Here is a 57,671-nt window from a genome sequence, read left to right as displayed (position 1 = left end):
AAACGAGTTTGAATCATATTAAAGTTTTCTTCTCCGTTTATTGCATATTTATCCAAATCCACATTGGTATAATTTAATTTCGCCATCATATTCTGAGTAATATACCAATTGCAACCTACCGTATAGTCACGTTGCCTTCCTCCCATACCTGTAAAATAGTAGTTACTTGTATCGTATAAATCTGTTTCATTATAGCGAACTGTTAATTCTATAGCCCCTTTATTAGGTTGAAACAATCTGGCTGTTTGTTTATTATACTTGTAGTTACCACCCTTAATCATCCATCCAAATTGCGCATACCAACCTTCAGCGATGTAATCATGATATTCCGACTCTCTATTAACCCTAGTTTTAATAAATTCCGATTGAAACGAGAAACTTTGATTAGCATATATCAATTCCAATCCATACATCAATTGTGATTTTGCCTTATCAATCTCCACACCAATAAATTTTTCATTTTCGATATGTGTAGCTGCTCTGGAATAATATTTAACAGTTTTATCTTCATTATCAACAATCCAATAATTTCCAGATACCCCAAGGTGCAATATATTCCAATTGGTTTGAACAGGTACAATTGAAAGTCTTGAGGAGACACCATAACCAATAAACGATAAAGATTTTTCATTTTGACCATGATATGGATTATATCCATAATAGTAGTAGGAAGAACCTTTCTCTTCTTTCTTTTCAAAATCACCAAATATTCCTAATCCTAAATTATAAGATTTATTCCACCAATTGTACTCAACACCAATATTCCGTCCTGGCCTAAAGGCTTCAACAGTACTGGCAACGTGCATAAACATCGTTAAATTGGTACTTTCTGTTTGCTCAATACCAAATGGCTCCAGAAAATAACCAGCTCTAAGAAAACTATTCGAATCAATGCTATATTTTACGTAAGTATCCTTCATATTAACTTCCATTTCTGAAAAATCAACATTAATACTTGCACTCCATTTTTTTGCATAGGCCAAATCAAATCGTAATCTCAAATCTCTTATTTCTCCTCCACTCTCTAATTCTGTTTTATCCTCAAAATAATATGCAGCATCTGCAAATATTCTTCCTCCAAATCGCAATTTGAATTTTTGATTCTTGGTTTGAAAATGACTGGTATCATTTTGAAATATCCAATTCAGGGTAGAATTTTTCTGAGCCATTGAATTTCCTACTATCAATAGGAATAGTAAAGAGAGTGTAAAATTCTTCATATTAAATTATACATTTATTATATAAGGCATCAAATATAACAATACATAAAATAAGATTCAGAATAAATTATAACATAAAAAGGTGCTATTAAATAAATAGCACCTCATAAAATACAACTCGATATTCGCTTTTTCTTTGAAGTTAATTAGAATGAAAACTGTAAACGAGTTTGAATCATGTTAAAGTTTTCTTCTCCGTTTAAGGCATTCTCATCCAAATCAACATTTGTAAAGTGGAATTTTACCAATACATTGTGATTCACATACCAGGTACCACCAACAGTAATGTCCTTTTGCTTTCCTCCCATAATCAAAGCATCGCTATCGTTTAAATCGGTTTGGTTGTAACGCGCCAAAAGTTCAACCGAACCCGGGCCTGGTTTAGCCAAACGAGCAGATTTCATTTTGTATTTATAGTTTCCTCCTTTTACAAGCCATCCAACTTTTGTATAGAAACCTTTCGCAGAATAATCTTCGAAGGTCGACTTGCGATTCACCTTAGCAGAAATATATTCTCCTTGAATGGAAATAGGACCTGAAGCTGCAATCATTTCAACTCCTAGTTTACACTGACTTTCTGCATTAGAAACTTTTGCATCAATAAATCGGCGCTTCTCAATATGTGTAGCAGCTCTTGAACGATAACGAATCGATTTGGGATTTTCTTCACCTAACTCATTGAATCCAGTTGCATCGGCAGTTCTGTAAATTCCAGACATACCAATATGAAACAGTCCACCATCTGTTTGAATAGGGGCAAATACAAATCGAGAGGTTAAACCATATCCTTCATCACCTTCAGTTTTGTTATTAGTATCACTTCCAAACAATCCGGTTTCCCAGAATATCTTTTTACTCCAGGTTGCATAAGAGAATCCTAAATTTCTTCCTGGACGGAAAGCTTCAATTGTACTTGCTGCATGCATAAACTTGGTTGTTTTCGAACTTTCGGTTTGCTCAATACCAAATGGTTCCAAAAAATGTCCTGCTCGCACAAAACTGTTTTTGTTGATTTTATACATCAACCAAACATCTTTAAGCGAAACCTCTCCGTCGGCAAAGCAATATTAATTTTTGCATTCCATTTTTTCCAAAGATCAGCCTTCAACAATAAACGAATATCTCTTACTTCCGATCCAGATCCTAAATCAGTTTTATCATCAAAATAAGCTGCGGCATCCATGTAGACACGTCCACCTACACCAAATGAAAACTGCCCATCATCTGTTGCCATTTTTATTGACCCATTGTTTACACTTAACTTTAAGTCATTAGAATTTTGTGCGAATAAACTTCCTGCCAGAAATAAACAGAAAGTAATTAGGTAGTACTTTTTCATTGTTGGTTGTTTAGGGTTATTTATTTGTAGTTCACAATGTAACAAATTGTAATGTTAGATTAAGAATAAATTATACCTATTACTATTTAAATGGTAGTATATTTCCAGCCTGCAAAAATACAAATAAAAAAAATGGACAGGCCTTAGCCTGTCCATCAATTATGATCGTATCAAAATTCTTAAAACTTAAACTCAAGATTTACATATAATAATGAGTTGTTATCGATACCCTCTTGCTTAAAGTTATAACCTTGGTAATTGAAAGCCATCTTTACATTTTTTACTGGAGCATACTGAACACCTGCAGTAATAGCACTACCATTCTTAGCATTCCATTTTTCAGTTTCGCCTTCCAAAGTATTTGATGTTAAGTAATCGTATCTTCCAAATACTTCCCATTTTTTGTCGAATGCATAAGTAGAGTAAACTGATAAACCTTCCATATCATGATCTTCAGCAACTTTCGAGTACTTTGTACCATTGGTCAACATATTGTATTCAGCTGCCAATTTGAATTTATCTGAGAATTTATATCCTGCAAAGAACGCTAAAGCTGATACAGTTACATCATCTTCATTTCCTCCTTCATCAACAACTTTTGCTGAATTGGCATCAGCGTATACTTTAGCAATAAATCCTTTTTTCTCGTAGATTAAACTTGCTCCAACCTTTTGCTTGCCATCTTCGTCTTGTACTTTTTTATAACCTTCACCATTGATCACAAAAGCATTTGCAGAAAAACCATCGCTTAATTTAAAGTTAGCATTGATACCTAAATCAGCACTTGAACCGAAACCATACTGGTCGTTAAACGATTTCATGATATAACGGTATCCCCAAAATTTTTCTTGTTCTTTGAATTGTACAGTTCCAATCATACCCAAAGAAACCTTAACAGCCGATGAAGCTTTCCACTCCAATTGTGCTTTTTTCAAATAAGCAGTATAATAGCTACCTCCTTCGTTCTTGCCTACATCTAATGTAATACTAGCTTTTAAACCTTTAGCAATGTTATAATCGTATCCAAAGTAAGCTCTATTAATTTCAAAACTACTTTCCTGATCTGTACCATCTGACATATCGTAATGATAGTTAAAAAATACCTTTCCATTTACTTTACCCGATGGAGTAAACTCTGATTTGTCTTGTGCTACAGCAGCAAATCCTAAAAATAGTGCCAAAGCACTAACAAATAATTTCTTTCCTTTCATTTGGTTTGTTTTAGTAGTATGTAATCTTAATGCAATTAAGTCGACATATTTTCTTAATAACTGCGGACAAAACTAATTCCTTTCAGAAAAATAGCAGGAAAAAATATTTTAAGGAATCGTTAATTCGAATTAACGATGAATTAACATTAGCTATAACTCATTGTTTTCAGGAAAGAAAATAATACAGATTATTAATTAATATGCGACATTTGTTCATATTACTCCAATTACCTAATTAATTATATATCGGCATTTCAATTTAATATTTCACAGTTTCGCTTACACTCACTTTGAGATTTAAATGGTATAAAAAAAGAGGTTCCCAATAAGGAAACCTCTTCACATTAAGTCTTAAACTTTATTATTTTTTGAAAATACCTAGATCTTTCAATTCTGAAGATTTGATGTATTCAAGGTAAGAAGCAACTTTTGCTTTTCCCATTTTAACGAATACTTCACAAGATGCATGGTATTTGTCATTTCTTGTAGTATCAGTCAACAACAAGTATCCCATGATAATGTAACCAGCCATTTCAACCAAACGACGAGCATGGAAATCAAGGAAATCGTTGTGATCTGCAGTAGCGTTAATTTCATTTACTTTTGTCACAGCTTCTTCATATCTAGCAGTCATACCTTTCAAAGTAGTTCTTAGGTATTCGTACTGAGGATTCAATTCAGATGCTTCGTACTCCTTAATCTGTCCAAGATATGCACCTGTGGTTACCCCACGAATTGCAGCAACTACCTGTAATTGAGTAGTTCCTTCGTAAATATTTGTAATACGTGCATCACGAACCAAACGCTCGATTGGGTAATCTTTCATATAACCCGAACCAGCGTGAATCTGCAATGAATCGTAAGCAATTTCGTTACAGAATTCAGAAGCGAACAACTTTAATAATGGAGTGAATACATCAGCTAATTTCTGATATTTCTTCATATCCATTTTCTCATCTTTATCTAAAGATCTTTCTTGAGAAATGTGGAAGTATGCTTTGTAAACATCAACAAAACGAGATGTTTCGTATAGAACAGAACGAGAAGCATTTAATTTGGCTTCCATGTTAGTAAGCATTTCGTAAACCGCAGGGAATTCAATAATTGCTTTACCAAACTGACGGCGTTCTTTAGCGTAAGCCAAACCTTCACGGTAAGCAGCTTCAGCAATACCTACTGACTGAGCACCTACACCTAAACGAGCACCGTTCATTAGTGACATTACATATTTGATCAATCCCATTTTACGAGAACCAACCAATTCCGCAGGAGCATTGGTAAATACCAACTCACAAGTAGGAGAACCGATGATACCCATCTTGTGCTCGATACGACGCACTTTAACAGCCATGTGTTTCTTGTCGTAAATAAACATAGAAAGACCACGACCATCTGAAGTTCCTTCTTCAGAACGAGCCAATACTAATGAAACATCACCATCACCGTTGGTAATAAAACGCTTCACTCCGTTTAAATACCACTGATCTTCTGATGCATTATAAGTAGCCTTCAACTGTACAGCCTGAAGGTCAGAACCAGCATCCGGCTCAGTCAAATCCATTGCAGCAGTAGCTCCTTTAGCAAAACGTGGAAGGTATTCAGCTTTTTGCTCTTTTGAAGCAAATTCGTGAATGGTTTCAGCACAATCCTGAAGCCCCCAGATGTTAGCAAAACCACCATCAGCACGAGATACCAATTCAGCAGCCATTACGTAAGGTACAATTGGGAAGTTCAATCCATCGTACTCACGTGGAAGAGACATACCAATTAAACCAGCTTTTGTTAAAGCTTCGTGGTTTTCAGCAGTACCTTTTGCATAGATTACACGGTCGTTTACAACCTGTGGACCTTCCTGGTCAACACCTTCAGCATTTGGTGCGATGATATCACCACAAATTTCACCTACAATCTCCAATGTGCGATCGTAAGAATCCATTGCATCCTCAAAATCAAGAGGAGCATAATCATACTTGTCTTTATCTTCGAAGTTGCGCTCTTTAAGTGCAACAATTTTTTTCATTAGAGGATGCTCCAGGTGGAACTTCATATCCTCATTATCTCTATAGAAATTAGCCATTTCTCTTTTCTTCTTTTGATGTTAATAATTTAAGCGAGTAACAATTACTTGGTATTTTCCTTGTACTGCTTAATCATTTTTGGAATTACAGTTGCAACATCACCTGTAATTACGTAATCCGCAAAAGCGTTAATTGGTGCATTTTTATCGGTATTGATCGCAATCACCATTGCTGATTCTTCCATACCTGCAGTGTGCTGAATCTGACCTGAGATACCGCAAGCGATATACAACTTAGGACGTACAGTAACACCAGTTTGACCAATTTGACGTTCGTGAGAAGCAAAACCAGCATCAACAGCAGCACGTGAAGCACCTACTTCACCACCAATTACTTCTGCCAATTCAGTTAACAAGTTGAAGTTCTCTTTAGAACCAACACCATAACCACCAGCTACAATAATACCAGCGTTTTTGATGTTAACTTTTGACTTCTCCATGTGACGCTCGATTACCTTAACCACAAAGTCTTCCGGCTTCACATATTTTTCTACATCGATATTCTTAACTTTTCCTTTGTATGCATCAGAAAGAATTTCTTTCTTCATTACACCCTCACGAACAGTTGCCATCTGTGGACGACAATCAGGGTTGATAATGGTAGCAACAATATTACCACCAAATGCAGGGCGAATTTGATACAACAAATCTTTGTATTCTTTCTTGTTTTTCTTGTCTTCGTGGTCGCCAATTACAAGACTAGTACAGTCAGCTGTAAGACCAGAGTGAAGAGCTGAAGAAACACGAGGTCCCAAATCACGACCGATGCTTGTAGCACCCATCAAAGCAATTTGTGGTTTTTCTTCATCAAATAATTTCACCAAGATTGAAGAGTGAGGAAGAGTGGTATATGGATACAAGCGTTTGTCATCAGCAACCCAAACCTTATCAACACCATAAGGCATAATTTGCTTCTCCACACCTTTTAATTCATGTCCGATTACGATAGCTTCTAACTCACACTTTAAATCGTCAGCTAGCTTTCTACCTTTTGTAAGAAGTTCAAGACTCACATCTGCAACCTGACCTTCTTCTATTTCGCAATATACAAATACGTTATTCACGGTTTCAATTTTTTAAATTTCACTTTATTTGTACAGGCATTACATCCCCCTGTACAGATGTAGCATGCTACGCCTCTACCCAATAGTGTGGTTAGCAATTAATTCTTTCATTAACTCACCCATATCAGCATCGGTTGGTTCAAGAACCTTAGCTTCTTTAGCTTGGAAAACTACGTTTTCGATAGATTTCACCTTTGTAGGAGACCCTGATAATCCAAGTTCTTCTGCATTGGTATCGATATCGTTTACACTCCATTCGCCAATATTTAGATATGGACGATTGTTGTGTAATGCGATATAATCTTCATCAGCATTTTGCATTTCAGAAACCGCTCTTGCATGCTTGTATTTCATAACGAATTTAGCGTTGCGTGGACGACATTCAGGAGCTGAAGCATTAACAGTAACAACCATTGGCATTTGACCTTCAACAGTTTCAACACCTCTCTCTAAACGACGCTTCACAACAATATTACCTTTTTCTGCAGATACAATATCTTCGGCATAAGTGATTTGAGGTAATCCTAGTTTTTCAGCAACCTGTGGTCCTACTTGTGCAGTATCACCATCAATTGCCTGACGACCAGCAATGATAATATCAATTTTACCCATTTTCTTAAGGGTACATGACAAAGCGTATGAAGTAGCCAATGTGTCAGAACCTGCAAATGCGCGGTCAGACAAAAGGATACCATTGTCGGCTCCGCGGTACAGACCTTCACGGATAATTTCCGCAGCTCTACCTGGTCCCATGGTTAAAAGAGTAACTTCTGTGCCTTCGTACTTATCTTTCAAACGTAACGCTTGTTCCAATGCATTCAAATCTTCAGGGTTGAAGATTGCCGGCAAAGCCGCTCTGTTCACAGTTCCATCCGCTTTCATAGCATCTTTCCCAACATTTCTAGTGTCAGGAACCTGCTTCGCAAGAACAACAATTTTTAAACCTTTCATTCTATATGTGTTTTACATCAGTTTTGACGTTAATTTATTGAGATACCTCGAAATAAAATAATGACTCTTTATTCTGTATCTAAGTAAATCAACTAATCACTAATTATTATTTCTATATTCAGGTTTGCTCATTTTACCATTGAATTCGTAAAATTCAGAGCTTAGCAAATATAAAGATTCGAATACTTAAAACAAATCTTAATTGCGTACACAAAACCTTTCATAAAAGACTCATTGGTCCTTTATTATTTTACAAGATCACAGTCTCTTAGAATACTACTATCTATCAGTGATTCTCGATATAATTTACGCAAAGGATAAATGATAATTTCAAAACTATCAAGCTCTTAATAAAGAAATAAATCGCTTATTAATCATGGATGAAACCCATCCTCTATGCTATCTTCTCTATTTAATGTTGATGTTCAATGATTCAATCTATTAAAAATCGCTAATTTTGATGCAAACTGATTATTACTATGATTACATTCTTATCTGCAATATTAGCTCTCGTTATTGGCTATTTTGTTTACGGCAAATTTATAGAACACTTCTTTGGAGCCAATGATAAAATTAAAACCCCTGCTGTTCGACTTGAAGATGGTGTAGATTTCATTCCTATGCCTACCTGGAAAATGTTTACCATTCAGTTCTTAAATATCGCAGGATTAGGTCCTATCTTTGGAGCAATACTAGGCGCTATGTACGGTCCTGTTGCCTACATCTGGATCGTTTTTGGCTGTATTTTTATGGGTGCTGTACATGATTATTTTTCGGGGATGCTTTCCATTAGAAACGATGGTGCGAGCTTACCTGAAATTGTAGGTAAATATTTAGGAATAATTGCCAAAGTTATTCTAGCAATCATCACATTTGCATTATTAATAATGGTTGGTGTAGCTTTTGTAACCGGACCGGCAGGATTATTAAAGGATTTAACGGGTGGAGGTTTGCATTATTGGCTTTATGGAATCTTTGGATATTACTTACTTGCAACCTTACTTCCAATCAATAAAATTATTGGTAAGATTTATCCAATTTTTGGAGCTGCATTATTAATCATGGCCTTTAGTATAGCGGGTATCATGCTATATAATGGTTTTAATGGAAGTTTTCACCTGAATGAGCTATCTGTTGACCAGTTAAAAAATATGCATGTCAATCCCACTCAAAACATCTTGTATCCAATGATGTTTATTGTAATATCCTGTGGGGCCATTTCTGGATTTCATTCTACACAGTCACCTATGATGGCACGCTGCATGCGTAAAGAAAGCTATGGTCGTCCTGTGTTTTTTGGTGCCATGATTGCTGAAGGAATTGTAGCCATCATCTGGGCTACCGCTGCAATGAACTATTTTGGATCAGCAAGCGATTTAAATAGTACAATTGCCTCTGGTCGTAATCCAGCTTGGGTAGTTAATGAAATTTGTAATACATGGCTAGGACAAGTTGGAGCTATTTTCGCCATTGTTGGTGTAATTGCATGTCCTATTACAACTGGAGATACCGCTTTCAGAAGTGCCCGATTAATGATTGCAGATTTTTTTAAACTGGAACAAAAATCTTTGAAAAGTAGATTAATAGTATCCATTCCGCTTTTTGTATTGGGATTTATCCTTTCTCAACTTAGCTTTGGAACGATCTGGAAATTCCTAGGTCTTTTTAATCAATTTCTATCCATGGTAATGCTTTGGACAGCGGCAATGTATTTGGTAGAAAAGAAGAAAAATCACTTCATTATTAGCATACCTGCAACATTTATGACGGCGATATGTGCAACATTTATTCTAGTTGCCCCAAATAAAAATGGAGGATTGGCAATTGATACAAACATAGCTACACAATTGGAATTGTGATCGCCTTGCTAGTATTTTCATGGTTTCTGGTTGCAGCTCATAAAAGAAGCGTAAAACAATCGATATTAAAACTATCTGAAATATAAAAAAAGGAAGCGAAATGCTTCCTTTTTTATGCCTGTCCTGTTGGCCCAAAATTCATTGGAATCACTGGCCCTTGTGGCCCATTATTTTCTTCCACATTTTTAATTGGTCCATTCATACTTTCAAACTTATGAATATTATCTTGCAGGGCTAATAATAGACGTTTTGCATGTTCAGGAGTCAAGATAATTCTTGATTTTACATCTGCTTTAGGCACTCCTGGCATCACTCTAACAAAGTCTACAACAAATTCAGAGCTAGAATGTGTAATTACAGCTAAATTAGAATAAGTTCCTTGTGCTACTTCTTCCGTTAATTGAATATCTATTTGTCCTGAAGGCTTTTTATCACTCATAATGTATCTATTTTTATTGATTTCTTATCTACTCTGGTAAAATTAGGAAATTAATTTTGAATGTCCTGCCAATTCTAAACAATAAAAAAGGGTGTTTCCAATGGAAACACCCCTTAATATTTAGAGTCCTATATTTAGAATTCTGATTTATTGTCAAGAAGCTTTTCGTACTCTTCTTTCGCTCCTACTACAACATCTTTGTATTCTCTTAAACCTGTACCTGCAGGAATCAAGTGACCACAAATAACGTTCTCTTTCAGACCTTCTAATTTGTCCATTTTACCGCTAATCGCAGCTTCATTCAACACTTTAGTTGTCTCCTGGAACGATGCAGCAGAAATGAAACTCTTAGTTTGAAGAGCAGCTCTTGTAATACCTTGCAAGATCTGAGTAGAAGTTGCAGCGATAGCTTCACGAGCTTCAACAAGTTTCATATCACGACGCTTCAAGATAGAATTTACATCTCTTAGTTTTCTTGCAGTTACAATCTGCCCTGCTTTCAACTCGTCAGAATCACCTGCGTCAACAACAACCTTCATTCCGAAAATTTCATCGTTCTCACGCATAAATTCCATCTTGTCGATAACTTGTTTCTCCAAGAACTTAGTATCTCCCGGATCATCAATAACTACCTTACGCATCATCTGACGAACGATAATCTCAAAGTGCTTATCGTTAATCTTCACACCCTGCATACGGTATACATCCTGTACTTCGTTCACGATATATTCCTGAACTTTTGTAGGCCCTTTAATCGATAAAATATCGGCTGGTGTTGTAGCACCTTCTGATAATGGAGTACCCGCTCTTACATAGTCGTTCTCCTGAACAAGAATTTGTTTTGAAAGAGGTACCAAGTACTTCTTCACATCACCTGTTTTGGTTGTAACAACAATCTCACGGTTACCACGCTTGATTTTACCAAATGTAACCTCACCATCAATCTCAGAAACAACAGCAGGATTAGATGGGTTACGAGCCTCAAACAACTCAGTAACACGTGGCAGACCCCCGGTGATATCACCTGCCTTACCAAGAGCTCTAGGAATCTTAACAAGAGATTGACCTGCAATAACCATCTCACCTTCGTTCACAGAAATGTGAGCACCTACTGGTAAGTTGTAAGATTTTAATACCTCACCACTTGAGTTCAAAATCTTAACACTTGGGTTTTTAGTCTTATCCTTAGATTCTACAACTACTTTCTCAGCAAAACCAGTTGCTTCATCAGATTCCTCTTTAAATGTAACACCTTCAATTAAGTTATCGAAAGTAACCTTACCTGAGAATTCAGTAACGATCATAGCATTGTATGGATCCCACTCACAAATTAAGTCACCTTTCTTAACATCCTGACCATCCTTGATATACAATTTAGATCCGTAAGGAATTGTATGTGTAGTCAAGGTAATGTTTGTGTTTTTATCGATGATACGTAATTCAGCCAAACGACCAATTACAACATCATACTTATCTCCTTCTTTAGGAGTATGTTCTACAGTTCTTAATTCTTCGAATTCCGCGTAACCATCGTATTTCGATTCAACAGAGTTTTCAGCAGAAACGTTACCTGCGGTACCCCCTACGTGAAGGTACGAAGTGTAAGCTGTGTACCCGGCTCACCAATCGACTGAGCTGCAATAACACCAACTGCCTCACCTTTCTGAACCGCCTTACCTGTTGCAAGGTTACGTCCATAACATTTCGCACAAACACCTTGTTTAGACTCACAAGTAAGTACCGAACGAATCTCTATGCGTTCAATCGGAGAATTTTCAATTTTTTGAGCAATCTCTTCAGTAATCTCAACTCCTGATTTCACTATTAACTCACCTGAAATTGGGTGATATACATCATGTACTGTAGTTCTACCAAGAATTCTTTCACTTAGAGATGCAACAACTTCTTCCTGATTCTTAATCGCTGTAGCGGTAAGCCCCCTCAATGTACCACAGTCTTGCTCATTAATGATAACATCCTGTGCAACATCAACCAAACGACGAGTTAGGTAACCCGCATCGGCTGTTTTCAATGCCGTATCCGCAAGACCTTTACGAGCACCGTGAGTAGAAATAAAGTACTCCAATACAGAAAGACCTTCCTTAAAGTTCGAAAGAATCGGGTTTTCAATAATTTGACCTCCGGTAGCACCTGATTTCTGAGGTTTTGCCATCAGACCACGCATACCACCCAACTGACGAATCTGCTCTCTAGAACCACGAGCTCCAGAATCAAGCATCATGTAAACCGAGTTAAAACCTTGATTATCGGCAATCAACTGGTTCATCAATGTTTGAGTCAAATTAGCGTTAACATGTGTCCAAATATCAATAATCTGATTGTATCGTTCATTATTGGTAATGAAACCCATGTTATAGTTAGCCAACACTTCTTCAACTTGTGCGTAACCTTCAGCAACAAGATCTTCCTTCTCAGCTGGAACAATAACGTCAGACAAGTTAAACGAAAGACCACCTTCAAATGCTTTGCGGTAACCTAAATCTTTGATATCATCCAAGAATTTCGCACAGGCATCAACCCCACATTTCTTGAATACATATCCAATAATATCACGAAGTGCTTTTTTAGTAATCAACTGATTAATAAAACCAGCTCCCTCAGGAGTAAATTGATTCAAAATGATACGACCAATAGTAGTTTCAATAATAGTATCTACCAATTCATCATTTTCATTTAAATCCTTAACTTTCACTTTAATCACAGAGTGAAGATCTACAGCCTTCTCATTGAAAGCAATCATAGCCTCTTCTGCTGAATAGAAAGTTAATCCTTCCCCTTTGCTTCCTTTTCTGGGCTTGGTAATGTAGTAAAGACCCAATACCATATCCTGAGAAGGAACAGTAACTGGTGCACCATTAGCAGGGTTCAAGATATTGTGCGAACACAACATTAACATTTGAGCCTCTAATACTGCTTCGTTACCAAGTGGCAAGTGAACCGCCATCTGGTCACCATCAAAGTCGGCGTTAAACCCAGTACATGCAAGTGGGTGTAGACGAATTGCTTTACCCTCGATCAATTTAGGTTGGAATGCCTGAATACCCAAACGGTGAAGAGTAGGAGCACGGTTAAGAAGAACCGGATGTCCTTTCAGTACATTTTCCAAGATATCCCAAACTACAGGATCTTTTCTATCTACAATTTTCTTAGCTGATTTTACAGTTTTTACAATACCTCTCTCAATCAACTTACGGATTACGAAAGGCTTGTACAATTCCGCTGCCATGTCTTTTGGAAGACCACATTCATGCATTTGCAAGTCTGGTCCTACAACAATTACCGAACGAGCAGAATAGTCAACACGCTTACCCAACAAGTTTTGACGGAAACGACCTTGCTTACCTTTCAATGAGTCTGAAAGAGATTTTAAAGGACGGTTATTTTCTGTCTTAACCGCATTAGATTTACGTGAGTTATCGAATAATGAATCAACTGCTTCCTGAAGCATACGTTTCTCATTACGCAAGATTACTTCCGGAGCTTTAATTTCAATTAATCTTTTTAGACGATTGTTACGAATAATTACTCTTCGATACAAATCGTTCAAGTCTGAAGTTGCAAAACGTCCACCATCCAATGGTACCAATGGACGAAGTTCTGGTGGAATCACAGGAACAACTTTCACAATCATCCATTCAGGATTGTTTACTCCTTGTGACTCACGGAAAGCTTCAACTACTTGCAAACGCTTTAATGCTTCATTTTTACGTTGCTGAGAAGTTTCTGTATTTGCTTTGTGACGCAAGTCGTATGATAATGAATCAAGATCTAAACGACCTAACAAGCTATACAAAGCTTCCGCTCCCATTTGAGCAATAAACTTATTTGGATCATCATCATCCAAAAATTGATTTTCCATTGGAAGTTCGTCAAGAATATCCAAGTATTCTTCTTCCGTTAGAAAATCTAAATATTTAATACCATCAGCTGATTTAACTCCGGGATTAATTACTACGTATCTTTCGTAATAAATAATTGAGTCAAGCTTTTTGGTAGGTAATCCTAAAAGATAACCAATTTTGTTTGGTAATGATTTGAAGTACCAGATATGCGCAACAGGAACAACCAACTGAATGTGTCCCATTCTTTCGCGTCTAACCTTTTTTTCTGTTACTTCAACACCACAACGGTCACAAACAATACCACGATAACGGATACGCTTGTACTTACCACAATGACACTCATAATCTTTAACGGGACCGAAAATTCTTTCACAGAATAATCCATCACGTTCCGGCTTATAAGTACGATAATTGATGGTTTCAGGCTTTAAAACCTCTCCACTTGATCTTTCAAGAATTTCTTCTGGAGAGGCAAGACTGATAGAGATTTTTGTAAAATTGCTCTTTACTTGTTTATCTCTTCTGAATGCCATATGTTGAAAATTAGGAAATTAACAAAATTATTCTATAAAAGTGAATGAACGGAAACCCGAACATTCACTTTATAATATAAGGCTTAAATTAATTTTACGCTCAAGCCAAGACCTCTTAACTCGTGTAGCAACACGTTTAGAGATTCCGGAATACCCGGACTTGGCATTGGATCACCTTTAACGATAGATTCGTAAGCTTTAGCACGACCTATAACGTCATCCGACTTAACGGTAAGGATTTCCTGAAGAATATGTGCAGCACCAAATGCCTCAAGTGCCCAAACCTCCATCTCTCCAAAACGCTGACCTCCAAACTGAGCTTTACCACCAAGTGGTTGCTGAGTAATAAGTGAGTATGGTCCAATAGAACGCGCGTGCATCTTATCATCAACCATGTGACCAAGTTTCAGCATATAGATCACACCTACAGTTGCAGGCTGGTCGAAACGTTCTCCAGTTCCACCATCGTGAAGATATGCCTTACCGAATGCAGGAACACCTGCTTTATCAGTATAACTTGTAATTTCATCCAACGACGCACCATCAAAAATAGGAGTCGCAAACTTCAACCCAAGTTCTTTACCTGCCCAACCTAGTACAGTTTCAAATACCTGTCCAAGATTCATACGTGAAGGTACACCCAATGGGTTCAAACAGATGTCAACAGTGGTTCCATCTTCAAGGAATGGCATGTCCTCTTCTCTTACAACACGAGAAACAATACCTTTGTTACCGTGACGACCTGCCATCTTATCACCAATCTGAAGCTTACGTTTCTTAGCAACATATACTTTCGCCATTTGAATAATACCTGCTGGCATTTCATCACCAATGGTTACATTATATTTCTTACGCTTGTTAATACTTTCAAGCTCTTTGAACTTGATAATATAGTTGTGTAAAAGCTTTTTGATTGTGTCGTTCTTATCCTTATCAGTTGTCCACTTGTTAGGATTAATTTCCAAGAAATTGATATCTGCTAACAATTTCTGAGTGAACTTAACCCCTTTAGGAATAACATCTACGCTTAAGTAATCTTTAACTCCTTGCGAAGTCTTGCCATTTACAAGGTTGAAAAGCTTTTCAACCAATCTCGCTTGCAATGCCGTTACTTGTGATGCCAATTCCTCATCCAATTTTTGGATTAATGGCTTATCTGATTGTTTCGATTTACGATCGCGAATAGAACGTGAGAATAATTTCTTATCGATAATTACACCACGTAATGATGGTGAAGCTTTCAATGAAGCATCTTTAACATCTCCAGCTTTATCACCAAAGATAGCTCTTAATAACTTCTCTTCTGGCGATGGATCTGATTCTCCTTTTGGAGTAATCTTACCAATTAAGATATCACCTGGTTCAACATTCGCACCAATACGAATCAAACCATTCTCATCAAGATTACGAGTTGCTTCTTCACTAACGTTAGGAATATCAGAAGTTAATTCTTCCATACCACGCTTCGTGTCGCGAACTTCAAGAGTGTACTCATCAACATGAACTGATGTAAATACATCATCTTTAACAATACGCTCTGAAATTACAATCGCATCCTCATAGTTGTAACCTTTCCAAGGCATAAATGCCACTTTCAAGTTACGACCAAGTGCTAATTCTCCATCCTGAGTTGCATAACCATGAGTAAGAATTTGTCCCTCAACAACCTTTTGTCCTTTCGTAACAATAGGTTTCAAGTCAATTGTAGTACCCTGGTTAGTTTTTCCATATTTTGGAATATTGTATGTCTTGGTATCTCCATCAAAACTAACAAATGCTTCTTCTTCAGTTTGCTCGTATTTGATTACAATTTTATTTGCATCTACAAACTCAACAACCCCTGTACCTTCGGCACTAATTTGAGTTCTTGAATCACGAACAAGAGCACCTTCCAAACCAGTACCAACAATAGGAGATTCTGGCTTAATAACTGGAACTGCCTGACGCATCATGTTAGATCCCATCAAAGCACGGTTCGCATCATCATGCTCCAAGAAAGGAATCAAAGAAGCCGCGATAGAAGCGATTTGGTTTGGAGCAACGTCCATCAAATCGATATTCTCTATTTCCTCAAATGGGAAGTCACCGTCTTTACGAGATTTTGCTTTAGGGTTTACAAAACTACCATCATCATTTAAAGGAGCATTTGCTTGAGCAATTGTCAACCCTTCTTCCTCTTCAGCTGATAGATATTCAATACCCTCAGAAGATAAATCAACACCTCCATTAGCTACCTTACGGTAAGGAGTTTCGATGAAACCTAAATTATTAATCTTAGCAAAAACACAAAGAGAAGAAATCAAACCAATGTTTGGTCCCTCAGGAGTCTCAATCGGACATAAACGTCCATAGTGAGTATAGTGTACATCTCGAACCTCAAAACCTGCTCTTTCACGGGAAAGACCACCAGGACCTAAGGCCGACATTCTACGTTTGTGTGTAATCTCAGCCAATGGGTTGGTTTGATCCATGAACTGTGACAATGCATTCGTTCCAAAGAATGAGTTGATCACAGAAGAAAGAGTCTTCGAGTTGATCAAATCTATTGGAGTAAATACCTCATTATCTCTAACGTTCATTCTCTCACGAATGGTTCTAGCCATACGTGCCAAACCTACTCCGAACTGAGTATAAAGTTGTTCACCAACTGTACGAACACGACGATTACTCAAGTGGTCAATATCATCCACATCAGTACGTGCATTCAACAGCTTAATTAGGTACTTGATAATTTCAATAATGTCTTCTTTGGTCAACACCTTAGTATCACCATCAGTGTTTAAACCTAATTTTTTATTTAGGCGGTAACGACCAACATCACCTAAATCATATCTCTTATCAGAGAAGAATAATTTATCGATTACGTCACGAGCTGTAGCCTCATCTGGTGGCTCAGAATTACGCAACTGACGATAAATGTGAAGAACAGCTTCTTTTTCGGAGTTACAAGGGTCTTTCTGAAGCGTATTATAAATAATCGCATAATCAGCAAGATTTTGTTCCTCTTTGTGCAATAAGATAGTTTTTGCACCTGATTCAAGAATTTCTTCAATATGTTCTGGTTCGATTATTGTCTCACGATCAATAACCACCTCATTACGCTCAATAGATACTACCTCGCCAGTATCCTCGTCTACGAAGTCTTCAATCCAAGACTTAAGAACACGAGCAGCAAGTTTTCTTCCAACGATTTTCTTCAAACCGGTTTTAGAAACCTTGATTTCATCAGCAAGGTTAAAAATCTCAAGGATTTCTTTATCGCTCTCGTAACCAATTGCACGAAGCAAAGTTGTTACAGGAAGCTTTTTCTTACGATCAATATATGCATACATCACATTGTTGATGTCCGTAGCAAATTCGATCCAGGAACCTTTGAAAGGAATAATTCTGGCAGAATACAACTTGGTTCCATTTGCGTGTACACTTTGACCAAAGAATACACCAGGTGAACGGTGAAGCTGAGATACAACCACACGTTCAGCACCGTTAACTACGAATGTACCTTTTTCGGTCATGTAAGGAACAGTTCCAAGGTATACATCCTGAATTACTGTATCGAAATCCTCATGTTCAGGATCGGTACAGTAAAGTTTTAACTTAGCTTTTAGCGGTACGCTATAAGTTAAGCCTCTTTCGATACATTCATCGATTGTGTAACGGGGCGGATCAACAAAATAGTCGAGAAATTCCAATACGAAATTATTTCTGGTATCGGTAATTGGGAAATTCTCGCTAAATACCTTAAATAATCCTTCGTTCGTTCTTTTCTCTGGAGTCGTTTCCAGCTGAAAAAAGTCTTGAAAAGATTTTAATTGTACTTCTAAAAAATCAGGATATGAAAGCTGATTCTTGTTAGAAGCAAAACTAATTCTTTGACTAATAGTATTTGAAGACATTTACTTAAAATTAATTGAACCTAAACGATAATAAACAACAAAAAGGCTTAGAGTCCCGGTTAGGAACTCTAAACCAAATAACCTTATTTATAGGTTTTAGTGCTTCTATTTAAGCTCAACTTCAGCTCCAGCTTCTTCTAATTGTGCTTTAAGTGCTTCAGCTTCTTCTTTAGAAACTTTTTCTTTCAATGGAGCTGGTGCAGCATCAACTGCAGCCTTAGCTTCTTTAAGACCTAAACCAGTTAATTCTTTAACCAATTTCACTACCGCTAGTTTTGAACCACCAGCTGAAGTAAGAATTACGTCAAACTCAGTTTGCTCAGCAGCACCACCTTCAGCGCCAGCAGCAGGTCCAGCAACAACTGCAGCAGCAGCAGCTGGCTCAATTCCGTATTCTTCTTTTAAGATTTCAGCTAATTCATTTACTTCCTTAACAGTCAAATTAACTAATTCTTCTGCAAACTTTTTTAAATCTGCCATTTTTCCTTCAGTTTTTAAAATTTAATTACTCTAAATATATTACTCTTTTTCTGAAAGTGTTTTCACAACACCAGCTAGGATATTCTTTCCTGATTCCAAAGAAGAAATAACATTCTTGATTGGTGATTGAAGCAATGCAACGATATCTCCAACAAGTTCTTCTTTAGATTTAATGGTAGCAAGAGCGTCAAGCTCATTATCACCAATATAAAGCGATTCTTCAACGTAAGCCGCCTTCAGGATAGGTTTATCATGTCCCTTACGGAATTCTTTGATAAGCTTCGCAGGAAGGTTACCAGTCTCTGCAAGCATAAGAGAAGTAGATCCCTTAAGTACATTGTCTAGTTCTTCAAACTCGCCTTCTGCCTTTTCTAAAGCGATTTTAAGAAGGGTGTTTTTTACAACAACCAACTTAATATCCTTTTCAAAACATGCTCTACGAAGTGCTGAAGTGCCTTCAGCATTCATTCCTGAGATGTCAGTAAGATAGAAGTGGTTTGACGCATTAATTTCTTCCGTCAAGCTATCAATAATCTGAATTTTTTGTTCCTTTTTCATGATTACTAAGATCTTGATTAAATTTTTAAATTAGTCAAGTGATCTTGGATCAATTTGAATCCCAAGACTCATTGTGCTTGACAGGTAAACACTCTTGATATAAGTTCCTTTTGCTGCAGATGGTTTCAATTTATTGATAATGCCAACAAATTCTTTAGCGTTATCTTTGATTTTATCTACCTCGAAAGATACTTTACCAATTGATGAGTGAACGATACCGTACTTATCGACCTTAAAATCAATCTTACCAGCTTTCACTTCAGCAACTGCTTTAGCGATATCCATAGTTACTGTACCAGACTTAGGGTTTGGCATTAAACCACGTGGCCCTAAAACACGTCCAAGTGCACCAACTTTCGCCATTACAGTAGGCATCGTGATGATTACGTCAATGTCAGTCCAACCTCCTTTGATTTTGGCAACATAGTCGTCAAGGCCAACATAGTCAGCACCTGCAGCTTTTGCTTCTTCTTCCTTATCAGGAGTACAAAGAACCAAAACACGAACTTCTTTACCAGTACCGTGAGGAAGTGTAACAACACCACGTACCATTTGATTAGCTTTTCTCGGGTCAACTCCTAAGCGAACATCCATATCCACTGAGGCATCAAATTTGGTTGTTGTAATCTCCTTAACCAATTTCGCTGCTTCGTCGATAGAATATAGCTTATCAGTATCCACTTTTTCTGAAGCTAACTTTCTATTTTTCGTTAGTTTACCCATTTTAATTGCAGTGTTTAAAATTATTGATTAAGAGGATTATCACCAGAAATTGTGATACCCATACTTCTTGCTGTACCAGCAACCATACTCATGGCACTTTCAACTTTAAAAGCATTCAAATCTTTCATTTTCCCCTCTGCGATCTCGCGAACTTGATCCCAAGAAATTGAACCTACCTTTTTACGGTTTGGTTCAGAAGAACCTGATTTTAATTTTGCAGCCTCTAAAATTTGTACAGCAACAGGAGGAGTTTTTGTAATAAATTCAAAAGAACTATCAGAATAAACAGTAATCACTACAGGGATTACTTTTCCAGCCTGATCTTGAGTTCTTGCATTGAATTGCTTACAAAAATCCATGATATTAACCCCTTTAGCACCCAACGCAGGTCCTACTGGGGGTGAAGGATTTGCAGCACCACCTTTGATCTGCAATTTGATTAATCCTGCAACTTCTTTAGCCATAGCTTTACTTTTCTAAAGGATTTAATTATTCTTTTTCTACCTGCATGAAACTTAACTCAAGAGGAGTCTTACGTCCGAAGATCTTAACCATAACTTTTAGCTTTTTCTTCTCTGCATTTACCTCTTCAATCACACCGGTAAAACCATTAAATGGTCCATCAGTCACTTTAACCATTTCGCCAACAAAATAAGGAATATTAATTTCTTCATCTTTGCCAGCCAATTCATCAACCTTACCCAGTATGCGGTTCACTTCTGACATACGCATAGGAGTAGGATCGCCGCCTTTTGTATCCCCCAGGAAGCCAATCACATTCGTAATATTACGAAGGATGTGAGGAATCTCTCCAACGAGTGCTGCTTCGATTAGAACATAGCCTGGTAAGAAAATTCTTTCCTTGCTAATCTTCTTTCCGTTTCGCACCTGAAAAACTTTTTCGGTAGGAATGAGAACCTGTGACACAAATTCCGTTAGACCCAGATTGGAAATTTCGCTATCAATATATTCTTTGACTTTCTTTTCTTTTCCTCCAACAGTCCTAAGAACATACCATTTTTTTTGAATTTCAGCCATCTTTTTCTAAAAAAGGAATTATTAGTGTAACATATTGTATATAAAATCCATCAAATTCTTAAACCCCATATCCATTAAGAATATCACAAGAGCAATAATAGTGGAAGCAATCATAACTACTATCGCACTGCTTTGGAGCTCAGACCATGATGGCCAAGATACTTTTTGAACCAGTTCTTTATAAACTTCTTCAATATAAATTTTTAGTTTCATAAGGCAATTTTGTCTTTGCACGGGAGGAGAGACTCGAACTCCCGACACCTGGTTTTGGAGACCAGTGCTCTACCAACTGAGCTACACCCGTCTATAATAAGATTGATCCGAGTTCACGGATCAATCTTTATATTATGCAATTAGTCAACAATTTCAGTAATCTGACCTGCACCTACAGTTCTACCACCTTCACGGATAGCGAAACGTAGACCTAAATCACAAGCTACTGGCGTAATCAACTCAACGTTGATAGTTACGTTATCACCTGGCATTACCATTTCAACTCCTTCTGGAAGAGTAATCTCACCAGTTACATCAAGAGTTCTGATGTAGAATTGAGGACGGTATTTGTTATGAAATGGAGTATGACGTCCACCTTCTTCTTTCTTCAATACGTAAACCTCAGCTTTAATCTTAGTGTGAGGCTTGATTGTATTAGGGTGACAGATAACCATACCACGCTTGATAGCAGTTTTGTCAATACCTCTCAACAATAGACCTACATTATCACCAGCTTGACCTTCGTCCAAAATCTTACGGAACATCTCAACACCAGTAATTACAGACTTCATACCTTCAGCACCAAGACCAATGATCTGTACTTCTTCACCAGTTTTTACAATACCAGTTTCAATACGACCAGTAGCAACAGTACCACGACCAGTAATAGAGAATACATCCTCAACTGGCATCAAGAAAGCCTTATCTACATCACGTGGAGGAAGTGGAATCCAAGAATCAACTGCATCCATCAAATCCATGATTTTTTCTTCCCACTCAGCTTCACCGTTCAATCCACCTAAAGCAGAACCAGCAATGATAGGAGTGTTATCACCGTCGAACTCATAGAAATCCAATAACTCACGAATTTCCATTTCTACTAACTCAAGCATCTCTGCATCGTCAACCATGTCAACTTTGTTCAAGAAAACAACGATTTTAGGTACGTTTACCTGACGAGCTAATAGGATATGCTCACGAGTTTGAGGCATAGGACCATCAGTTGCAGCACAAACCAAAATAGCACCATCCATCTGAGCAGCACCAGTTACCATGTTCTTTACGTAATCCGCGTGACCTGGACAGTCAACGTGAGCGTAGTGACGGTTAGCTGTTTGGTATTCTACGTGAGCAGTATTAATAGTAATACCTCTCTCCTTCTCTTCAGGAGCGTTATCGATAGAATCGAATGATTTCACTTCAGACAAACCTTTTTTTGCTAATACAGTTGTAATAGCGGCAGTCAAAGTAGTTTTACCGTGGTCAACGTGACCAATGGTACCAATATTTACGTGTGGTTTTGACCTGTCAAAATGTTCTTTAGCCATAACTCCAAATATTAATTAATATTAGACAACAATTAAAAACAATATCTTAAATTTCTTGAGCCATTGACGAGATTTGAACTCGTGACCTCTTCCTTACCAAGGAAGCGCTCTACCCCTGAGCTACAACGGCAAACGTATTTGAGCGGGAAACGGGACTCAAACCCGCGACCCTCAGCTTGGAAGGCTGATGCTCTATCAACTGAGCTATTCCCGCAAAAAAAGAAACAGAAATGTTTCTTTTCGTTTACCAGTGGGGAGAGCAGGATTCGAACCTACGAAGACGAAAGTCAGCGGAGTTACAGTCCGCCCCAGTTGGCCACTTTGGTATCTCCCCAATATTTTAAAAATCAGAGCCGATGGAGGGACTCGAACCCACGACCTGCTGATTACAAATCAGCTGCTCTAGCCAGCTGAGCTACATCGGCAAAAAATGCAAACCATCTTATTTAACAGGCATACTTTTCCCTGAAAATGGTTTGCAAATGTAAAAATATTTTAAATTTATCACAAAATAATTAGGTGTTTTTTCTAATTATTTTGCTCTTAGTTTTTCTTTGTGTTTCACGACTTGCTTTCTCAATGCATCAACAGCAAGATCCGTTGCCTCTTCAAATGTTTTACTTTGCTTTTTAGCAAACACATCTGCGCCTTTAATATCAAGATTGATCTCAACTACCTTATTTTCGGTAATATCAGATTTTTCAACCCTAAGAAAAACTTCAGCTCCAGCAACATCGCTATTGAGCTTCATTATTTTTCCAAGCTTATTTTCTATGAAATTTTCCAATTTCACATCAGCAACAAAACCGATCGATTGAATGTTAATCATATTCTAATCCTCCAAAATTTATGCTCTCGGATGAGCTTGTTTATATATATTATTTAAACGCTCAAAAGTAGTATGAGTATAAATTTGTGTTGCCGATAAATTCGAATGCCCCAAAAGTTCCTTAACTGCATTTAATTCCGCACCATTATTTAATAGATGCGTTGCAAATGTATGTCTCAGAACGTGCGGGCTTCGCTTGGTCATTGTTGTAATTTTCGACAAATGCTTTGTAACGATTCTATACAACAACTTTTCGTAAACAGGCACCCCCTTTTTAGTTACAAAAAGAAAATCATCCAAGTTTCCGAAAGTTTTATATCTAAGATCCAAATATTGATCAAGAAGTTTTACCAAACTCTCACTTACTGGAATGATTCTTTCTCTATTTCTTTTTCCTAATACTTTAACTAAAGATGCTGATCGATCAAAATCTGACTCTTTAAGATTCATCAACTCCGACAATCGCATGCCAGTTTGATAAAACATCTCTATTACCAATTGATCTCGAACACCTTCAAATCCTTCTCCAAAATCAACTTCTCTTAACACCTGCATTGCATGCTCTGCAACAAAACCAGGCAACTTCTTTCCTTGCTTAGGTCCAACAACTTTATCCATTGGGTTCGAATCAATCACTGATTCTCTAAGCAAATACTTAAAAAATGACTTTAAAGAGGATAACTTCCTATTTACAGTTCGCGAAGTTTTACCTTCGTTCATTAAAAAAACGATCCATCTACGAACATCTTTAAATGTTATATCTTCAACTTGTACATCATCAGCACCTGAATAAAATTCAAAAAACTGAGTCAAATCACAGTCATAAGATAAAACTGTATGTGCAGAATATCGTTTTTCGTATTGCAAATAAGACAGAAAAGATTCCTTAAAACTCATACATCCAGGATATTTATCCAATAGGATAATCCAAGATACGAAAAATTAAGATATCAAGGAATTAATCCAACAGAAAATCAATCCTCAGCTTGTTGCATTTGCTGAACGTAGATCGCGTGTAATTTCTCTTCTCTTCTTTTTATAGATGGTTTTTTATAAACCTGTCTTCCTCTAAGCTCTTTAATTACACCAGTCTTTTCAAATTTTCTTTTGAATTTTTTCAAGGCTCTCTCAATGTTTTCGCCTTCTTTCATAGGAATAACAATCATAATTTTCTCCTTTAATATTTATGTTTTTCTAAGTGAGCCGCAAATTTATTAATTCAATCATTATAATTCAAATTTATTTTGAAAAAAGTAATGAAATTATCTCCATTCTAATATTTTAGGCCCTTTTTCAGAAATATAAAGTTAAGAAAATAAGGAATTATTCTCAAGCTAATTCAATGACTACTATTCTATACTTAAATAAGGTTGTACTTTCTGAAAGACACTATCGCTCAACAAATGCTTGTTTTTCAAATCCTCTACTGAGGTAAAATTCCCCACTCGTTCTCTATATTTTACGATGTCAGAAGACATCCTTCTACTTATATACGGATGCTGTCCCAATATTTTCGCATTACATTGGTTTATCGAAATCTTTTGCAACAAAACTGGCGATACACAAACTCGATTCTCTAATGCCCGGAATGTTTCTTCTGAAATACCATACACTTCCAACAACTGAGATTTGGAAATGTAACCACCAAGTAATTCTTTATATTTTACAATTCTATTTGAAAGTGTTTTCCAATACCAGGCAGCGTTTTTAAAATGGAAGTATCTGCCAAATTCAAATCAACCAATTCTATTTTTACACTCTTCTCTTTTAAAGGTTTTATATGCACATATGGCTTTAGCCGTTTCAGAAGCAAAGAATCAAATCCATAAATTTTACCGAGATCATCAGCATTTTTAAACCTAGCTCCAGTCGACAAATACTTTATAATGCGATTCGACATCCTATCATTTACTCCTAACTTTTCCCATTCGACTTTATCAATTGTATTGGGATCAAAATTGAACAACTCTAATTCAACTCTTCGTTTTGCAATATTTTTAACTTTTTCGTTCTTTATTGCAGGAGGAATATTGATGTAATCTTTCAATCGATTGTAATCGTCATCTTTAATGCCATAAATTTTTCGAAAATCAGCTTTGGATCTAAACACTCCACCCTTTTCTCTATATTTTAAGATATTTCTGGTTTGATAATCTCTTAATCCAAGTTTTTTAAAATCCTCAGCGGAAGCCTTATTAGGGTCGAATAAAAACAAAGCAGGATTTTTCAATTTACCTTTACTGCTCAATATAGCTATTAAACTATCAAGATTTTCATTTTTCTTAGGTATAGAATCTGGTGTAGAATCTGTATTTATAAATTCTGGCAATACAAAGACTGTTATTAGTATTAAGGCCAACACCAATAATCCTCTTTTCTCCGATGTGGAATAAGAAAAGTATTCTCTTATGATCTTTTTCAATGACATATTAAAAAAGCGTTATTTGAAAACAAACAACGCTTAACAATATTATAAAAAAGATTAATCTTATCCAAGTTTTAACAATCCTACCCCATTTAAAAACACAGCTGTTATTGCTATAGGAGCCAACCATTTCACGATAAAGAAGAATACTTTAAAATATTTCACTCTTAAAGAATTCTCATTCGACAACTCTTCTCGTACTATTGCATGCTTTAACTTCCAACCTACAAAAATTACAATTAATAATGCTCCTAATGGCAGCAATACATTTGCAGCGGTATATTCCATTAAGCCAAAAATACTTTGCCCTAAAATATTAATACCTGATAAATCACTAAAAGATAGAGTTGCAAATACACCCAATACAGAAATAGACGCTGCACCAATTACCGTAGCTTTTTTCCTGGAAATATTCAATTCTTCAGAAAAGTATGCTACAACAACTTCAAGTACCGATATGGTGGAAGTTAATGCAGCTACAGCAAGCAAGAAGAAAAATAAAATCGAGAAAAAGTATCCTCCAGGCATTTCCAAAAATAGCTTTGGTAGTACTTCAAAAACCAAACCTGCTCCAGAATCAGGCTGAAAACCTAATGCAAAAACAGCTGGAAATATCATTACACCAGATAAAATTGCAATTGCTGTATCAGCAACTGTAACTTGAAAAGCCGTTTTTCCCAAATTATTTTGCCTTTGGATATAAGAACCGTAGGTAATTAAAGCCCCCATACCAATACTTAACGAAAAGGCAGCCTGCCCCAACGCTTCCAGAATTACTCCCATTGATATTTTTGAGAAATCAGGTTTAAATAAGAAATCTAAACCAGCAGAAGAACCGGGCAAGGACAATGAGCGCACACACATCACAAGTATTAGAATAAACAACAGAGGCATTAATATTTTTGCATATTTTTCAATGCCATTTTTAACTCCTGAAAAAACAATCCATGCCGTTAATAGCATAAAAACCATTTGCCACATTAATGGACGAAAAGTTCCTTGTTTAAAATCATCAAACATCACCTTGGTATCACCATGGGCAAATCCATTACTTATTGCTTGATACAAATATTCCAAAGTCCAACCAGAGATAGTAGAATAAAATGCAAGAATTAAAAAAGCTGCAATAACTCCCATTAAACCTACAAGGGGCCACATAGATTCAGGAGCAAGCTTACGAAAAGAACCAAATGCATTTTGCTGCGCTTTTCGACCTATTAACAACTCGGAAAGCATTACCGGCAATCCGATAGCAATTATAAAAGCTAAATATATTAAAAGGAATGCACCGCCTCCATTTTCTCCAGCTACATATGGAAATCTCCAAATATTACCAAGACCAACTGCCGATCCAGCTGCAGCTGCAATTACACCAAATTTACTTGAAAAAACATCGCGTCCCGAGGGATTACTAATAGACATGTGTTAAATTTTAAGGTTATTGATATACAAATTAGGGTAAGCTCAAATTTGCAAAATATTAGGTCTAATTCCTAAATGCTTTTGCTTTTTATATCAAATACAAACAAAAAAGCCCGGATAAAATCATCCGAGCTTTACAATTAAATATTTTAAAGACTAGTTGCGTCCTACAGCATTTAGGTCTTCGAAAGCCTGAACTAAACGGTCTCTCATTCCCACTTCACCTTCACGCATCCATTTTCTTGGATCGTAGTATTTCTTGTTTGGTTTGTCGTCACCTTCTGGGTTACCGATTTGACCTTGCAAGTAATCGTGATTTGCAGCTTCGAATTCACGTACTCCGTTCCAGAATGCCCATTGTGTATCTGTATCAATGTTCATTTTGATAACTCCATAAGAAATTGCTTCACGAATTTCTTCTAAAGTTGAACCTGAACCACCGTGGAATACGAAATCAACAGTATTATCAGCTACCGCATATTTTTCTGAGATAAACTTTTGTGAGTTATCCAAAATCTTAGGAGTCAATACAACATTACCTGGCTTGTAAACACCATGCACATTACCAAATGATGCAGCAATTGTAAAACTAGAAGACACTTTAGATAATGCTTCGTAAGCTAAAGCAACATCTTCAGGTTGAGTATACAATAATGAGTTATCCATATCTGTATTGTCAACACCATCTTCTTCACCACCAGTACAACCTAATTCAATTTCGATAGTCATACCCATTTTGTTCATGCGCTCGAAATACTTCACACAAGTTTCAATGTTTTCTTCTAGAGTTTCTTCTGATAAATCTAGCATGTGTGAGCTAAACAATGGTTTTCCTGTTTGAGCAAAAAACTCTTCACCAGCATCCAATAAACCGTCGATCCATGGTAACAATTTTTTTGCAGCGTGATCCGTATGTAGAATTACTGGAATGCCATAATGCTCAGCAATTGCATGAACGTATTTAGCTCCAGCAACAGCTCCAATAATTGCAGCACTTTGTCCTTCTGCATTGATTCCCTTACCTGAGAAGAAAGATGCACCACCATTCGAGAACTGAATGATAATTGGTGAATTTACTTGTTTGGCAGCTTCTAATGCAGCATTAATTGAGTTAGTACCAACTACGTTTACAGCTGGGATTGCAAAACCTTCTTCTTTAGCAACCTGAAATAATTTTTGCACATCATCACCGGTTACTACACCCGGTTTAACAACATCTAATACTCGTTTCATAATAATATAATTTATCGGATAGTTCTTATAAAATCGTCGGAAAGTCTAAATTTCACCACGAAGTTAAAAAGAAATAATAAATTTTGCACCGTTTTGTCTATAAGAAAATTATGCAAACGAATGCAATTAAACTATTTTTAATAAAGCATAAACAAGACCTTAATTTCTTCCGAAAATCCAGATTAAAATGGATACCCTATCCCTATATTGAACGTTAACTGATTGAGTTTAAACGGACGCTTAGCAATAATCCAACGTTCACTACCTACTTTTGACGGATCTCTCAATTTTAAACCTAAATCCAAACGGAATAGGATAAATTTTAAATCTACTCTCGTTCCGAACCCGGTTCCAATTGCAATTTCTTCGTAAAAACGATCGAATTGAAAATCTGCTCCTTTTCTATCATCTTTTTTCGAAATTGCCCATATGTTTCCTGCATCAAGAAATAACGCTCCTTCCAATGCCCAAAAGAGTTTAAATCGATACTCAAGGTTTGCTTCTATTTTAAGATCAGCTGCATTATTTGGATAAGTAGATCCCTCATCAACATATGAACCAGGCCCTAAAGATCTTACTTGCCAGGCTCTAATCCCATTTGCTCCTCCTGAGAAATAGCTTTTCTCGAATGGCAACACCTCTAAATTTCCATAAGGATAACCAATCCCAAAGAACACACGGTATACCATATTATTTGCGCGGTTGATGTAGTGATTAAAGCGATATTCAACATCACCTTTCACATATTGCGCATATCTAATTCCTAAAAAGTCGTGGTAAGTTCCCTCAATATTTCCCTCTGAGTCGTAATCATTTCTTTTTGACCTTCCCAAAATATTATCGATGGTTTTTAAAGTATTACCTGCCACCTCTGCACTTACCCTTAGGTAATTGTAATTTTTGGGAATATTAATATTCTGATTATTATAAGTTACCGAATATCTTGTAGTAGCGATAACGTGATCGGTAAAGGAGTTTTGAATGTAAAGATTATTAATATCATTCAGAAAATCTTCACTTAAATCTTTCACATCAACAAAGTTCAACTCAACCAAGTTAAAGGTGTGTCTCAAATACTTCGACGATTTCCAAAAATACCCAAAACTTGCATCAGCAATTGTTCTGGTATAGTCGGGACGTTTCTGAAAATTATAGGAAAGTGAAAATATGGTCCTTGGATTGTATGATTCTCTGAATTTTTCAGCATCGAAAAAAGGAAGTAAAAATTTAGGTATACTCAATTTGGAAACAATACCATATTCTGAAGAACTAAAATTTGTTTGCTCACTCGACTTCACATTTTCTCTGGCCGTAGAAAGCTGAACATCCAATACCTCGGCACCACCGAACAAATTTTTATGCTGATAATTCAAATTGCCTGCAAACCCAATATTTCCAGAAGAATTGGTTCCTTCCAACTCGAATGAATAGAATTGCAAGTTATGTGGACTTAATTGAATCACACAATTCAAACTACCGTATTCATCATCAGTTGCTTTTGCATCCTCATCAAAGTTTATATTCACAAACTTAAATTGATTCAATTGCTGTAACCTACTGTATGATTGAGAAACAGAATTCAAATTGTACAAATCCCCTTTTTTTATTCGAATTGAGGATAAAATCACATCAGGCTTTATTTTAAGCTTATTTCTATAAATAAACTCCACATCCTTATGCACCAAAGTATCCAATTCCGACAAATAAATTGAATCATTCATCAGCATCAACTTGGGGTCATATTCGGTAAGGATTTTAATTTTATTAATCCGATACTTTTTGCTTGCCTTTTCATTCAAAGGCTTTTTCAAGCCAACAAAAACATCCATTTGATGATCTTTCTTCGTGCTATCCATCATAAAATGAATATACTCTCTTGAGAAATTAAAATACCCCTTATTCTTAAGCATTTTAAAAATTCTCATTCTCTCTTCTCCAAGCACATCAGAGTCTACCTTACTTCCCTCCTTCACTTTCGCATCTTGTTTATCTTCATTTACATAAACTCGAATCTGAGTAGAGTCCGACATTTCTCCCACCTTCTGCGATTGAGATAAAAAGTTATAAGGCAAATCATCAAGTTGGTGATAAATCTTACGATATCGATAAGGCTGGTTGGCTGTTATCGTGTAATACACCTTTGCTTTTTTCTTTTTAAAAGCAACAGAATCTTTTATTACAGCATCGTAGTAGCCTTTTTTCTTCATGTAAAGCTGCAACTGAGCTACCGATCTCTTCGTCTGAAAATCCTCATAAATAACAGGTTCTTCACCTATTCGTCTAAGCCACTTGTTAAAGCCTTTAGTTTTATCCTTACCAGACAGATTATAAAGCCCCAGATGAAAACGCCAAGCACCTAAAATTTTCAAGTTGGACTTTTGTTTGATATTTTTTTTAAGATCACCTGAAGGCACAGATTTATCATCCACCTTAACAATAACTTTGTTCAAAAGGTATTCATCTTCCCCAACATACTTGGTAGTTGAACAAGAACTCATACCAAGTAAGAAACTCAGAAAGAAAAGTAAAATCGGGAAATAATAACTACTTTTGTATTTTAGAATAGCTTTCAAGAATGAATTGATTATTTATCGGTTTAAACTACAACAAAGATACTTATATCAATTAATAATTTGTAATGCATATGAAACATTTACGTGCATTGCTTTTATTCTTTGAAAACACCAATACAAACAGTCTGATTTACTAACTTTTAAGCTTTTAGCAGTGCTCTCGAAAAATCAAATCAAACTCATATCCAGCTTACAAAAGAAAAAATATAGAGATTCTCATCAACTTTTTGTTGCCGAAGGTGATAAGTTGGTAATGGACCTGCTACAAACCAACATAAAAGTTGCTTACCTGGTACATACTTCTGATTGGAAGAATGCACCAACTACAGGACATCTCAATCAGATTGAAAATCGGATTGAAACCGATGCCAACCTGATGAAAAAGGTAAGCAGTTTAAAAACACCATCGCCAGTTCTTGCCGTTTTCAAGATTCCTACTAATAATATCGATGCAAGCATCATAAAAAACTCCTTATCGATATTACTTGATGATGTTCAGGATCCTGGCAACCTGGGTACCATCATCCGCATTGCCGATTGGTTTGGAATTAAGAACATCTTTTGCTCACAAAACACAGTGGATGTATACAACCCTAAGGTGATACAGGCAAGTATGGGAGCTATAGCGCGTGTAAAAGTTACCTACACTTCTTTACATGATTTGATTTCCTCGCATCAATCAAAGGATTTTCCTGTATATGGAACTTTTTTGGAAGGTGAAACCATATACAAATGCGATTTGCAAAACAAAGGTTTTATTGTAATGGGTAACGAAGGTCAGGGAATATCCGAAGAAATTGGACAATTGGTGAGCGATAAACTATTTATTCCAAACTTCCCAGCCGATCAGGAAACATCCGAATCATTAAATGTGTCTGTGGCAACTGCTATTATTTGCTCGGAGTTTAGAAGAGGAGAGTATTAAGCCCACTATACCTATTGTGTAATGGTTGAGCTTCTCAAATAAATACATCAGAAGTTGCCTCCTTGCCAATAGTGAATCATTCCCAACCCATGAAGTAGTACGCGCAAGACAAATTGAACTCACTCCCAACGGCAAGGAACCATTTCCAAGACATGTTTGACCTTCTCACAACTACCAGGAACTGCTTCCCGGACATGGTATAACACATGCGAATCAATAAAATAGTTGTAAAGATCACAAATATGCCCTTACAGATCAGTTATAAATATATACAGATCATAAATAAGTTCATGAAGATCATTATTTAAGCTATAAAGATCATCATTTTAGGCATCAAGATCCGATCTTGATGATATTATTAGTGATCCTCATTACTTTTTTGATGATCTTCATGACCTCAAATATGATCTTTACTATCGTTTTATTGATCTTCACTATCTATTTACTGATCCGTAAACACTTTTTTGTGATTCGCAAACTATTTTTCATAGTGATATCAGACCAAAGAGTAGTTGGGGAATACTCCCATGTAGTTGGGAAAAAGTTCCTGTAAATGTGTTTGCTCTGCCTGAGGTCCGGGAAACCATCACCTGATGTGTGGGGAAATATACCGATAGTAATTATCTTCTTCAAAAATGCGAGTACACACATTCAAAGGTCAACTCCTAGCTAGTAACAAATCTATCAAAAGCTTCGGCACATTGTTCGCCATCCATAGCAGCCGAAACAATTCCACCGGCATAACCAGCACCTTCTCCACAAGGGAATAGTCCTTCGATTTTGGTATGCTGAAAAGTTTCACGATCTCTTGGTATTCTTACCGGCGAAGATGTACGTGACTCCACACCTAAGATTACGGCTTTATTGGTCAGAAATCCTTTCGATTTTCTGCCAAATGCCTTAAATCCTTCCTGTAATCGGTAAGCAATATGTTTAGGTAACCATTTGTGCATTTCGGATGACACAACTCCGGGATGATAGGAAGTTTTTGGCAGGCTTTCACTTTTTCTTCCCTCAACAAAATCGACCATGCGCTGGGCAGGAGCCGTTAGGTTCTCACCTCCTTCAACAAATGCTTGAGCCTCCAAATCTTCTTGAAAGTGCAATCCCGCCAAGGGACCGAATTTCTCATATTCCGATAAATCTTCGGTGCGAATTTCAACAGCCATCCCCGAATTGGCAAAGGCAGTATTTCTTCCTGAGGATGACATTCCGTTTACCACTTGCTGATTTTCGCCTGTTGCCGCCGGAACAATTACTCCACCCGGACACATACAGAAGGAATACACGCCACGTCCTTCAACCTGCTGTACAAAACTGTAACTGGCCGCTGGTAAATACTTTCCTCTTCCGTTTGGGTTGTGATATTGAATTTGGTCAATTAAGTCCTGTGGATGTTCGATACGAACCCCCATTGCAAAAGATTTTGCTTCAATATCGATGTCAGATTCATTTAACTTTCGGTATACATCACGAGCCGAATGACCTGTTGCCAAAATCACTGCTTCTCCCTTAAATGTATTCCCATCTTGAGTTAACACACCTATAATTTTATTGGCATCCAATAAATAATCGATCACCTTACATGAAAAATGCACTTCTCCACCTGCAGCAATAATACTCTTACGAATATTTACAATTACTTTAGGCAAAACATCAGTTCCAATATGCGGATGAGCCTCGTACAAAATTTCATCCTGAGCACCATGAAAATGAAGCACATTCAAAATCTTCTGTAGATTTCCTCGCTTTTTAGATCGGGTGTACAACTTGCCATCCGAGAAAGTTCCGGCACCACCCTCTCCAAAAGAATAGTTTGAATCTGGGTCTACATTTCGGGTTCTGTGCAACTGCCCCAAGTCCTTTTTTCGATCTTCAACACTTTTTCCTCGCTCCAAAACAATAGGGCAATATCCAAGCTCTACCAATCGTAAAGCTGCAAATAAACCTGCAGGACCTGCCCCCACAACAATTACTTTTTTCTTATCCTTCACATTCGAATAATCAAATATCAGTTCCTTTGCCACAGGAAGTTTTTCATCCACTGCAACACGAAACTTCATATTTATCTTGATATCTCTTCTTCGGGCATCAATAGATTTTCTTAGAATTTGAATTCCATTAATCCTACCAACCTTAACCTCCAGTTTTTGTGCCAAAATAGGCTTATAAAAAGATTCATCAGAAGCTTGTTTGGGATTCAGAACAATATCAATTTCAGTAATCATGTAAAAAAGTAAAAAGGTGAAATGGTAAAAAAAGTGCAAGAGTAAAAAATTACTCGAAATGAAAGGACAATGTAACTATTTTAGAGTTCATTCCACGAATTGCAGATGTATATGCTTCATAACCGGGGTTCTCAATATCATAGCTATGATTGATGATATCGCGTAAACCTATTGCAAATTTCAACTCTGTAGCCAACTTAAAGTATGGCAAATAAAAATCGATACCAGCACCCAATTCCAAATAAACATCGGTAGTGTTTAAACGAATCAGCATGTTATTTTCAGGGTCAAGCGCATCTTGCGATTGTACGTCAATCTTGTAACTGGCTCCTCCAATTAAATATGGTCGATAGTTATTCAATCGCTTTGCGCGATATTTAAGCAATAAAGGAAGGTTCACCAAAACCGATTCAACCTTCACATCTTCTTGTGGCAAATTGGAATATTTAATGGTTCGTTCGCCAAACTCCAGCCCTGGTAAAAATCTTAAAGACCAATTCTCATGCAAACGCAAATCGGAAACAATACCTACCGAAAATCCAGGAGAAAAAACAACCTGCTCAGCTCTGGCATCTGTTAATCCTGAATTGTATATGGCAAAGTCCATATTATTTACGGCCAATGTAAAACCAAAGTGTAACCATTTCTGATCAACTTTCTGATAATTCAGTATGCTTTCAGGCTTATATCTACTTTGCGAAAAAGCAGAAGAAAAAAAGGACAGACAGAGCAGTATTAATAGTAATCGTTTCAATCTTGATCGTTTATTTTTAGTAATAACCCCTAAAATATAAATTTATTGCATGGGTTTAGTTCCAATGTATATAGAAGCTATCCCAAAACTTAATTTTATCTGTTTTGTTTCAGTAAAGCCACAATCTTCATAAATCTTTAGGAACTCGTCACCATCCGGGAAAGCATCAACCGATTCCGGCAAGTAAGTATATGCCGAAGCATCTTTTGACACCATTCTTCCCCAGAATGGAAGAATCCTGAAAAAGTAAAAATTATAGATCTGTTTAATTGGAAATCTTCTTGGCTTTGAAAATTCAAGAACCACAACTTTACCTCCAGGTCGAACCACACGATTCATTTCTGACAATCCTTTTTCAAGGTTTTCAAAATTTCTAACACCAAAGGCCACCGTTATTGCATCAAAAGTGTTATCCTCGAACTGAATATTTTCAGAATCACCTTCCAATAATTCAATTTTATGTGATAAGTTTTTCTTTTCAATTTTTTCTCTCCCTACAGCCAACATCTCGGTAGAAATATCTATTCCTACAACCTTATCGGGATTAAGCTTAAGATTTGCCAAAGCAAAGTCGCCAGTCCCTGTAGCAATATCCAAAACCATTTTGGGTTCCAAAGGTTTCAATAATTTTACCGCCTTCTTTCTCCACAACTTATCAATTCCCATTGACAAAACATGATTCAAAAAATCATATTTCTTTGCAATATTATTGAACATCAGGCAACTTGTGCCTTTTTCCCTTTATCTAAATCTTTATATGGATTTACCACGAACTTTCTTTTCAAATTAATAGTAGGAAATCTATTAAATAGATCTTATAGATTTCAAAAACAATGCGATCGTTAACTATTTACGATCGCACAAATATAGTGAATGAAAAACAAAGAACCATTATCTGATTCTTTGTTATCTATCATCTTAATATTTTCAGCAATTATCTATCCGATAATATTATTTTTCATATAAATTTTCTTGTATTCCTCGATATAACCGTAAGAAATATCATCAATTCTTAATTCACCTTTTGTGACATGTCCTAAAGTTGAAAATGGCAAGCCGCTTTCCATCATCATGTCAACAAATTCGTCTTCATTTTCCATTGATACTGAAACCACAACTCTTCCCTGGCTTCGCCAAACAAGAATGCATCCATACGAACCTCGGCTGGCGAAGTGATATCAAAACCTAAACCTAACGGCATAGATGATTCAATTAGGTTAAAGAACAAACCTCCACGCTCAACGCTATGAGCCGAACAAATTAACTTAGCCTCTATTAATTTGGCTATCGTTTTATGAATTGCTATTTCATCTTCAATATTGAAGTACGGAATTCCCACCTGGCATTTTTGGTGGTAAGAGCATAAATATTCTGAGCCCGATATATCATTTCTGGATTTACCAATTAAGAAAATCATTTCGCCTTTGTTTCTAAAAATATAAGACATATGATTCTTCTTACTTGGCAATGTTCCCATCATAGCAATAACTGGTGTTGGATTAATGGGCTTTCGCTTTCCTAAAACAGAACTTTCGTTGTAAAAGCTTACATTTCCACCTACCACAGGAGTTTCGAAATATGAACTTGCTTTTGCAATTCCTTTTATGGTAGCTACAAATTGAGAATATACATTCTCTTCAAGTGGGCTTCCAAAATTCAAGCAATCATTTATTGCTAAAGGTTTACCTCCTGAACACACTATCCTTCTGGCAGCACGTGCAATATTAATTTGTGCGCCAATGTAAGCATTATTGAAAGAATACACCGAATTGCCAGAAACAGTAAAACAAACGGCTTTCTTATGGTCTCCCAAAAATGTGATTTGAGCATCAGATGGTGAATTATCTATCGCTTCTTCAATATTTCGCTGTAGGTGTTCTTTAATTACCAAATTCGGATTATTCACCATTTTATTGATCACTTTCCAGTAATTATCCGGTTCTGGAATTGTTTCAAGATAATCTATAGAGTCTGTCTGAATGAGGTCGTGAAATTTACGATCGGTTTGTGGAGCTCCGAATCCCATTACCAAATCCTTTCCAATGACTTCGGCTACTATTTTAGAACTCTCAAAAAGTCTTATGGATTTATTACTTGTTAATTCTCCAATCTCCTCACAAACAATATTGTAATCTTCAAATGTTCTTGTAATTAGGGTTGTATTTTTCTTATCAGCAACCAACAAGAATCGCTCTTGGGTTCTTGACAACAGCACGTCCTCAATGCTAATTCCATTCTGACTTAAAGGTATTTTATTTAAATCGATATCAATTCCTGTATCGGCATGAGCACTTACAACCGAACATGAATTAATAATACCTGCCAAATCCATATTCTCTACTCTTATCAGTGCATCTTGCTCGTTGAGTTTCAGTATGGCATCGGTTAACGAACTACCGAGATCTGGATTCCCTTTGGGAATTGTAAAACTCTCGTTTTGCCCAAAAACTCCTTCCGCTCCTGTAGGATTCCCAACTATGAACAACACTTGACCTGCTTCCATTTTTCTATTAAAAAGAAGTTTATCTTTGGAAACAATTCCAGCCACCATTACATTCACGATAGGGTTTGTATCGTATGATGAGTTATAGAAAATCTCACTTCCAATATCTTCTATATAAAGAACATTCGAATAGTCATTAATTCCCTTAATGATTTCATCCATCAGCCATTTTGTTCTATCCAAAGTAGAATCACCAAATCGTAATGAATTTAGAATAATCTGCGGTTTGGCTCCAAGGGAAACAATATCTCTGCACACATCACCAACACATGTAGCAGCTCCCTGATATGGATCAATACCAGAAGGATGATTATGCGTTCCCATTTTGAATACACAACATTCACCATTTCCTAAATCAACAACGCCTGCACTCGACTCTTTTGCTCCTGCAATAATATTATCTCCTTTATTTGGCAAAGAGGATATCCATGAAACCGAACTTTTGTAAGATAAGTTCTCTGACCACATAACAGAATAAATCTGCAGTTCCAACAGATTAGGATTTCGACCTAAACTCTCTACAATATTATCGTATGATTCTTTACCTATGCCAAGATCTTCGGCAACCTGACTGATACATCGTGTTTTTCCATGGTGCAAGCTTATTGGTGATGAATATTTTAAATTTAAAAAAATAAGATAGGAACACGAATTATCGCCTTAGTTTTTACCTTTACATCACCAAGAAAAGATTGATTGTAAATTATAATCTTAACAACAAAACAAAATTAATATCACAAATACAAAATGACTAAAATAGCTTTTATAACAGGCGCTACAGCAGGCATTGGCGAAGCCTGTGCTAAAAAAATGGCAAGGGTTGGATACGACCTAATTATTTCGGGCAGAAGAGAAGAAAATTTAATTCGATTGGAAGAAGAAATTCTGAAAGAACATCAATGTAATATCTATAAATTGGTTTTGGATGTAAGACAGCAAGACGAGGTTTTCGAAAAAATCAACAACTTACCTGAACAATGGAAGAAGATTGACCTTTTGATAAACAATGCTGGTTTAGCTGTTGGCGTTTCGGCATTACAAGATGGTATTGTTGATGATTGGGAAAGAATGATTGACACTAACATTAAAGGCTTACTTTATATTACAAGAGCTGTTAGTCCTTTGATGATAGAAAGAAAACAAGGTCATATTATAAATGTTACCTCAATTGCTGGTAAAGAAGTATATCCTGGAGGAAATGTTTATTGCGCCACAAAACATGCAGCGGATGCCTTGACCAAAGGTATGAGAATAGACATGCTTCCTCATAACATTAAAGTTTCATCAGTGGCTCCGGGCATGGTTGAAACTGAATTCTCCATTGTTCGATTCAAAGGAGATAAAGACCAAGCGGATCAGGTTTACAACGGGTTTACACCATTATACGCAGAAGACATTGCGGATACTGTGGAATTTATTGCAACTCGTCCTGCTCATGTGAACATTAACGATATTCTTATCATGCCAACAGCTCAAGCCTCGGCTAGAGATGTTGTTCGTAACTAATAGGTTTCAGAAATTTCTTCGGATTCGATAACCCAACGACCCGGAATAAACTGTTTTGATTTTACATGAATAGTTTTGGCTAGTTGATCGCCTGTAACGGCAAGAATTCGATTCATTTTTCCGATAAATAAAAACTTGAAATTTCGGCTGATCCAGGCAGCAAAGCTTTCGAACAGCCGGAATTCTTTCCTTCCTCCATAAATTACCGAAGGTCTGTAAATGGTTACCGATTCAAATTCCAGTGAATTGATAAAGCATTCGGCTTCACCTTTAACTCTTTGATAGAAAAAATAAGATTTCGGACTAGCGCCTATTGCACTAATCAAATGGAAATTTCTAATCTCCTTTTCTTCACAAACCTTAGCAAACTTTGTGATGTATTCGTAATCGATTATTCTGAAATTTTCTTTTGTTTGAGCTTTTCTTATTGTTGTTCCAATACAACAAAATGCCACATCAATTTCAGAAGGAATTTGTTCTGAAGCGAAAGATTCGAAGTTGATTACAATTTGTTCCAACTTAGGGTGGTTCAAAGGCAATTCCTTTCTTACCAAAGCATAAACTTTCGTATAATCTTGATCCGCCAAAATACGTTTTAGTAATTTTTCACCGGTAAATCCTGAAGCACCACTCACAATTGCCTTCATAACACAATAATTTCAAAAGTTTAGTTCTTTTCTTAAGACAAGTTACAGCTTTCAAGATAAAATCAAAAACCAACTCTTCAGGACAGCTTAATATTCTATTACCATTCACTAGTTTTTAAATCAATTTTGGCCTCAGACCAAAATTTTAATAAATTTGAATATATCACACACAAGTCATGCAAAAACTTATAGGATTCAATATCAAGAGAAATAAAAAATTATTGGTGTCAGATATTATAAAATTTTACGAAGTAAGAGGTTATGAATTAATTGATGCTGATGTACATGGTATGACTTTTAAACGAGGTAGTATTTGGGGGAATATGACTTCTCTTAATCCCACCAAATGGAGAACAACGGTTAATATTGAAATCATTAAAAAGGAAAGGCTAGATTATAACATCTATGCTAATTATAAATTCACCACATCTGGATTTTTTAGAACTAGAGTAGAAGACCACTATTACAATGAAGAATTAAATGCCTTTTCGAAAGCAATAGAGAATTTCCAGCTTGATACAGAATTCATAGAAACGATTTTGGATAAAACCAACAAGTCAAATTTTCAATTGCTTACAAATTCTCTCTTACTGGGTGTTCCTACTGCAATATTAATTATTTTGGCAATCAACAGTTTTACGAACAGCACATTACCAACATTAATTGCTTCTGCAATTACAGCAATTGCTATTATTGTTGTTTATGTAATTTTTGTACAATTAAGGGGAAAAGCTTAATAATTTTATTCAGAAAGAGAATCAATCCACTGTTATACAAGAGAAAACAATACAGTATAAGCTTTATTTTAATGCAAATATATATTTTTTTAAAACGTTTGCACCATGTTTTAAAACTTATTTCAAACGTATGCGAAATTAAAACATTATTGATAGTTTTGACCTAACGATTAAAAAAATCAAAGTACTGATAAGAATCGCGACTAATAATTTGAAGTTTGATGTTTACAAAGGCCGAGAAAACGAGTTTTCCCGGTCTTTTCTTTTAAAATCGGCTTATAAAACCAAAATGAATTTTAGCGTTTCTCAAATCAAAGCTCTGATTTTCTTGTTTCCCCAAAGCATAATTTAAACTAAATATTCCTGCTTTGGTAGCAAAACTTAAACCAAATCCTACTCCAACAGGATAATCCTCTGTACTATTTTTTAAGATCTCACTTTTATAGTAAGCCAAGTCTGTAAACAAATAAAAACTCGTATTTCTTTCCGGAATAAATCTCAATTCATTGCTTACAATAGAATACTTCGATACTTTGAACGAAGCCTCATCAAATCCTCTCAAACTATTGAGACCGCCAATTTTAAACAAATCATTTCCAAACAAGTTATCAGCTGTTAACACACCAGATTGATTCTTTATCCTATAACTAATTTTGTGGCTTATCGGAAAATTAACCTCTCCCTTCAAATCGATCTTTAGTAGCGAACCACTCAAATCAATTCCATCATATAAATTATCTGGAATATTTCTGTTTTTCTTAATCTTATGCGAGCCTAGTCCAATTGATCCATTGAACTGCCAACCTCGTTTAGGATTAAAAGGATAATCCAAATTTGAGTAGTTAAAACCCACTCCTCCCATGTTTATTTTTACATCAGCATAATCAGGCAATACTGTAATTCCACTTAAATGTGAAGTAGATATTAGCGAAGAAGAATGATATTCATAATACAATTTCACATGACGATTCCCCTTTTGAAAAAGCTTTAAACCTAAATTTAAATTAGCTGAAAGGTATGTGGTATCCTGTTTAAACAAATTAAAATCAAAATCAAAACCTATATTTCCTACTAGGTACGGATGCATAAAACCAAGAGTGAGATCTTGACTTTTAGTATCTATTTTTTTCCAACTCAATTTCATTTCTTCCCCAATTCGAAATGCATTATTCAAAAGCAAATTGATTTCCCCGGTTACCGTCAAACTTTCGTTATCATTCTTATCTGATTGTAAACCCAGAATTCCATCAAACCGATTTGATGCTTCCCGGTCCAAATATGTGTAAAGCACAGCTTTATTTTTTACAAACTCGACCTCTGAAGGCTTTATTTCTCTACTAAAACTCAAGTTGTTAATTCGGGCAGATACTTTATTTAAGGTCTTTTCGCTAAAAGGAGTATTGGGGATAATGTCAAGGTATTTCATCATAAACTCTTTTCGCACTTTAAGCTTTCCTCTTAGCTTTATACTGTCCCAAACCACGAACTTCCCTTTATTCAAATTCCAGAAGCCTTCTAATCCAGACTTGTTTATTCTTAAACTATCATTATAAATTTTAGCAAAAGGATACCCTTTATTATTATATGTCTCAATAATATTTTGCTGAAATTTTTCTATCTCACTTAGCTGAATTCTTTTCTTACCATCCAACCTAAAGGAAAAGTTCATGGAATCTTTTTGATTAATTCCTCTGTGAGAGATACGATTTATGAAGTACCTATCTCCAATATGAATGTAAGCTAATAACTTATCGTTTTTTGAAACCAAAGAATCTAAATTTGCTTCTAAATATCCAGTTTGTCTTGCCTTTTGTATTTTACGCTCTAATTTGCTTAAAGCTGCATTTACATTTGGATATTTTCCTTGAATCCGACTAAGTGACTTTGCAATAGAAGCAAAATTATTCTCTACAACTACATCCAATTGAACTTTATCCTGAGATAATACAGTAAGCCATCCTGCAAAGAATAACATTCCTAGAAGGATTACTTTTTTCATATTTATAAAACTCTCCAAATTATATAGTAGGCTTGTTAGTAGACAAAATTTTAACACAACGAAATTACAAGCATAAGATTATAATTAACCACAATTAGAACTTTTTTTATATCTTTTCCAAAATTTTTAAAATTAGTCTCAATCATAAATTTATTACCTATGAAAAAAACACTTTATGCCATAGCTATTATATTTCTTTTAGGATTATTTGCCAGTTCGTGTGCTGTTGACAAAAAATGTCCTGCATATACCAAAGCTGATACAAGCAATACGCTAAAAAAGGCTTAGTCCTAAGAAAAAATCTCATTAAAATGAGATTTTTTTTTGCTTATGAAATGCAATTGCAATCGTTTTAATCGAATTCATCTTACTGATTTAGTGTTTATTAAACATGAAATCCTCAATGAAAATATCTTGTTTTTTTTTTAATTTTTCTATACAAAATATTTTTAAAATACATACTTTTGCCATTGAGAAACAAAGGGTTTATAAATTAAAATTTATACACAATGTCAAAGATTAAAATTGGTATCAATGGATTTGGCCGTATCGGACGTTTCGTATTCCGTCAGGCTATCGCTAAAGGAAACATCGAAGTAGTTGGAATTAACGACCTTATCGATGTAGATTACATGGCTTACATGTTGAAATATGATTCTACTCACGGTAAATTCAACGGTGAAGTTGAAGTTAAAGATGGTCAGCTAATTGTTAATGGAAACGTAGTTCGTGTTACTGCTGAAAGAAATCCTGCTGATATTAACTGGGGTGCTGTTGAAGCTGAGTACGTTGTTGAATCTACTGGTCTTTTCTTAACTAAAGAAACTGCTCAAGGTCACATCGATGCTGGTGCTAAGAAAGTAGTAATGTCTGCTCCATCAAAAGATGATACTCCAATGTTCGTTATGGGTGTTAACAACAAAGAATACACTAACGACATGACTTTCGTTTCTAACGCTTCTTGTACTACTAACTGTTTAGCTCCTGTTGCAAAAGTATTGAACGACAAATTCGGTATTATCGAAGGTTTAATGACTACTGTTCACGCAACTACTGCTACTCAAAAAACTGTTGACGGTCCTTCTGCTAAAGACTGGAGAGGTGGACGTGGTGCTGGTCAAAACATCATCCCTTCATCAACTGGTGCTGCAAAAGCTGTAGGTAAAGTAATTCCTGCTTTGAACGGTAAATTGACTGGTATGTCATTCCGTGTTCCAACTCCAGATGTATCTGTAGTTGACTTAACTGTTCGTTTAGAAAAAGAAACTACTTACGAAGCTATTTGTGCTGCAATGAAAGAAGCTTCTGAAGGTGAATTAGCAGGAGTATTAGGATATACTGAAGATGCTGTTGTATCTAACGACTTCATTGGTGATTCAAGAACTTCTATCTTCGATGCAGGTGCAGGTATTCAGTTATCTCCAACTTTCGTTAAAGTTGTATCTTGGTACGATAACGAAATGGGTTACTCTACTAAAGTATGCGAATTAATCGAATACATGGATTCTGTAAAATAATCCATACAAAATATAAGATTAAAAGACTCCGATTTTCGGGGTCTTTTTTTTTGAACATATATGATATAAAACACATAATTCTTCGAATCACGTAATCAGAAAAACCATATGTTTGCTCTGTATTTAGAGAAATAATTCGCTATTATAAAAACTGATATTACACTTAAACAACAATTTCAAAAAGAAAATGTTAGAACAATACCTAAAACATGAAGAGGCAAGGAATGCCAAAGGAATTCCAGCCTTACCCTTGAATGCTGAGCAGACTCAAGATTTATGTGCTTTGTTACAAAATCCTATTCAAGGAAATGAAGATTTTTTACTTCACCTCTTTACTGAAAGAATTGCACCTGGTGTTGACGACTCAACTAAAGTTAAAGCTGAATTCTTAGGTCAAATTCTTAAAAACGAAGTATCAACTCCATTAATCGACAAGAAAAAAGCGATTGAAATTCTTGGAACAATGATGGGTGGTTACAATGTTCAGGTATTGGTAGAAGCATTGAAAAACGAAGAGTTAGCTATGGATGCTGCTGAAGCACTTAAAGGCATTATTCTTGTTTACGATGCTTTCGAAACTATAGCTGAGCTATCTAAAACCAACGCTGCTGCCAAAAGCGTAATCGAATCTTGGGCAAACGCAGAATGGTTTACTTCTCGTGAAGAGTTACCAGAAGAAATCAAATTAAAAGTTTACAAAGTTGAAGGTGAAATCAACACTGATGATTTCTCGCCTGCATCGCAAGCATTTACTCGCCCTGATATTCCATTGCATGCTTTGGCTATGGGAGCTGGTCGTTTTGAGGATGGTATCGAAACTATCGCTGGATGGAGAAAAGAAGGTCACAAAGTTGCTTTTGTAGGTGATGTTGTAGGTACTGGTTCTTCTCGTAAATCAGCTGCCAACTCATTGTTATGGCACATTGGTGAAGATATTCCATGTGTTCCAAACAAACGTACAGCAGGTGTAGTAATTGGTGGTGCTATTGCTCCAATTTTCTACAACACTACTCAGGATTCAGGTGGATTGCCAATCACAACTGATGTTTCGGTATTAAATACTGGTGATGAAATCATCATTAACAATGTAAAAGGTGAAATTACTCGTGATGGCGAGGTGATTTCTACTTATACTCTAACTCCAGACACTCTAACTGATGAGTACAGAGCTGGAGGACGTATTCCTTTGATTATTGGTAAAGCATTAACTGAAAAATCTCGTACTTTATTAGGAATGCCTGCTACTGATATTTTTAAAGTAGCCAACAACCCTCAGCCAAAACCTAACCAAGGTTATACAATGGCTCAGAAAATTGTGGGTAAAGCTTGTGGTGTTGAAGGTGTATTGCCAGGAACATCATGTGCGCCAAAAATGACAACTGTAGGTTCTCAAGATACTACTGGTCCTATGACTCGCGACGAAATCAAAGAATTGGCTTGTTTGAAATTCGAAGCGCCAATGTTCATGCAGTCTTTCTGTCACACTGCTGCTTATCCAAAAGCAACTGACGTGGCAATGCACAAAAGCATGCCTAAATTTATGGCAGATCGTAAAGGTGTGCCATTGAAACAAGGTGATGGTGTAATTCACTCATGGTTGAACCGTTTATTGGTTCCTGATACTGTTGGTACAGGTGGTGACTCTCACACTCGTTTCCCATTGGGTATTTCATTCCCTGCAGGTTCTGGTTTGGTTGCTTTTGCTGGTGCATTAGGTTTCATGCCTTTGGATATGCCAGAATCAGTATTGGTTAAATTCAAAGGCAAGCTAAACCCAGGTATCACTTTACGTGATGTGGTAAATGCTATTCCATATTTCGCAATAAAGAACGGACAGTTAACTGTTCCTAAGAAAAATAAAATCAACATTTTCAATGGTAAGATTATCGAGATGGAAGGTCTTGAAGATATTACTGTTGAGCAAGCATTCGAGTTAACTGATGCTACTGCTGAGCGTTCTGCTGCTGCTGGTTGTATTAAGTTATCAGAAGAACGTGTTGTAGAGTATGTAAAATCTAACGTTGCCTTGATGGAATCAATGATCAAAATGGGTTACGAAGATGCACAAACTATCCAAAACCGAATTGATGCTTGTAATGAGTGGTTGGCAAATCCAACATTGATCGAAAGAGATGAAAATGCAGAATATGCTGCTACAATCGAAATTGATCTTGCTGAAATTACTGAGCCAATCTTGTGTTGTCCGAACGATCCGGATGATGTAAAATTACTTTCTGAAGTTGCAAATACCGAAATTCAGGATGTATTCATCGGTTCATGTATGACTAACATTGGTCACTTCCGTGCTTGTGAAAAAGTTTGGAAAGGATCAACTCCATCAGATAAGGTAAGAACTTACATGGCACCTCCAACACGTATGGATGCTGCTGTATTGAAAGAAGAAGCTACTTTCTCAACTTTCTCTCAGTTAGGTGTTCGTGTTGAAACTCCAGGTTGTTCGCTTTGTATGGGTAACCAGTTGAGAGTACCAGATAATTCAACTGTATACTCTACTTCTACTCGTAACTTTAACAACCGTATGGGTACAGGAGCTCAGGTATACCTGGGATCTGCTGAACTTGGTGCTGTTGTTTCCGTAATGGGTAAACTACCAACTCCAGCTGAGTATCTGGAAATGTACAAAGAGAAAATCCAGGAACACGAAGCTGAAGTATATAAATACATGCAGTTCGACGAAATGGATATGGAAGATGCTCTATACCAAAGAAGAGATCAATAACCAATTCTTAATTCAATATAGAAAGCCGATGTATTTAACATCGGCTTTTTTTTATATAAAATTTTTATTACCTTCGATAACTACTTACTAACCAAACCACAAAACAATGAAAAAAATTCAAATCATTTTGTTTTTCCTATGCTTATCAAGCATCGGACTAGCGCAAGTTTCAACAAAAGATGCAAGGCTTCTTCAGGATAAAATTAGAGACGTATATGATGCTAATATCTTAAACGGTACAAATCCAAATTATGAAGTTTATCTTGATGATTGGAAATCTGGAATAATTTACTCTAAACTTGTTACCCATTCAACATTAGCTCCTCTAAGGTATTTTGTATACAACAAAGAGTTTCATTTAATCAACAATTTAAAAGACACTGTTGTTTTAAATAAGTTTGCCCAAATTGACTCTATTGTTGTATCCGATAAAAAATTTATATATACCAGCTACAACTTAGCAGGAAAAACTAAAACAGATTATTTCCAGGAATTAGCATTTGGCAAACTAAAACTATTGAAACATTACAAATGTGTTTTCGTCAAAGGAAACGAAAGACTTGCAACCGGATATCACACAAACAAACCCAGTTCATATAAAATAGATTCACAGCTATATTATCAGGAGGCGGGGAAACCAGCGGTACAATTACCTTCTAAGAAAAATGAAATTTTGTCTTTGTTAGACAAACCTGAACTCGCTAAGTTTATTAAAGAAAATAAACTTAAACTAAAAAAAGAACAGCACCTTAAGAAACTATTTAATTATTATAACTCACATTAAAAATTACATTACTTGTTAAATGTGGCAAGAATTCATTCGATGGATAGAACAAATGCAATTCCCATGTGTTTTTAAAAAGCACATGGGAATTGCTTGTCCAGGCTGCGGATTTCAATCTGCTGTAATAGAATTGTTAAAAGGCAACATCTGGGAATCTATTCAAACCTATCCAGCACTAGTTCCGATCATTACAACTATCCTTCTCTTCTTTATTCATCTAAAATTCAATTCAAAACTAACTGCTGTAACACTAAAATCATCCTTCTTTTTAAGTATTACTCTAATACTTTCCAACTACATCATTAAATTGATTTCCCAGAGTTAATCTCCTCCTTTTCCTACATAAAAGAATATTAAATAATTCCATACAATTCTTATATTTGCATCGATTCAAAAATAGACCAATAAAGGTCCTGTAAGCTACAAATATCAATATGAAGATTCAGGAAAGAATTAGTGCATTTGTTGAACTAGGTAAGTTCTTAAAGCAATTTTCAAAGGAAGAAATACAAATAACAAAGCACGAGTTAAACGCTCAATACTTTGAAGAATTTAAGGAATTACTAAACAGGGTTTCAAACGAAAACTTATGGTTCACTCCTAATCATGTTCGAGCTTCAATACAGGGTATTTGTCAATTCTTAACAGAAGAGAACTTAAACCAATGGCTCAAAAAATACCAGGTTTCAGAAAACAACACCAATAAAAATGTTGCTATAATTATGGCAGGAAATATTCCAATGGTTGGTTTTCACGATATGCTTTCAGTATTAATCTCAGGTCATACCTTTATTGGAAAATTATCTGCCAAAGACAATCAATTGCTTGATTTCATTGCGAAACTATTGATTAACTTGAATCCAGAATTCGAAAATCTTATCCATTTTCAATCCGGACAACTAAGTGGTGAAACCAGCTTCGATGCAATTATAGCAACCGGAAGTAACAATTCGGCCAGATACTTTGACGCTTATTTCTCGAAATACCCTAATATTATTAGAAGAAACAGAAACTCTGTTGCGGTAATATCAGGCAATGAAACCGAGGAAGAAATTAAAGCACTAGGCAATGATATCTTCCTGTATTTTGGTTTAGGATGCAGAAATGTATCAAAACTATATATTCCTAAGAATTACGATATTACCAACTTACTTAAACATTGGGAAGATTATAAACACATCATCGATCACAGCAAATATGCTAACAACTACGATTACCAACGATCACTGTTGTTAATGAATAAAATTCAACATTACGACAATGGATTTTTGTTACTACAAGAGAATACAGAAATTGCATCGCCTGTAGGGGTTGTTTACTTTGAATATTATTCCGAACTTCAGGATATCGAACAAAAACTAAAGCTTGATTCTGAGTTAATTCAATGTATTGTTGCTTCGAATTTAGATGATACCATTCCTTTTGGAAAAGCTCAAGAACCTCAATTATGGGACTACGCTGACAATGTAGATACAATGCAATTTTTAACAGAATTATAAGAGAACTTACACAATGATATACAGATTTAAAATAACCTCTACCGAGGTTGATGATTTCGAGAGAGAAATAGAGATTGGACATGAACAAACATGGTTGGATATGCACAATGCAATTCAAGAATCCGTTGGGTACGATAGTTCTCAGATGGCCTCGTTTTACCAAATAGGTGCAGATGGACAAAGAGGTTTGGAAATTGCATTATTTGAAATGAATACCGAGGAAGATGACAACATGAATGTTGTTGCGATGGACGTTGCAATGATTCGTGAATTCTCATCAAAAGAAAATTCTGACTTAATATATGTATTTGACTTTTTCTCTGACAGATATTTCAATGTTGAATTAATCGAAAAAGGAATTGCAAAATCAACTTCTGATTACCCAAAATGCATTGTTGCCAAAGGAAAAGCGCCACAGCAAATAATGATGGATGCTGAAAATTTTGCTGGCCTGGATTTAGGAAGCATGGATACAGGTGCTAAAAAAGAAGCTCCGAATACAGCCGATGATTACCTAGCTGATTTTGATGATGATTTTAACGAAGGTCCTGAATTTGAAAACCTTGATGATTACGAGGACATCCTGTAATCAATGAATAATTTTCAATAAATAATGAGTAATGTCTTGCGGTTTGAAACAAAGACTTTACTCATTATTTGTTGATTGATACTCAATACACCAATTCTCATTTTTATACGCTATGCCAAAAACACTAATTGTTATACTTGGCCCAACCGGAGTAGGTAAAACTGATTTAAGCATCAATATTGCCAAGCATTTTAACACCGAAATCTCTTCATCCGATAGCAGACAAGTATATCGCGAAATGCGTATTGGCACGGCAGTTCCTGAACCTGAGCAACTGGAAGCTGTTAAACATCATTTTATTCATACTCATTCCATACATGATTATTTCAGTTCATGGGAGTGTGAAAAACAAACATTGGCTTTGCTTGAAGATCTTTTCCAGGAAAAAGATGAGGTTTTATTGGTTGGAGGCAGTATGATGTATATCGATGCAGTATGCAATGGCATTGATGAAATTCCAACAATTGATCCAGAACTAAGAAAAGAAGTTTTTGAGAAGTATGAAAAAGAGGGATTGGAGTATATGAGAATGCAATTGAAACAACTCGATCCTGTTTTTTACAATCAAGTTGATTTAAAGAATGCCAAAAGAGTAATCCATGCTGTTGAAATTTGCCTGATGGCAGGAAAGCCATATTCTGAATTGAGAACCAATTCGAGAAAACAAAGAGACTTTGATATCATTAAAATTGGATTAAATCGCGATCGCAAAGAACTTTACGATAGAATTAATCGAAGAGTAGATATCATGATAGAAGAAGGCTTAATTGAAGAGGCAAAATCCGTTTTTGAATACCGACACTATAACTCTCTAAATACGGTTGGTTACAAAGAGCTCTTTGAACATTTCGAAGATAAAATCAGTTTAGAAAAAGCCATTGAACTGATCAAACGTAACTCCAGAAGATATGCTAAGCGACAATTGTCCTGGTTTAGAAGAGATGATGAAATTCAATGGTTCCACCCTGATCAGGAAAAGAAGATTATCGAATATTTAGATAAGAATATTTCTTAAAATTCTTTGAGCAAACCGTGGTTCGAACTAAGATTTACTCTTCATAAAACCCTTTACCAAACACACCAAATTCATCTTTACCAAGTACTTTGTGCTTCCACACAGCATCCATAAAACCAATTCCGTAAGCAAAAAGTTGCACATAACTTGCTGCCAAAGCTTTTATGCTAATTTTTAGTGATTGGGTTTTGGTTAAGGCATCAGCAAAAACAAGAAACGTATATAGTAGTACCGGGAAGGCAAAAACTTGATGAAGGATTAAAGCTAAAAGCAATGAACCTATTGTTCCCAACACAAAAAGAGATGGAAACAAGAAGAAAATTTTAAAGGTTTCAGGATAGTGTTTTGAAATGATATAGCGAGTTTTTCCAAAGCCAAAAACCTGCTTGTAGAATTTCTTAAAAGAGATTCTTCTTTTGTGAAACACATAGGCATTGCTTACCAATCGGGTTTCGAAACCACGTTTAATTACCTCAATGGCAAACACCATATCTTCGCCAGGGTGCATTGTAGTTACTGGAAATCCGCCTGTATTTTCGTACACCGCTTTCGAAAATCCCAAATTAAAACTTCTTGGATGAAATTTATGAACCTGCTTCTTTCCTCCCCTTATTCCACCAGTAGTAAAAAAAGAAGTCATGGCATAGGAAACTGCTTTCTGAAAATCAGAAAAATCATCCATGGCTCCATCGGGCCCACCATAACAATCAACAAAATTTCCAGTCAATTCTTTATGAATGGTTTCCATATAATGAGCAGGCAGAATACAATCTGAATCAAAAAACAAGAAATAGTTCCCTTTTGCTTTGGCCAAACCATAATTTCGCCCAATACTAGGACCCTGATTTTCTTTGTAATAGTATGAGATATTAATTCTATCAGCGTATGATTTACAAAGTTCCTCAGATTTTATCGAAGAACCATCTTCAACCACAACCAACTCAAATTCTTTATAAGTCTGAGCCGACAGACTATCAAGTAATTCTTTCATTTCATCCGGTCGATTATACACCGGAATTATAATTGAAAATTGAATATCAGAATGCATTCTATAATTTTTGATTGAAGTAGAAAATTTCATTCACAGGTAATCGATATCTCTCCGCTACATCGGAAGTAAATTTCTTGGAATATTTGCTTTCCTTAACTTTAAAACCAGCTTTTTGTAATCGACTTATATAATCTAAGCCATACAAACGAACATGGTCCTTCTGGCGATACAATCTCTCCCTCTCCTTTGGATTGGTAACCGATGGATCCTCCTCTGTCTTTGGATTCTCGGTATCCATTGGCACCTGAAGAATCGCAAATCCATTTGGTTTTAGAATTCTATAGAACTCGCTCATGGCTTTTGAGTCGCTTTCTACATGTTCCAACACATGGTTACAGATAACAACATCAAATGTATTCTCATCAAATGGAATTTCTTGCACATCGAAATGAACATCTGCAATTGGTGATTCCAAATCGCCTGTGGTATAGTCCAGGTTTGATTGTGCTTTAAATCTTTTATAAAAACACTGCTCTGGAGCAATGTGCAAAACCTTTAAGTTTCTGTTAAAAAAATCTGTCTCATTCTTAAGATACAACCACATTAATCGGTGCCTTTCCAAGGATAAACATTTTGGACACAAACAATTGTCTCTTCCTGTTTCTTTGGTGTATCCGTATGGTAAAAACTTTCTAAACTTACCACAACAAACCGGACATTCAACTTTATTTCCAATTAGAAAAACAGCAATAATTCGATTAATTAATAAACTGAGCCGAATTAAAAACGGACGAGGAAATATTTGTAATAATAATCTTATAACTCCTTTTATCATGAGTTGTTTGCTATAATTATCAACCAATAAGTTTTATGAGTGTAAATTTATAACTCAACACTCATAACTTATAATTGCGTTTAGATTTCTTTTTCGATTTGGTAAGTATTTCTTTCCGATGAACTACGACTAATCAATTCGGCAACAAAACCTGCCAAAAACAACTGAGTACCAATAATCATGGTAGCCAATGCAATGTAAAAATAAGGACTATCGGTTACCAAGGGTGCCTTAATTCCCTGACTCATACTATAGATTTTTTGGAGTCCAATCCAAGCAGATGCAAAGAATCCAACAAAAAACATGAATGTACCCAATAAGCCAAAAAAATGCATTGGTTTTTTACCAAACTTGCTAATGAAGGTTATCGATAATAGGTCAAGAAATCCATTAATAAAACGATTCAACCCAAATTTGGTAACTCCATATTTTCGTTCCTGATGTTGCACAACCTTCTCAGTAATTCTAACAAAACCAGCTTGCTTAGCGAGAATTGGAATATACCTGTGCATTTCTCCATACACTTCTATACTCTTAATCACTTTGTTCTTGTAGGCTTTTAATCCACAATTAAAATCGTGCAATTTAATACCCGACATGGCACGAGCTGTTCTATTGAAAAACTTACTAGGAATGGTTTTTGAAATTGGATCGTATCTTTTTTGCTTCCAACCCGACACCAAATCAAAATCTTCTTCCTTTATCATGCGATACAATTCCGGAATTTCATCAGGAGAATCTTGCAAGTCTGCATCCATGGTAATCACAACCTCACCTTTTGCCAATTCAAACCCGCTAAAAAGCGCTGCCGATTTTCCGTAATTTCTACGAAATTTAATTCCACGTACTGCCGAATATTTCTTCTGTAACTTCTCAATTACCTCCCACGAAGTATCATTACTTCCATCATCGACCAAAATAATCTCATGACTGAAATTATTTTGGGTCATTACTCTATCAATCCATGCTACCAATTCGGGAATCGATTCATCCTCGTTAAACAAAGGAACTACAACTGAAATATCCATACCGTGTATTTATTGATTTTTTGAATTGTTAAATTTATCAATAGGACTGTTATTAAACAAATTTCTCTTTTGTCTAAAAAAGAATGCCACGATCAATGAAAAGAAAACTCCTGCCATAACCTTGCCTAACCACTGACTGAATGCAAAAATACCAGGAGTAATTTTCCTGTAAAATGACATTAACAATTCTACCTGATCATCGTCATAACCAATCTCCACAAGCCCCTTCTCGGTAAAGTCAACTGCTTCCTTTAATATTCCTCCATCGAAATAACTCGCTAGAATATAAATATACATCGCATAAAAGGATGAAGCTACAGCAATCATTAAAGCACCAGTAACAAAAGCACGACCATATGAAATAACGCCAAATAGTACCTCATCACGATATTTTCTTACTCCAAAATATATTCCCAGAATAATTAGGCCTCTGTTTATAAACAAAAGTGTAGGATTGTAATTAATAGAAACACCTTTCCAGTAAAACGATAATGATGCCAATATTAATACGGCTCCCACCAAAGACCCAAATAAAAATGAGTGTTTAAATAAAGTTTTGTAGTACATTTTAATTCATTTGTGATTTTTCGAACACAAAGATATCCGTTTTTACGGTAATGTATCAATTAAAAAAGCTTAATTATTACAATCCGAAACAGCCGTTTTTACAGCAAGAACAGAAATCTGAAAAATATTTGACATTTTTTTGAAAAATTATTTCTCTGAAAATAAATCTCTTGCTGCATTCCATGAAAAAATTGTAGGAAGAAGTTCCATATTTTATTTGCGGGGAAACAACTTTTTTCTACTTTTGTCGTCGGGTAAGCACTACGCGACCAGCTCCTACTGAATCCCCCCAGGGTCGGAAGGCAGCAAGGGTAAGTGGTTGTAGCGGTGCGACGTTGTTGCTTGCCCACTTTTTTTATGCCTTTTAGGTTTAAAAAATGCCGATGTAGCTCAGCTGGCTAGAGCAGCTGATTTGTAATCAGCAGGTCGTGGGTTCGAGTCCCTCTATCGGCTCCATCAACAAAAAGAAAGTTTAACGACTTTCTTTCGTTCTTTAAAATATTTTTGCGAGTAGCAATTGCCGATGTAGCTCAGCTGGCTAGAGCAGCTGATTTGTAATCAGCAGGTCGTGGGTTCGAGTCCCTCTATCGGCTCTAATACTTAGTTACCCTAAGTTACAATTGTTACTTTGCCGTTGTAGCTCAGGGGTAGAGCGCTTCCTTGGTAAGGAAGAGGTCACGAGTTCAAATCTCGTCAATGGCTCAAAAAATTCGCCGATGTAGCTCAGCTGGCTAGAGCAGCTGATTTGTAATCAGCAGGTCGTGGGTTCGAGTCCCTCCATCGGCTCTTTTTTTATCTTTCCAGTTTTATTTTCGAATCAAATCGATACGAAATTATTTCACATCTCTTTTTTATTATCCGTTTAAACTTAATATAGCTTTGTTCTTCATAAGAATTTAGTGTATTTTCGTTTTCGACTTAAAACAAACTAAAAATCGTAAAATGAAGTTTTTTATTGACACAGCTAATCTTGATCAGATTAAAGAAGCACAAGATTTAGGAGTTCTTGACGGCGTAACTACCAACTTCTCTTATGGCTAAAGAGGGAATCAAAGGAGAAAAAAACATCAAACAACACTATGTTGATATTTGCGATATAGTTGATGGAGACGTTAGCGCAGAAGTTATAGCTACTGATTTTGACGGAATGATTTCTGAAGGAGAAGAGTTAGCAGCATTACATCCTCAGATTGTGGTTAAAGTTCCTTGCACCAAGGATGGTATAAAAGCTGTAAAATACCTAAGTTCAAAAGGCATTCGTACAAACTGTACTTTAATTTTCTCGGTAGGACAAGCATTACTAGCTGCAAAAGCTGGTGCTACCTATGTTTCTCCTTTCGTTGGAAGACTTGATGATATTTCAACAGATGGTATTGAGTTGATTCGTCAAATTGCAGACATGAATAATTACTATGGTTTTGATACGCAAGTTTTAGCAGCTTCTATACGCCACACTATGCATATTATACAATGTGTTGAAGCTGGAGCTGATGTAGCAACATGCCCTTTAAATGCAATTACTGGTCTATTAAAGCACCCATTAACTGATAAAGGTTTAGAACAATTTTTAGCTGATTACAATAAATTGAACAGCTAATAATATTTAAATGAAATAATCAAAGGAGTGCAATAGCACTCCTTTTTTCTTTTATACATATTACAATTATACGCTTTGGACTGAAAATAAATAAGCTAAGATTGGATTGTGAATAAATAGAAACTTATATCTTTAAACCCCGAAATAACCCTTAACCACTACAAAATGCTCTTAAAATTGTATCCCGACAATCCCAATCACAGGGAGTTTCGGCAAATAGTTGAAGTACTTAAAGATGGTGGAATAATTATTTATCCCACAGATACTGTATATGCCATTGGATGTGATATCACTAACAACAAGGCAATACAGCGAATAGCTAAATTAAAAGGAACTACCGCAGAGAAAGGTAATTTTTCTCTTATCTGTAATAGCTTAAGTAATTTATCAGAGTACGCAAAAGTTGATAATTCTTCTTTTAAAATAATGAAGAAAAACTTACCGGGAGCCTTCACATTTATTCTTCCAGCTAGTAATAATGTTCCAAAATTATTTAAAAGTAAGAAGAAAACGGTAGGCATTAGAGTTCCTGATCATTATATTCCATTGCGAATTGTAGAAGAATTAGGTAATCCTATCATGACTACTTCCATTCACGATCCTGATGAAGTAATCGAGTATACTACAGATCCTGAATTAATCGACGAAAAATATAAAAAAGATGTCGACTTGATAATTGATGGAGGATACGGAAACAATACCGCATCAACAATCATAGATTGTACAAACGGAGAATTTGAAATTATCAGACCTGGAATTGGAGAGCTTATTTTTTGATTTGATATAAAAAGCAAAAATGCCGACAAGAATAACATTGTCGGCATTTTTTATACAAACCTATGAGACTATGCAACTTTTCCCGAAGATTTTAGTAAGCTTACACGTAAAACGATATGTCCACCTGGTCTATTCCCAATAAATTCAGGGTAATATCCAGCATTCTCAAAATCAGTTTTTACCAAACGTATCAATTCGGTTGCCACATTTTCAAAATGATGAGTTACCACCATTTTTCCCTTACTAAAACTTTTTTCAAATTTTGTTAATACCTTATTTGACTCTTTTTTGTATTTCTCTATTTCTTTTTCAATTAAGTGATTATACTTTTCTATATGTTCCATGAGTTAAATTAAAGATTGTTTAAAATGTCTAGAAAATTTTGTTCTGTAAATATAACGACATTGTTTACGAGACAGCCTTTAAAATGTTATATTTTCATGATTAATATTTACTTTTTTATGACAAAAGAAAAATACTCCTTGATTTACAACTTCCTATAAGTTTTTACACCAACAAATAATTGATCCCACATTTTCTCACATCATTTTTATCTCAGAATCCCAAAAACTACTCTTCTCAAACTTTACGATAACAAAGTAGAGCTTCTAACTATGTGCAATAATCCAATTTTTATTAATCATTCTATGAACTTTTTCCTGCTCAAAATGTTTTAATTATTGGAATATTAATCTATTCTAAAGAAAGTATTTTTTTAAACTTGGGTTCACAAAGAACTTTTTATTTTACCCAATTGTTTATGCTTAACTGCATCAATACAGAACACAAACAGTTATTAGCCAAAAATTTTACTTTATGCCATTTTATCAGTTTTATAAAGAACAAATACTACACACAAGTATCGAAGAGCTTTGGGAATTTATTTCGTCACCAATCAATCTAAAAGAAATTACGCCCAAATACATGGGTTTCGATATAACTTCTGATTTAATAGAGAGAAAAATGTATCCGGGAATGATCATTTGTTACAAAGTAAGTCCGGTTTTAGGCATTAAAACCACTTGGGTAACAGAAATTACTCAGGTTCGTGATAACTGTTATTTTGTAGACGAACAACGTGTTGGACCCTATTCCATATGGCACCACCAACACATCATTGAACCATTGCCCGATGGAGTTATCATGAAAGATATCATAT

53 protein-coding genes, 9 tRNA genes and 1 other RNA gene (2 of these 63 only partly in view) are annotated in these 57,671 nt (G+C 35.8%); 20 read left to right on the top strand and 43 right to left on the bottom strand.

Going from position 1 to position 57,671, the window contains the following annotated elements; translation table 11 throughout:
- The 7 genes from JCM15579_RS04270 to JCM15579_RS04240 form a co-directional block, all read right to left on the bottom strand.
- Positions 1–1,220: the 5' portion of an OprO/OprP family phosphate-selective porin gene (locus tag JCM15579_RS04270; protein ID WP_083464522.1), read on the bottom strand. The gene continues 16 nt to the left of window position 1, outside the view; 1,220 of the gene's 1,236 nt are visible here — the first part of the coding sequence; the start codon lies at positions 1,218–1,220; its stop codon lies off the left edge, out of view.
- Between the two features lie 146 nt (positions 1,221–1,366).
- Positions 1,367–2,242, bottom strand: a complete 876-nt coding sequence (locus JCM15579_RS04265; protein ID WP_054716197.1) for an OprO/OprP family phosphate-selective porin — start codon at positions 2,240–2,242, stop codon at positions 1,367–1,369.
- Positions 2,242–2,559 (bottom strand): hypothetical protein, encoded by a 318-nt coding sequence (locus tag JCM15579_RS04260; RefSeq protein WP_054716194.1) that lies wholly within the window; start codon positions 2,557–2,559, stop codon positions 2,242–2,244. Before JCM15579_RS04260 ends, JCM15579_RS04265 begins: the two co-directional genes overlap by 1 nt.
- 179 nt (positions 2,560–2,738) lie before the next feature.
- Entirely contained in the window at positions 2,739–3,770 is a 1,032-nt protein-coding gene (locus JCM15579_RS04255; RefSeq protein WP_054716191.1) for a putative porin, read from the bottom strand.
- 361 nt (positions 3,771–4,131) lie between these two features.
- Positions 4,132–5,847, bottom strand: a complete 1,716-nt coding sequence (locus JCM15579_RS04250) for an acyl-CoA dehydrogenase family protein (protein WP_054716188.1) — start codon at positions 5,845–5,847, stop codon at positions 4,132–4,134.
- Between the two features lie 44 nt (positions 5,848–5,891).
- On the bottom strand, positions 5,892–6,911 hold the full coding sequence (locus JCM15579_RS04245; RefSeq protein ID WP_054716185.1) for an electron transfer flavoprotein subunit alpha/FixB family protein: 1,020 nt from the start codon (positions 6,909–6,911) through the stop codon (positions 5,892–5,894).
- A 75-nt stretch (positions 6,912–6,986) separates the two neighbouring features.
- Positions 6,987–7,862: an electron transfer flavoprotein subunit beta/FixA family protein gene (locus JCM15579_RS04240; protein WP_054716183.1), complete on the bottom strand. Its 876-nt coding sequence runs from the start codon at positions 7,860–7,862 to the stop codon at positions 6,987–6,989.
- 479 nt (positions 7,863–8,341) lie between these two features.
- Between JCM15579_RS04240 and JCM15579_RS04235 the strand changes: the two genes are divergently transcribed.
- Positions 8,342–9,721: a carbon starvation CstA family protein gene (locus tag JCM15579_RS04235; RefSeq protein WP_245625822.1), complete on the top strand. Its 1,380-nt coding sequence runs from the start codon at positions 8,342–8,344 to the stop codon at positions 9,719–9,721.
- Positions 9,722–9,833: 112 nt separating this feature from the next.
- On the opposite strand, the gene JCM15579_RS04230 is transcribed toward JCM15579_RS04235, so the two are convergent.
- From JCM15579_RS04230 to tamL, 24 genes are all read right to left on the bottom strand, one after another.
- On the bottom strand, positions 9,834–10,160 hold the full coding sequence (locus tag JCM15579_RS04230) for a DUF3467 domain-containing protein (RefSeq protein WP_054716181.1): 327 nt from the start codon (positions 10,158–10,160) through the stop codon (positions 9,834–9,836).
- A 134-nt stretch (positions 10,161–10,294) separates the two neighbouring features.
- Positions 10,295–11,608, bottom strand: a complete 1,314-nt coding sequence (locus tag JCM15579_RS22410) for a DNA-directed RNA polymerase subunit beta' (protein ID WP_245625821.1) — start codon at positions 11,606–11,608, stop codon at positions 10,295–10,297.
- Between the two features lie 134 nt (positions 11,609–11,742).
- Positions 11,743–14,556, bottom strand: a complete 2,814-nt coding sequence (rpoC, locus tag JCM15579_RS04225) for a DNA-directed RNA polymerase subunit beta' (protein WP_245625820.1) — start codon at positions 14,554–14,556, stop codon at positions 11,743–11,745.
- Positions 14,557–14,639: 83 nt separating this feature from the next.
- Entirely contained in the window at positions 14,640–18,452 is a 3,813-nt protein-coding gene (rpoB, locus tag JCM15579_RS04220; RefSeq protein WP_054716177.1) for a DNA-directed RNA polymerase subunit beta, read from the bottom strand.
- Positions 18,453–18,557: 105 nt separating this feature from the next.
- Complete coding sequence (rplL, locus tag JCM15579_RS04215) at positions 18,558–18,932, bottom strand: 50S ribosomal protein L7/L12 (RefSeq protein ID WP_054716172.1); 375 nt, start codon at positions 18,930–18,932, stop codon at positions 18,558–18,560.
- A 39-nt stretch (positions 18,933–18,971) separates the two neighbouring features.
- Positions 18,972–19,490, bottom strand: coding sequence for a 50S ribosomal protein L10 (rplJ, locus tag JCM15579_RS04210; protein ID WP_054716169.1), 519 nt, complete (start codon positions 19,488–19,490; stop codon positions 18,972–18,974).
- Between the two features lie 30 nt (positions 19,491–19,520).
- The gene (gene rplA / locus JCM15579_RS04205; RefSeq protein WP_054716166.1) at positions 19,521–20,213 is read right to left on the bottom strand and encodes a 50S ribosomal protein L1; all 693 of its coding nucleotides are present in this window, start codon (positions 20,211–20,213) and stop codon (positions 19,521–19,523) included.
- 20 nt (positions 20,214–20,233) lie between these two features.
- The gene (gene rplK, locus JCM15579_RS04200) at positions 20,234–20,677 is read right to left on the bottom strand and encodes a 50S ribosomal protein L11 (RefSeq protein WP_054716163.1); all 444 of its coding nucleotides are present in this window, start codon (positions 20,675–20,677) and stop codon (positions 20,234–20,236) included.
- A gap of 25 nt (positions 20,678–20,702) precedes the next feature.
- Positions 20,703–21,251, bottom strand: coding sequence for a transcription termination/antitermination protein NusG (gene nusG, locus JCM15579_RS04195; RefSeq protein WP_054716160.1), 549 nt, complete (start codon positions 21,249–21,251; stop codon positions 20,703–20,705).
- Between the two features lie 21 nt (positions 21,252–21,272).
- Positions 21,273–21,464, bottom strand: a complete 192-nt coding sequence (gene secE / locus JCM15579_RS04190) for a preprotein translocase subunit SecE (protein ID WP_054716421.1) — start codon at positions 21,462–21,464, stop codon at positions 21,273–21,275.
- An 18-nt stretch (positions 21,465–21,482) separates the two neighbouring features.
- Positions 21,483–21,555: transfer RNA gene (locus JCM15579_RS04185), tRNA-Trp, on the bottom strand.
- Between the two features lie 49 nt (positions 21,556–21,604).
- A complete protein-coding gene (gene tuf, locus JCM15579_RS04180) occupies positions 21,605–22,792 on the bottom strand; it encodes an elongation factor Tu (RefSeq protein ID WP_054716156.1) in 1,188 nt (395 codons plus the stop codon).
- 58 nt (positions 22,793–22,850) lie between these two features.
- Positions 22,851–22,922 (bottom strand) — tRNA-Thr (locus JCM15579_RS04175).
- 11 nt (positions 22,923–22,933) lie between these two features.
- Positions 22,934–23,006: transfer RNA gene (locus JCM15579_RS04170), tRNA-Gly, on the bottom strand.
- 37 nt (positions 23,007–23,043) lie between these two features.
- Positions 23,044–23,126: transfer RNA gene (locus JCM15579_RS04165), tRNA-Tyr, on the bottom strand.
- 17 nt (positions 23,127–23,143) lie between these two features.
- Positions 23,144–23,217 (bottom strand) — tRNA-Thr (locus tag JCM15579_RS04160).
- Positions 23,218–23,324: 107 nt separating this feature from the next.
- The gene (hpf, locus tag JCM15579_RS04155; RefSeq protein WP_054716153.1) at positions 23,325–23,621 is read right to left on the bottom strand and encodes a ribosome hibernation-promoting factor, HPF/YfiA family; all 297 of its coding nucleotides are present in this window, start codon (positions 23,619–23,621) and stop codon (positions 23,325–23,327) included.
- An 18-nt stretch (positions 23,622–23,639) separates the two neighbouring features.
- Positions 23,640–24,518 carry a phage lytic cycle repressor MrpR family protein gene (locus JCM15579_RS04150; protein WP_054716149.1) on the bottom strand — a complete coding sequence of 293 codons (879 nt, stop codon included), beginning with the start codon at positions 24,516–24,518 and terminating at the stop codon, positions 23,640–23,642.
- A gap of 77 nt (positions 24,519–24,595) precedes the next feature.
- Positions 24,596–24,787 carry a 30S ribosomal protein S21 gene (rpsU, locus tag JCM15579_RS04145; protein WP_054716146.1) on the bottom strand — a complete coding sequence of 64 codons (192 nt, stop codon included), beginning with the start codon at positions 24,785–24,787 and terminating at the stop codon, positions 24,596–24,598.
- 183 nt (positions 24,788–24,970) lie between these two features.
- Positions 24,971–25,258 carry a ComEA family DNA-binding protein gene (locus JCM15579_RS22215; protein ID WP_373280234.1) on the bottom strand — a complete coding sequence of 96 codons (288 nt, stop codon included), beginning with the start codon at positions 25,256–25,258 and terminating at the stop codon, positions 24,971–24,973.
- A 26-nt stretch (positions 25,259–25,284) separates the two neighbouring features.
- Positions 25,285–26,049 carry a helix-hairpin-helix domain-containing protein gene (locus tag JCM15579_RS04140; protein ID WP_054716143.1) on the bottom strand — a complete coding sequence of 255 codons (765 nt, stop codon included), beginning with the start codon at positions 26,047–26,049 and terminating at the stop codon, positions 25,285–25,287.
- A 60-nt stretch (positions 26,050–26,109) separates the two neighbouring features.
- Complete coding sequence (locus tag JCM15579_RS04135) at positions 26,110–27,468, bottom strand: sodium-dependent transporter (protein WP_054716140.1); 1,359 nt, start codon at positions 27,466–27,468, stop codon at positions 26,110–26,112.
- 156 nt (positions 27,469–27,624) lie between these two features.
- Positions 27,625–28,701, bottom strand: coding sequence for a class II fructose-bisphosphate aldolase (gene fbaA / locus JCM15579_RS04130; RefSeq protein ID WP_054716137.1), 1,077 nt, complete (start codon positions 28,699–28,701; stop codon positions 27,625–27,627).
- Between the two features lie 182 nt (positions 28,702–28,883).
- Positions 28,884–31,274, bottom strand: coding sequence for a translocation and assembly module lipoprotein TamL (gene tamL, locus JCM15579_RS04125; RefSeq protein WP_054716133.1), 2,391 nt, complete (start codon positions 31,272–31,274; stop codon positions 28,884–28,886).
- Positions 31,275–31,428: 154 nt separating this feature from the next.
- On the opposite strand from tamL, the gene JCM15579_RS04120 reads away from it, so the two are divergent.
- Positions 31,429–32,199, top strand: a complete 771-nt coding sequence (locus JCM15579_RS04120; protein ID WP_054716130.1) for a TrmH family RNA methyltransferase — start codon at positions 31,429–31,431, stop codon at positions 32,197–32,199.
- Between the two features lie 665 nt (positions 32,200–32,864).
- Here JCM15579_RS04120 and JCM15579_RS04115 read toward each other — a convergent pair.
- The 5 genes from JCM15579_RS04115 to JCM15579_RS04100 all read right to left on the bottom strand — a co-directional run bounded on the left by JCM15579_RS04115 (position 32,865) and on the right by JCM15579_RS04100 (position 38,284).
- The gene (locus JCM15579_RS04115; RefSeq protein WP_054716128.1) at positions 32,865–34,427 is read right to left on the bottom strand and encodes an NAD(P)/FAD-dependent oxidoreductase; all 1,563 of its coding nucleotides are present in this window, start codon (positions 34,425–34,427) and stop codon (positions 32,865–32,867) included.
- 49 nt (positions 34,428–34,476) lie between these two features.
- Positions 34,477–35,181: a type IX secretion/gliding motility protein PorT/SprT gene (porT, locus tag JCM15579_RS04110; protein WP_054716125.1), complete on the bottom strand. Its 705-nt coding sequence runs from the start codon at positions 35,179–35,181 to the stop codon at positions 34,477–34,479.
- A gap of 42 nt (positions 35,182–35,223) precedes the next feature.
- Positions 35,224–35,898: a bifunctional demethylmenaquinone methyltransferase/2-methoxy-6-polyprenyl-1,4-benzoquinol methylase UbiE gene (gene ubiE, locus JCM15579_RS04105; protein WP_157471325.1), complete on the bottom strand. Its 675-nt coding sequence runs from the start codon at positions 35,896–35,898 to the stop codon at positions 35,224–35,226.
- Positions 35,899–36,119: 221 nt separating this feature from the next.
- A complete protein-coding gene (locus tag JCM15579_RS20155) occupies positions 36,120–36,281 on the bottom strand; it encodes a hypothetical protein (RefSeq protein WP_157471323.1) in 162 nt (53 codons plus the stop codon).
- On the bottom strand, positions 36,251–38,284 hold the full coding sequence (locus JCM15579_RS04100) for an AIR synthase related protein (protein ID WP_083464519.1): 2,034 nt from the start codon (positions 38,282–38,284) through the stop codon (positions 36,251–36,253). The genes JCM15579_RS20155 and JCM15579_RS04100 overlap by 31 nt, the downstream gene beginning before the upstream one ends.
- 147 nt (positions 38,285–38,431) lie before the next feature.
- On the opposite strand from JCM15579_RS04100, the gene JCM15579_RS04095 reads away from it, so the two are divergent.
- Positions 38,432–39,190 carry an SDR family NAD(P)-dependent oxidoreductase gene (locus JCM15579_RS04095; RefSeq protein WP_054716122.1) on the top strand — a complete coding sequence of 253 codons (759 nt, stop codon included), beginning with the start codon at positions 38,432–38,434 and terminating at the stop codon, positions 39,188–39,190.
- Here JCM15579_RS04095 and JCM15579_RS04090 read toward each other — a convergent pair.
- The gene (locus JCM15579_RS04090) at positions 39,187–39,837 is read right to left on the bottom strand and encodes an NAD(P)H-binding protein (protein WP_054716118.1); all 651 of its coding nucleotides are present in this window, start codon (positions 39,835–39,837) and stop codon (positions 39,187–39,189) included. The genes JCM15579_RS04095 and JCM15579_RS04090 overlap by 4 nt on opposite strands.
- Positions 39,838–40,013: 176 nt before the next feature.
- Here JCM15579_RS04090 and JCM15579_RS04085 point away from each other — a divergent pair, with 176 nt between their 5' ends.
- Positions 40,014–40,574 carry a hypothetical protein gene (locus JCM15579_RS04085; protein ID WP_054716114.1) on the top strand — a complete coding sequence of 187 codons (561 nt, stop codon included), beginning with the start codon at positions 40,014–40,016 and terminating at the stop codon, positions 40,572–40,574.
- 265 nt (positions 40,575–40,839) lie between these two features.
- On the opposite strand, the gene JCM15579_RS04080 is transcribed toward JCM15579_RS04085, so the two are convergent.
- Positions 40,840–42,573, bottom strand: coding sequence for a BamA/TamA family outer membrane protein (locus tag JCM15579_RS04080; protein ID WP_054716110.1), 1,734 nt, complete (start codon positions 42,571–42,573; stop codon positions 40,840–40,842).
- 159 nt (positions 42,574–42,732) lie between these two features.
- On the opposite strand from JCM15579_RS04080, the gene JCM15579_RS21760 reads away from it, so the two are divergent.
- The 8 genes from JCM15579_RS21760 (at position 42,733) to miaA (ending at position 50,717) form a co-directional block, all read left to right on the top strand.
- Complete coding sequence (locus JCM15579_RS21760; protein WP_262493481.1) at positions 42,733–42,861, top strand: hypothetical protein; 129 nt, start codon at positions 42,733–42,735, stop codon at positions 42,859–42,861.
- A gap of 221 nt (positions 42,862–43,082) precedes the next feature.
- The gene (gap, locus tag JCM15579_RS04075) at positions 43,083–44,090 is read left to right on the top strand and encodes a type I glyceraldehyde-3-phosphate dehydrogenase (protein ID WP_054716107.1); all 1,008 of its coding nucleotides are present in this window, start codon (positions 43,083–43,085) and stop codon (positions 44,088–44,090) included.
- Positions 44,091–44,277: 187 nt separating this feature from the next.
- The gene (locus JCM15579_RS04070) at positions 44,278–46,830 is read left to right on the top strand and encodes a bifunctional aconitate hydratase 2/2-methylisocitrate dehydratase (RefSeq protein ID WP_054716105.1); all 2,553 of its coding nucleotides are present in this window, start codon (positions 44,278–44,280) and stop codon (positions 46,828–46,830) included.
- A 106-nt stretch (positions 46,831–46,936) separates the two neighbouring features.
- A complete protein-coding gene (locus JCM15579_RS04065; RefSeq protein WP_054716102.1) occupies positions 46,937–47,614 on the top strand; it encodes a hypothetical protein in 678 nt (225 codons plus the stop codon).
- Between the two features lie 19 nt (positions 47,615–47,633).
- Complete coding sequence (locus JCM15579_RS22210) at positions 47,634–47,939, top strand: DUF2752 domain-containing protein (RefSeq protein WP_054716100.1); 306 nt, start codon at positions 47,634–47,636, stop codon at positions 47,937–47,939.
- Between the two features lie 109 nt (positions 47,940–48,048).
- A complete protein-coding gene (locus JCM15579_RS04055; protein WP_054716097.1) occupies positions 48,049–49,113 on the top strand; it encodes an acyl-CoA reductase in 1,065 nt (354 codons plus the stop codon).
- Between the two features lie 13 nt (positions 49,114–49,126).
- A complete protein-coding gene (locus tag JCM15579_RS04050; protein WP_054716093.1) occupies positions 49,127–49,702 on the top strand; it encodes an IS1096 element passenger TnpR family protein in 576 nt (191 codons plus the stop codon).
- 112 nt (positions 49,703–49,814) lie between these two features.
- A complete protein-coding gene (miaA, locus tag JCM15579_RS04045; RefSeq protein ID WP_054716090.1) occupies positions 49,815–50,717 on the top strand; it encodes a tRNA (adenosine(37)-N6)-dimethylallyltransferase MiaA in 903 nt (300 codons plus the stop codon).
- Between the two features lie 34 nt (positions 50,718–50,751).
- On the opposite strand, the gene JCM15579_RS04040 is transcribed toward miaA, so the two are convergent.
- The 4 genes from JCM15579_RS04040 to JCM15579_RS04025 form a co-directional block, all read right to left on the bottom strand.
- Positions 50,752–51,765, bottom strand: a complete 1,014-nt coding sequence (locus JCM15579_RS04040) for a glycosyltransferase family 2 protein (protein WP_262493480.1) — start codon at positions 51,763–51,765, stop codon at positions 50,752–50,754.
- Between the two features lies 1 nt (position 51,766).
- Entirely contained in the window at positions 51,767–52,543 is a 777-nt protein-coding gene (locus tag JCM15579_RS04035; RefSeq protein WP_054716088.1) for a class I SAM-dependent methyltransferase, read from the bottom strand.
- A gap of 80 nt (positions 52,544–52,623) precedes the next feature.
- Entirely contained in the window at positions 52,624–53,571 is a 948-nt protein-coding gene (locus tag JCM15579_RS04030) for a glycosyltransferase family 2 protein (RefSeq protein ID WP_054716085.1), read from the bottom strand.
- A gap of 9 nt (positions 53,572–53,580) precedes the next feature.
- Positions 53,581–54,138: a DUF4199 domain-containing protein gene (locus tag JCM15579_RS04025; RefSeq protein WP_054716082.1), complete on the bottom strand. Its 558-nt coding sequence runs from the start codon at positions 54,136–54,138 to the stop codon at positions 53,581–53,583.
- A gap of 252 nt (positions 54,139–54,390) precedes the next feature.
- On the opposite strand from JCM15579_RS04025, the gene ffs reads away from it, so the two are divergent.
- From ffs to JCM15579_RS03995, 7 genes are all read left to right on the top strand, one after another.
- Positions 54,391–54,489, top strand: an RNA gene (ffs, locus tag JCM15579_RS19985) — signal recognition particle sRNA small type.
- A gap of 28 nt (positions 54,490–54,517) precedes the next feature.
- Positions 54,518–54,594 (top strand) — tRNA-Thr (locus tag JCM15579_RS04020).
- Positions 54,595–54,657: 63 nt separating this feature from the next.
- Positions 54,658–54,731, top strand: a tRNA-Thr gene (locus tag JCM15579_RS04015).
- Between the two features lie 37 nt (positions 54,732–54,768).
- A tRNA-Thr gene (locus JCM15579_RS04010) sits at positions 54,769–54,840 on the top strand.
- Positions 54,841–54,850: 10 nt separating this feature from the next.
- Positions 54,851–54,924: transfer RNA gene (locus JCM15579_RS04005), tRNA-Thr, on the top strand.
- A gap of 247 nt (positions 54,925–55,171) precedes the next feature.
- Positions 55,172–55,735: a transaldolase family protein gene (locus JCM15579_RS04000; RefSeq protein ID WP_245625819.1), complete on the top strand. Its 564-nt coding sequence runs from the start codon at positions 55,172–55,174 to the stop codon at positions 55,733–55,735.
- A 165-nt stretch (positions 55,736–55,900) separates the two neighbouring features.
- Entirely contained in the window at positions 55,901–56,512 is a 612-nt protein-coding gene (locus JCM15579_RS03995; RefSeq protein WP_054716080.1) for an L-threonylcarbamoyladenylate synthase, read from the top strand.
- 68 nt (positions 56,513–56,580) lie between these two features.
- On the opposite strand, the gene JCM15579_RS03990 is transcribed toward JCM15579_RS03995, so the two are convergent.
- Positions 56,581–56,856 carry a hypothetical protein gene (locus JCM15579_RS03990; protein ID WP_054716077.1) on the bottom strand — a complete coding sequence of 92 codons (276 nt, stop codon included), beginning with the start codon at positions 56,854–56,856 and terminating at the stop codon, positions 56,581–56,583.
- 472 nt (positions 56,857–57,328) lie between these two features.
- Between JCM15579_RS03990 and JCM15579_RS03985 the strand changes: the two genes are divergently transcribed.
- Positions 57,329–57,671, top strand: partial view of an SRPBCC family protein gene (locus tag JCM15579_RS03985; RefSeq protein WP_054716072.1) — the 5' portion only. The gene runs 152 nt beyond the window's last position; 343 of the gene's 495 nt are visible here — the first part of the coding sequence; the start codon lies at positions 57,329–57,331; its stop codon lies off the right edge, out of view.

Source organism: Marinifilum fragile JCM 15579, assembly GCF_001310955.1.
Classification (GTDB): Bacteria; Bacteroidota; Bacteroidia; order Bacteroidales; family Marinifilaceae; genus Marinifilum; species Marinifilum fragile.
The sequence above is the reverse complement of the archived record's forward strand: the minus strand, read 5'-3'. Positions and strand labels throughout refer to the sequence as shown.

Bases quoted from the DNA above. Each gene is read 5' to 3' on its own strand.
- JCM15579_RS04265 (WP_054716197.1), bottom strand. From the start codon at position 2,242: ATGTATAAAATCAACAAAAACAGTTTTGTGCGAGCAGGACATTTTTTG.
- JCM15579_RS04260 (WP_054716194.1), bottom strand. From the start codon at position 2,559: ATGAAAAAGTACTACCTAATTACTTTCTGTTTATTTCTGGCAGGAAGT.
- JCM15579_RS04255 (WP_054716191.1), bottom strand. From the start codon at position 3,770: ATGAAAGGAAAGAAATTATTTGTTAGTGCTTTGGCACTATTTTTAGGA.
- JCM15579_RS04250 (WP_054716188.1), bottom strand. From the start codon at position 5,847: ATGGCTAATTTCTATAGAGATAATGAGGATATGAAGTTCCACCTGGAG.
- JCM15579_RS04240 (WP_054716183.1), bottom strand. From the start codon at position 7,862: ATGAAAGGTTTAAAAATTGTTGTTCTTGCGAAGCAGGTTCCTGACACT.
- JCM15579_RS04235 (WP_245625822.1), top strand. From the start codon at position 8,342: ATGATTACATTCTTATCTGCAATATTAGCTCTCGTTATTGGCTATTTT.
- JCM15579_RS04230 (WP_054716181.1), bottom strand. From the start codon at position 10,160: ATGAGTGATAAAAAGCCTTCAGGACAAATAGATATTCAATTAACGGAA.
- rpoC (WP_245625820.1), bottom strand. From the start codon at position 14,556: ATGGCATTCAGAAGAGATAAACAAGTAAAGAGCAATTTTACAAAAATC.
- rpoB (WP_054716177.1), bottom strand. From the start codon at position 18,452: ATGTCTTCAAATACTATTAGTCAAAGAATTAGTTTTGCTTCTAACAAG.
- rplL (WP_054716172.1), bottom strand. From the start codon at position 18,932: ATGGCAGATTTAAAAAAGTTTGCAGAAGAATTAGTTAATTTGACTGTT.
- rplJ (WP_054716169.1), bottom strand. From the start codon at position 19,490: ATGAAAAAGGAACAAAAAATTCAGATTATTGATAGCTTGACGGAAGAA.
- rplA (WP_054716166.1), bottom strand. From the start codon at position 20,213: ATGGGTAAACTAACGAAAAATAGAAAGTTAGCTTCAGAAAAAGTGGAT.
- rplK (WP_054716163.1), bottom strand. From the start codon at position 20,677: ATGGCTAAAGAAGTTGCAGGATTAATCAAATTGCAGATCAAAGGTGGT.
- nusG (WP_054716160.1), bottom strand. From the start codon at position 21,251: ATGGCTGAAATTCAAAAAAAATGGTATGTTCTTAGGACTGTTGGAGGA.
- secE (WP_054716421.1), bottom strand. From the start codon at position 21,464: ATGAAACTAAAAATTTATATTGAAGAAGTTTATAAAGAACTGGTTCAA.
- tuf (WP_054716156.1), bottom strand. From the start codon at position 22,792: ATGGCTAAAGAACATTTTGACAGGTCAAAACCACACGTAAATATTGGT.
- hpf (WP_054716153.1), bottom strand. From the start codon at position 23,621: ATGATTAACATTCAATCGATCGGTTTTGTTGCTGATGTGAAATTGGAA.
- JCM15579_RS04150 (WP_054716149.1), bottom strand. From the start codon at position 24,518: ATGAGTTTTAAGGAATCTTTTCTGTCTTATTTGCAATACGAAAAACGA.
- rpsU (WP_054716146.1), bottom strand. From the start codon at position 24,787: ATGATTGTTATTCCTATGAAAGAAGGCGAAAACATTGAGAGAGCCTTG.
- JCM15579_RS04140 (WP_054716143.1), bottom strand. From the start codon at position 26,049: ATGTCATTGAAAAAGATCATAAGAGAATACTTTTCTTATTCCACATCG.
- JCM15579_RS04135 (WP_054716140.1), bottom strand. From the start codon at position 27,468: ATGTCTATTAGTAATCCCTCGGGACGCGATGTTTTTTCAAGTAAATTT.
- fbaA (WP_054716137.1), bottom strand. From the start codon at position 28,701: ATGAAACGAGTATTAGATGTTGTTAAACCGGGTGTAGTAACCGGTGAT.
- JCM15579_RS04115 (WP_054716128.1), bottom strand. From the start codon at position 34,427: ATGATTACTGAAATTGATATTGTTCTGAATCCCAAACAAGCTTCTGAT.
- ubiE (WP_157471325.1), bottom strand. From the start codon at position 35,898: ATGTTCAATAATATTGCAAAGAAATATGATTTTTTGAATCATGTTTTG.
- JCM15579_RS20155 (WP_157471323.1), bottom strand. From the start codon at position 36,281: ATGGAAAATGAAGACGAATTTGTTGACATGATGATGGAAAGCGGCTTG.
- JCM15579_RS04095 (WP_054716122.1), top strand. From the start codon at position 38,432: ATGACTAAAATAGCTTTTATAACAGGCGCTACAGCAGGCATTGGCGAA.
- JCM15579_RS04090 (WP_054716118.1), bottom strand. From the start codon at position 39,837: ATGAAGGCAATTGTGAGTGGTGCTTCAGGATTTACCGGTGAAAAATTA.
- JCM15579_RS04085 (WP_054716114.1), top strand. From the start codon at position 40,014: ATGCAAAAACTTATAGGATTCAATATCAAGAGAAATAAAAAATTATTG.
- JCM15579_RS04080 (WP_054716110.1), bottom strand. From the start codon at position 42,573: ATGAAAAAAGTAATCCTTCTAGGAATGTTATTCTTTGCAGGATGGCTT.
- JCM15579_RS21760 (WP_262493481.1), top strand. From the start codon at position 42,733: ATGAAAAAAACACTTTATGCCATAGCTATTATATTTCTTTTAGGATTA.
- gap (WP_054716107.1), top strand. From the start codon at position 43,083: ATGTCAAAGATTAAAATTGGTATCAATGGATTTGGCCGTATCGGACGT.
- JCM15579_RS04070 (WP_054716105.1), top strand. From the start codon at position 44,278: ATGTTAGAACAATACCTAAAACATGAAGAGGCAAGGAATGCCAAAGGA.
- JCM15579_RS04065 (WP_054716102.1), top strand. From the start codon at position 46,937: ATGAAAAAAATTCAAATCATTTTGTTTTTCCTATGCTTATCAAGCATC.
- JCM15579_RS22210 (WP_054716100.1), top strand. From the start codon at position 47,634: ATGTGGCAAGAATTCATTCGATGGATAGAACAAATGCAATTCCCATGT.
- JCM15579_RS04055 (WP_054716097.1), top strand. From the start codon at position 48,049: ATGAAGATTCAGGAAAGAATTAGTGCATTTGTTGAACTAGGTAAGTTC.
- JCM15579_RS04050 (WP_054716093.1), top strand. From the start codon at position 49,127: ATGATATACAGATTTAAAATAACCTCTACCGAGGTTGATGATTTCGAG.
- miaA (WP_054716090.1), top strand. From the start codon at position 49,815: ATGCCAAAAACACTAATTGTTATACTTGGCCCAACCGGAGTAGGTAAA.
- JCM15579_RS04040 (WP_262493480.1), bottom strand. From the start codon at position 51,765: ATGCATTCTGATATTCAATTTTCAATTATAATTCCGGTGTATAATCGA.
- JCM15579_RS04035 (WP_054716088.1), bottom strand. From the start codon at position 52,543: ATGATAAAAGGAGTTATAAGATTATTATTACAAATATTTCCTCGTCCG.
- JCM15579_RS04030 (WP_054716085.1), bottom strand. From the start codon at position 53,571: ATGGATATTTCAGTTGTAGTTCCTTTGTTTAACGAGGATGAATCGATT.
- JCM15579_RS04025 (WP_054716082.1), bottom strand. From the start codon at position 54,138: ATGTACTACAAAACTTTATTTAAACACTCATTTTTATTTGGGTCTTTG.
- JCM15579_RS04000 (WP_245625819.1), top strand. From the start codon at position 55,172: ATGGCTAAAGAGGGAATCAAAGGAGAAAAAAACATCAAACAACACTAT.
- JCM15579_RS03995 (WP_054716080.1), top strand. From the start codon at position 55,901: ATGCTCTTAAAATTGTATCCCGACAATCCCAATCACAGGGAGTTTCGG.
- JCM15579_RS03990 (WP_054716077.1), bottom strand. From the start codon at position 56,856: ATGGAACATATAGAAAAGTATAATCACTTAATTGAAAAAGAAATAGAG.